Source organism: Herbaspirillum sp. RV1423 (assembly GCF_000577615.1).
Taxonomy (GTDB): domain Bacteria; phylum Pseudomonadota; class Gammaproteobacteria; order Burkholderiales; family Burkholderiaceae_D; genus Herbaspirillum.
In genome coordinates this window covers 1-48,180 of sequence record NZ_CBXX010000037.1, presented here as the reverse complement: position 1 = coordinate 48,180, position 48,180 = coordinate 1, and the positions used below count along the sequence as shown (strand labels likewise).

37 protein-coding genes are annotated in these 48,180 nt (G+C 59.2%); 15 read left to right on the top strand and 22 right to left on the bottom strand.

The features are described 5' to 3' along the window. The 7 genes from RV1423_RS23400 to RV1423_RS30070 all read right to left on the bottom strand — a co-directional run. The coding region (locus RV1423_RS23400) for a hypothetical protein (RefSeq protein ID WP_034302118.1) at positions 1–5,046 on the bottom strand (5,046 nt) is incomplete at its 3' end. Positions 5,047–5,076: 30 nt separating this feature from the next. Continuing rightward, positions 5,077–6,792 (bottom strand): peptidase domain-containing ABC transporter, encoded by a 1,716-nt coding sequence (locus tag RV1423_RS23395; protein WP_034302115.1) that lies wholly within the window; start codon positions 6,790–6,792, stop codon positions 5,077–5,079. A gap of 43 nt (positions 6,793–6,835) precedes the next feature. Next, complete coding sequence (locus RV1423_RS23390; protein ID WP_034302112.1) at positions 6,836–8,503, bottom strand: hypothetical protein; 1,668 nt, start codon at positions 8,501–8,503, stop codon at positions 6,836–6,838. A 64-nt stretch (positions 8,504–8,567) separates the two neighbouring features. Beyond that, on the bottom strand, positions 8,568–9,911 hold the full coding sequence (locus RV1423_RS23385; protein ID WP_034302143.1) for an HlyD family type I secretion periplasmic adaptor subunit: 1,344 nt from the start codon (positions 9,909–9,911) through the stop codon (positions 8,568–8,570). A 32-nt stretch (positions 9,912–9,943) separates the two neighbouring features. After that, positions 9,944–10,714, bottom strand: coding sequence for an OmpA family protein (locus tag RV1423_RS23380; RefSeq protein ID WP_034302110.1), 771 nt, complete (start codon positions 10,712–10,714; stop codon positions 9,944–9,946). Between the two features lie 18 nt (positions 10,715–10,732). Next, entirely contained in the window at positions 10,733–12,190 is a 1,458-nt protein-coding gene (locus tag RV1423_RS23375; RefSeq protein ID WP_051516887.1) for a TolC family protein, read from the bottom strand. 401 nt (positions 12,191–12,591) lie between these two features. Beyond that, on the bottom strand, positions 12,592–12,819 hold the full coding sequence (locus RV1423_RS30070; RefSeq protein WP_155835233.1) for a hypothetical protein: 228 nt from the start codon (positions 12,817–12,819) through the stop codon (positions 12,592–12,594). 86 nt (positions 12,820–12,905) lie between these two features. On the opposite strand from RV1423_RS30070, the gene htpG reads away from it, so the two are divergent. The 3 genes from htpG to RV1423_RS23360 all read left to right on the top strand — a co-directional run bounded on the left by htpG (position 12,906) and on the right by RV1423_RS23360 (position 16,024). Continuing rightward, positions 12,906–14,819: a molecular chaperone HtpG gene (gene htpG, locus RV1423_RS23370; RefSeq protein ID WP_034302108.1), complete on the top strand. Its 1,914-nt coding sequence runs from the start codon at positions 12,906–12,908 to the stop codon at positions 14,817–14,819. A 112-nt stretch (positions 14,820–14,931) separates the two neighbouring features. Then, positions 14,932–15,438 (top strand): FUSC family protein, encoded by a 507-nt coding sequence (locus RV1423_RS23365; protein ID WP_034302106.1) that lies wholly within the window; start codon positions 14,932–14,934, stop codon positions 15,436–15,438. Then, positions 15,428–16,024 (top strand): GNAT family N-acetyltransferase, encoded by a 597-nt coding sequence (locus RV1423_RS23360; protein WP_034302104.1) that lies wholly within the window; start codon positions 15,428–15,430, stop codon positions 16,022–16,024. Before RV1423_RS23365 ends, RV1423_RS23360 begins: the two co-directional genes overlap by 11 nt. 79 nt (positions 16,025–16,103) lie before the next feature. On the opposite strand, the gene RV1423_RS23355 is transcribed toward RV1423_RS23360, so the two are convergent. The 3 genes from RV1423_RS23355 to RV1423_RS23345 form a co-directional block, all read right to left on the bottom strand. Continuing rightward, positions 16,104–16,556, bottom strand: coding sequence for a glycine zipper 2TM domain-containing protein (locus tag RV1423_RS23355; RefSeq protein ID WP_034302102.1), 453 nt, complete (start codon positions 16,554–16,556; stop codon positions 16,104–16,106). 161 nt (positions 16,557–16,717) lie between these two features. Beyond that, positions 16,718–17,161, bottom strand: coding sequence for a DUF962 domain-containing protein (locus tag RV1423_RS23350; protein ID WP_034302099.1), 444 nt, complete (start codon positions 17,159–17,161; stop codon positions 16,718–16,720). A 39-nt stretch (positions 17,162–17,200) separates the two neighbouring features. Then, positions 17,201–17,950 (bottom strand): SDR family oxidoreductase, encoded by a 750-nt coding sequence (locus RV1423_RS23345; RefSeq protein WP_034302096.1) that lies wholly within the window; start codon positions 17,948–17,950, stop codon positions 17,201–17,203. Positions 17,951–18,084: 134 nt separating this feature from the next. Between RV1423_RS23345 and RV1423_RS23340 the strand changes: the two genes are divergently transcribed. The 3 genes from RV1423_RS23340 (at position 18,085) to RV1423_RS23330 (ending at position 20,866) form a co-directional block, all read left to right on the top strand. After that, positions 18,085–18,585, top strand: a complete 501-nt coding sequence (locus RV1423_RS23340; protein ID WP_034302093.1) for a DNA-deoxyinosine glycosylase — start codon at positions 18,085–18,087, stop codon at positions 18,583–18,585. Positions 18,586–18,724: 139 nt separating this feature from the next. Continuing rightward, on the top strand, positions 18,725–19,522 hold the full coding sequence (locus RV1423_RS23335) for a transporter substrate-binding domain-containing protein (protein WP_034302091.1): 798 nt from the start codon (positions 18,725–18,727) through the stop codon (positions 19,520–19,522). 150 nt (positions 19,523–19,672) lie between these two features. Further along, a complete protein-coding gene (locus RV1423_RS23330; protein ID WP_034302088.1) occupies positions 19,673–20,866 on the top strand; it encodes a M20 aminoacylase family protein in 1,194 nt (397 codons plus the stop codon). A 12-nt stretch (positions 20,867–20,878) separates the two neighbouring features. Here the strand turns inward: RV1423_RS23330 and RV1423_RS30425 are convergent, their stop codons facing one another. Continuing rightward, positions 20,879–21,019, bottom strand: coding sequence for a hypothetical protein (locus RV1423_RS30425; RefSeq protein ID WP_197034991.1), 141 nt, complete (start codon positions 21,017–21,019; stop codon positions 20,879–20,881). Positions 21,020–21,150: 131 nt separating this feature from the next. Here RV1423_RS30425 and RV1423_RS23325 point away from each other — a divergent pair, with 131 nt between their 5' ends. From RV1423_RS23325 to RV1423_RS23290, 8 genes are all read left to right on the top strand, one after another. Then, a complete protein-coding gene (locus RV1423_RS23325; RefSeq protein WP_034302138.1) occupies positions 21,151–21,963 on the top strand; it encodes a spermidine synthase in 813 nt (270 codons plus the stop codon). Positions 21,964–22,229: 266 nt separating this feature from the next. Next, positions 22,230–22,538: a hypothetical protein gene (locus tag RV1423_RS30065; protein WP_155835232.1), complete on the top strand. Its 309-nt coding sequence runs from the start codon at positions 22,230–22,232 to the stop codon at positions 22,536–22,538. Positions 22,539–22,922: 384 nt separating this feature from the next. Continuing rightward, a complete protein-coding gene (locus RV1423_RS23315; RefSeq protein ID WP_034302082.1) occupies positions 22,923–24,515 on the top strand; it encodes an FAD/NAD(P)-binding protein in 1,593 nt (530 codons plus the stop codon). A 326-nt stretch (positions 24,516–24,841) separates the two neighbouring features. Further along, entirely contained in the window at positions 24,842–27,361 is a 2,520-nt protein-coding gene (locus RV1423_RS23310; protein ID WP_155835231.1) for a hypothetical protein, read from the top strand. A gap of 47 nt (positions 27,362–27,408) precedes the next feature. Further along, positions 27,409–27,960: a CesT family type III secretion system chaperone gene (locus RV1423_RS28700; RefSeq protein ID WP_051516886.1), complete on the top strand. Its 552-nt coding sequence runs from the start codon at positions 27,409–27,411 to the stop codon at positions 27,958–27,960. 478 nt (positions 27,961–28,438) lie between these two features. Continuing rightward, the gene (locus tag RV1423_RS23300) at positions 28,439–29,626 is read left to right on the top strand and encodes an aspartate/glutamate racemase family protein (protein ID WP_081768970.1); all 1,188 of its coding nucleotides are present in this window, start codon (positions 28,439–28,441) and stop codon (positions 29,624–29,626) included. Between the two features lie 125 nt (positions 29,627–29,751). Continuing rightward, positions 29,752–30,234, top strand: a complete 483-nt coding sequence (locus tag RV1423_RS23295) for a CesT family type III secretion system chaperone (protein WP_034302077.1) — start codon at positions 29,752–29,754, stop codon at positions 30,232–30,234. A gap of 698 nt (positions 30,235–30,932) precedes the next feature. Next, positions 30,933–32,114 (top strand): hypothetical protein, encoded by a 1,182-nt coding sequence (locus RV1423_RS23290; RefSeq protein WP_034302074.1) that lies wholly within the window; start codon positions 30,933–30,935, stop codon positions 32,112–32,114. Between the two features lie 101 nt (positions 32,115–32,215). On the opposite strand, the gene RV1423_RS23285 is transcribed toward RV1423_RS23290, so the two are convergent. The 4 genes from RV1423_RS23285 to argE form a co-directional block, all read right to left on the bottom strand. After that, entirely contained in the window at positions 32,216–32,830 is a 615-nt protein-coding gene (locus RV1423_RS23285; RefSeq protein WP_051516884.1) for a response regulator transcription factor, read from the bottom strand. Positions 32,831–33,217: 387 nt separating this feature from the next. Then, positions 33,218–34,483, bottom strand: a complete 1,266-nt coding sequence (locus RV1423_RS23280) for an MFS transporter (protein ID WP_051516883.1) — start codon at positions 34,481–34,483, stop codon at positions 33,218–33,220. A gap of 223 nt (positions 34,484–34,706) precedes the next feature. Continuing rightward, positions 34,707–36,071: an MmgE/PrpD family protein gene (locus RV1423_RS23275; RefSeq protein ID WP_081768968.1), complete on the bottom strand. Its 1,365-nt coding sequence runs from the start codon at positions 36,069–36,071 to the stop codon at positions 34,707–34,709. Beyond that, a complete protein-coding gene (gene argE, locus RV1423_RS23270) occupies positions 36,068–37,309 on the bottom strand; it encodes an acetylornithine deacetylase (RefSeq protein WP_034302069.1) in 1,242 nt (413 codons plus the stop codon). The genes RV1423_RS23275 and argE overlap by 4 nt, the downstream gene beginning before the upstream one ends. Before the next feature lie 227 nt (positions 37,310–37,536). Between argE and RV1423_RS23265 the strand changes: the two genes are divergently transcribed. Further along, entirely contained in the window at positions 37,537–38,934 is a 1,398-nt protein-coding gene (locus tag RV1423_RS23265) for a PLP-dependent aminotransferase family protein (RefSeq protein WP_034302066.1), read from the top strand. A 37-nt stretch (positions 38,935–38,971) separates the two neighbouring features. Here RV1423_RS23265 and RV1423_RS23260 read toward each other — a convergent pair whose 3' ends face one another. The 7 genes from RV1423_RS23260 to RV1423_RS23230 form a co-directional block, all read right to left on the bottom strand. After that, complete coding sequence (locus tag RV1423_RS23260) at positions 38,972–40,840, bottom strand: methyl-accepting chemotaxis protein (protein WP_034302126.1); 1,869 nt, start codon at positions 40,838–40,840, stop codon at positions 38,972–38,974. Between the two features lie 309 nt (positions 40,841–41,149). Further along, the gene (locus tag RV1423_RS23255) at positions 41,150–41,737 is read right to left on the bottom strand and encodes a transposase (protein ID WP_034302065.1); all 588 of its coding nucleotides are present in this window, start codon (positions 41,735–41,737) and stop codon (positions 41,150–41,152) included. Further along, entirely contained in the window at positions 41,730–42,767 is a 1,038-nt protein-coding gene (locus tag RV1423_RS23250) for an ABC transporter ATP-binding protein (protein WP_081768967.1), read from the bottom strand. The genes RV1423_RS23255 and RV1423_RS23250 overlap by 8 nt, the downstream gene beginning before the upstream one ends. Then, complete coding sequence (locus RV1423_RS23245) at positions 42,764–43,765, bottom strand: ABC transporter ATP-binding protein (protein WP_034302063.1); 1,002 nt, start codon at positions 43,763–43,765, stop codon at positions 42,764–42,766. The genes RV1423_RS23250 and RV1423_RS23245 overlap by 4 nt, the downstream gene beginning before the upstream one ends. A gap of 25 nt (positions 43,766–43,790) precedes the next feature. Beyond that, positions 43,791–44,705 carry an ABC transporter permease gene (locus RV1423_RS23240; protein ID WP_081768971.1) on the bottom strand — a complete coding sequence of 305 codons (915 nt, stop codon included), beginning with the start codon at positions 44,703–44,705 and terminating at the stop codon, positions 43,791–43,793. A 13-nt stretch (positions 44,706–44,718) separates the two neighbouring features. Then, positions 44,719–45,693, bottom strand: a complete 975-nt coding sequence (locus RV1423_RS23235) for an ABC transporter permease (protein WP_034302062.1) — start codon at positions 45,691–45,693, stop codon at positions 44,719–44,721. A gap of 72 nt (positions 45,694–45,765) precedes the next feature. Further along, a complete protein-coding gene (locus RV1423_RS23230) occupies positions 45,766–47,334 on the bottom strand; it encodes an ABC transporter substrate-binding protein (protein WP_034302060.1) in 1,569 nt (522 codons plus the stop codon). Positions 47,335–48,180: the final 846 nt, after the last annotated feature.

Sequence of the window (48,180 nt, the reverse complement as noted above, 5' to 3'; positions counted from 1 at the left end):
GTTCGTCGAATTCACATAGCTGACGCGATTGTGCGTGCCGCCGCTGCCATCGAACCTGTTGGCCGCCGCGCTGGCAATGAAAGTGTCGTCGGCGGAACCGCCGGTGACATCCTGGATATTGGCGTAGGTATCGCCATCGGCCAACCCGCCGACGCCATTGCCGGTAAACAGATTCACTGTCACCGCCGCCGCCGAATTGGCGTAATTGACGCGGTTGTGCGTACCGCCGGCGCCATCGAAGTTATTGTTCGCCGCATTGGCGATGAAGATGTCGTCGCCGGAACCGCCGGTGACATCCTGGATATTGGCGTAGGTATCGCCATCGGCCAACCCGCCGACGCCAATGCCTTGATACAGATCGACCGTCACCGCATCTGTCGAATTCGTGTAGTTGACGCGATTGTGCGTACCTCCGCCGCCGTCGAACTTGTTGGCCGCTGCGCTGGCCACGAAGGTATCGTTGGCGGAACCGCCAGTGACATCCTGGATATTGACGTACGTGTCGCCTGCCGCCAGGCTGCCGGCCCCTCCGCTGCCGGTACCAAGAAACAGGTCGACCGTCTCCGCCACGCTCGAGTTCGCATAGCTCACGAGATTGTGCGAGGCCGCCGTGCTGGCGCCGCCGTCAAACCTGTTGGCTGCCGCGCTGGCCACGAAGATGTCGTCGGCCGAGCCGCCGGTCACGTCCTGGATATTGGTATAGGTATCGCCGTCGGCCAGCCCGCCGACGCCGTTGCCGGTGAACAGATTCACCGTCACTGCCGCCGCCGAGTTGGCGTAGCTGACGCGGTTGTGCGAACCGCCGCTGCCGTCGAACCTGTTGGCGTCCGCGCTGGCGATGAAGGTATCGTCGGCAGAACCGCCGGTGGCATCCTGGATGCCGGTGTAGGTGTCGCCGTCGGCCAGCCCGCCGGTACCGATGCCCTGATACAGATCGACCGTCACCGCGTTCGTCGAATTCACATAGCTGACGCGATTGTGCGTGCCGCCGCTGCCATCGAACCTGTTGGCCGCCGCGCTGGCAATGAAAGTGTCGTCGGCGGAACCGCCGGTGACATCCTGGATATTGGCGTAGGTATCGCCATTGGCCAGGCTGCCGACGCCGCCGCTGCCGACGCCAAGGAAGAGGTCGACCGTCTCCGCCGCCGTCGAATTCGCATAACTGACACGGTTATGCGACGTCGCCGTACTGACGCCGCCATCGAAGTTGTTGGCGGCGGCGCTGGCCACGAAGGTATCATCGCCGGAACCGCCGGTGACGTCCTGCATGTTGGTATAAGTGTCGCCATTCGCGAGGCTGCCGACGCCGCCGCTACCAACGCCAAGGAAGAGGTCGACCGTCTCCGCCGCCGTCGAATTCGCATAACTGACACGGTTATGCGACGTCGCCGTACTGACGCCGCCATCGAAGTTGTTGGCGGCGGCGCTGGCCACAAAGGTATCGTCGAACGCGCTGCCGGTCAGATCCTGGACGTTGCTGAGTTTGTCGCCTTGCGCATAGCCGCCGCTGGTGCCGACGCCATCGGTCCTGCTCAGGTCCACTGTCACGGCCGCCGTCGACGATGCATAGCTGACGCGGTTGTGCGACGCCGCCGTGCTGACGCCGCCATCCAGGGTATTGGCGTCGGCGCTGGCGACGAACAAGTCGTCGGAAGACGAACCGACGACGTTTTCCATGTTGGCGTAAGTGTCGCCGGCCGCATAGCCGCCCGCGCCCAGGCCCGTGACAAAGTTGACCGTGACGCCCGCCGTCGAATACGCATAGCTGACCGTGTCCGATCCCTGCAAGCCATCGAAGATATTGGCAACCGACGATGCAATAAACGTATCGTCATTGCTCGAACCGATGATGTTCTGAATATTGGCGTAAGTGTCGCCGGCGGCGAAGCCGTTGCCGCCGACATTGTTGACCAGGTCCACCAGCACGCCAATGCTGTCGCTGGCCTTGGCATAGCTGACCGTATTGTTGCCGGCCAGGCCGTCGAAAGCGTTGGCGGCGGCGCTGGCGATGAACATGTCGTCGTAGGCGCTGCCGATGACGTTCTGGATGTTGGTATATGCGTCGTCGGTCGCATAACCGCCGTTGCCGCCGCCCAGCACCAGGTCGACGGTCACGCCGGCGACCGAGCTGGTATAGCTGACCGTATTCGAACCCGCGCCGCCGTCGAACCTGTTGGAAGCCGCATTGGCGATGAACGTGTCGTTGAAATTACTGCCGGTCAGGTCCTGCACATTGATCAGCTTGTCGCCTTGCGCATAACCGCCGGAAGTGCCGCTGCCGTCGGTGTAATTCAGGTCCACCGTCACGGCCGCGTTCGAGTCTTCATAGCTGACGCGATTGTGGGAAGCGGCGGTGCTGGTGCCGCCGTCGAACCTGTTGGCATCGGCGCTGGCGATGAAGATATCGTCGTAAATGCTGCCGACCAGGTTCTGGATATTGACGAACGAGTCGCCGTTGGCATAGGTGCTGCCGGTCCCGGTGCCGATGTTGTTGGTCAGGTCGATCGTCACGCCGCCCACGGATTGCTCGTAACTGACGGTGTTGACGCCGGCGCCGCCGTCGAAGCGGTTGTTGTCCGCGCTGGCCACGAAGAAGTCGTCGTAATTGCTGCCGATGATGTTCTGGATATGCAGCAGCGTGTCGCCCTGCGCATAGCCGCCGCTGGCGCTACCGTCGAACAGGTTGACGGTTACGCCCGCATTCGAGAACGCATAGCTGACCGTATCCGAGCCGCCCGAGCCGCCGTCGAAATGGTTGGCCCCAGCGCCCGAAATGAAGGTGTCGCTCGACGAGCTGCCGACGATGTTCTGGATGTTGGTATAGGTATTGTTCTGCGCGTAGCCCCCGCTGCCTGTCATCGTCACCATGTTGGCGATGATGCCGCCGGTGGAGGCGCCGTAGTTCACGGTATCCGAACCGCCGCTGCCGCCGTTGAAGTTGCGGCTGTCGATGCCGGCGACGAACACGTCGTCGTAGGCGCTGCCGATCACGTTCTGGATGTGGCTGTAAGTATCGCCTTCAGCATCGCCTCCGACGCCGCGGCCGCTGACGAAATTGACCGACACGCCCGCCGCCGAATTGGCATAGCTGACCGTATCCTGCCCGCCGCTGCCGCCGTCGAAACTGTTGGCATCGCTATTGGCGACGAAGGTGTCGTTGAAAGCGCTGCCGATGACGTTCTGGATATGGACATAGGTGTCGCCCTGCGCCGAGCCGCCGGTGCCTGCCCCGGTGCTCAGATTGACGGTGACGCCGGCGCTCGACGCGGCGTATGACACGGTATCCGAACCGCCGCTGCCACCGTCGAAACGATTGGCCAGCGTATTGGCGATGAACATATCGTCATGGGCGCTGCCGATCGCGTTCTGGATATGCACATAGGTGTCGCCTTCGGCGTCGCCGTTGCTGCCGGTGCCGGCGATCAAGTTGACCGTCACGCCTGCAGCCGACGCGGTATAAGACACGGTATCCGAGCCGCCGCTGCCGCCATCGAGGCGATTGACCGCCGCGTTGGCGACAAAGGTATCGTTGTAGGCGCTGCCGATCAGGTTCCGGATATTGGTCAGCACGTCGCCCTGGGCGTCGCCGCCCGATCCCAGCCCGGTGTTCAGGTTGATCGTCACGCCCGCGCCGGAATTGCTGTAGCCGGCCGTATTGATGCCTTGCGAACCGCCGGTCAGCACGTCGGCGCCGCCGCCGCCCTCGAAATAAGTATTGCCGCTGCCGCCGATGATGGTGTCGGCGCCGGCGCCGCCGTACAACAAATCGTTGGCATTGCTGCCGTAAATGGTGACGCCGCCGTCGCCGGCATGGATCTCGTGCGGCACGCCCTGCGCCGGCAAGACCCAGACGCTCTTGCCGGTGGCCGGGTCGAGATAGGTCAGGTCGGTGTAGGTGCTGGCGTCCTTGATGACGACCACGCGCGAATCCGTCAGATGCACCAGGCCGTCCGTCGTCACCACCGACACATCGAAATTGATGGTCGAGGTCGGCGGCGTCGGCTGACTGGGATCCGCGGGCGTCGTGGTGTACTTCACCTGCAGGTCGAAAATTTTTTGTCCGACGTTTGGCGTGATCTCATACGTGCCGCCGCCGAGACTGGTCGCATTCAGGATCGTCATGGTCGGCGGTACACCGGTGATCAGCATCGACTTCACGGTGCCGTCGCCGGTCACCTTGATCTCGAATACCTTGACGAAGTCGCTCTGCGTGGTGCTGCCGGTGGCATAGATGGTGTGCACGTCGTTACCGGCGTTGATGACCTGCGGCGCGAACTGCACCGCGTTGGAGCCGTCGGTTGCCGAAGCCGGAGAACCGCCGCTGCCGTACAGCACGCTGCCGACCTGCGTCTGCGTGGTCAGGTTGAGCAGATTCACCGTCATCGCCGGCGTTTGCGGTCCCACCACGATGGGCGTCAGCACCGCGCCGGGGCGCTCCGGCAACGCATTGGAAATTTGCTTGATCAGCGAATCGGCGCCGGTCGTCACCGGCGGCGCAGGCGGTACCGGGACTGACGGCAGCGCCAGGTTTTGCAAACCGTTGCTGGTCAGCGAACCGGCGTTGTCCTGGATGATCTTGGCCAGCAGGCTGGTGACGGCGGGATTGAGCTGGGCCGAATTATTGTTGGCGGTGAAGTGGTTGTCCTGCGCGGCGCCGTCGGCATCGGCGCTGCGGTCATGGGTGTTGCTCGGATCGGAATTGAGAATCAGCGACTGGTCATGGTTTTGCAGCGGGATCTTGCCGACCATGTCGAACAGGCGGCCGGTATCCTGCGAGGCGTCGGCGAAGATGACCCGGGACTTGTCGTCCATGGCGCCCAACGCACCGCCGGCCAGCACCACCTTGCTGCCGTCGTCCATCTGCAACACCATGTCGACATCGACGACCTGCACATGCTTGACCGCGCTGCGCGGCACGTTCAGGTGGAAGCTGCCGTTCTGGTCGGGCATCGCCACGCGCGCCGAGCCGGTGACAGCCGTAGGCACATTGCCGGCTGCGCCCGCGGCATTGCTTGCATTGGTCTTTGGTGGAATTGCAGTTGCCATGATGAACCTCGTTATCGAAGCTTGGTTTTGTTATTGCTGCAACATCTGCGCGCTCGGGCCGTCGGCGATGACCTTGCCGTCGTTGAGCACGATGATGCGATCCATGCGCCGGAGCAAGGCGGTGCTGTGGGTTGCCACCACCAGCGTGCGCTGCGCCGAATACGCCATCAGTTTTTCAATGATCTTCGCTTCCGTCGACAAGTCGATGCCGGTGGTCGGCTCGTCCAGCAGCATCACCGTCGGCATGCCCGCCACCGTGCGCGCCAGGGCCAGCATCTGGCGCTGGCCGCCGGACAGGTTGCCGGGCGCCTTGAGCATCTGGTCCAGGCGCAGCTCGCCGCGCGCGATCAGGTCGTCGACGCCGGACACCGCCAGCGCCGCTTCATAGACATTGCTGTCGACGCGGTCGCCGACGAAGATGTTGGCCGCCAGGCTGCCGTCGAACAGAAAGGGTTCCTGCGGCTTGTAGCCGACGCAACGCATCCGTACCGGCACCGCATAAGCCGCCACCGCCACGCCGTCGATCAGCACCTGGCCCTTGCCCGCCTCGATCTTGTACAAACCGGCCAGCGCGCGCAGCAGCGTGGTCTTGCCGGAACCGGAACGGCCGACGATGCCGACTTTTTCGCCGGGCTGGATCGCCAGCGACACGTTGTCGAGCGCCGGTCTTTCGTTCTTGTCCAGATGCAGCGTCAGGTTGACCACCTGGATCAGGCCGCGCATGTCCTGGCGCAAGACGTCGGCGACCACCTGTTCCGGCTCGTCGTCGAACAGTTCTTCGAAGGCGGCGCGTGCGCGGCGGAACATTTCCATGCGGCCCAGCACCATCGTCACCGACGACAGCATCGAGGTGGCGCGGCCGATCAGCAGCGAACTGGCGATCAGCGCGCCGACGGTGAGCGCATTGTCTTCCACCAGATAAACGCCGACCACCAGCGTGCCGACCGAGATCAGCGTATAGCCGACCGCCGACAAGGCGTAACCGACATTCATCCAGAAACGGCTCTTGGCCAGGTTGACCGCATTGTCGGCAGCATCCTGCAGGAAGGCCTTGACCAGACGATCTTGCAAGGGCGACGTCTTCAGGGTTTCCATGCCGAACACCAGGCTGGCCAGCTTGTCCACCTTGCCGATGCCGGATGTCATCGCGGCATTGCCGTAATCCGTCGCCGGAATCTTGCACAGCAACTGCGCCGTCACCAGCATCGCGCCGCCGACCAGGATGACCCAGACCAGATGGCCGCCGATCAGGCCGAGCGCCACCAGGTACATGGCCAGGAAAGGCAGGTCGATCAGCATCAGCATGTAGTTCGAGGACAGCAGGTCGCGCGCGCTGCTGAGGTCGCGGTATTTGGCCAGCACCACGCCGACCGGCGCGCTGACCCGGGACGCCAGCAGGCGGCGCGCCGACACGCTGTCGAACTCGATGTCGAAACGGCCCGCCAGTTGCTCGATGTAGTACACGCGGATCACGCGCATGACCAGTTCCAGCACGATGAACAAGGCCATGCCGAGGGTCAGCGCCCATAGCGTTTCCGGAATGTGGTTGCCGATCACCTTGTCGTAGACCAGGCGCGAATAGATCGGCATGAACAACCCGAACAGATTGATCAGCACGCCGGCCACGACGATCTCGACGAAGCGCGTACCGTAGGCGCGCATCAGCATCAGGTATGCCGGGTCCTTGCGCAGCGAATGCAAATCGGCTTGCGGCTGGTCGACGTGGATTTGGTCGCTTTCGTTCATGGGTTCCGTTCGCGGTTCAGGCGGCAATCAATGGCTCAGGACATCAGCCGTTTTCCTTGCCCGCCAGCGACAGTTCACGAATCGCTTCGCGCAGTTCCAGGCGCAAGTCCTTGACCAGGGTCTGGCGGCCGCTGCGCATTTCGTCGATGACGGTCTGCGCATTGATGTTCTGCCGCATCAGCGCTTCGGTGATCGAGGTCAGCGAGGTCGGGATGGCGCCGAGGTTCTTGACGCGGTCGTTCATCATCGCCATATGCTTGGCCAGGTCGATCTGCAACTGGCGCGCCGACAAGGCGTCGCGCGCCATGTTGCTGGAGTTCTCGCCGATGACCTTGCCCAGCTCGCCGAGGCGGGTCGATACGGTAGCGTGGATTTCGCCCTGGTGCTGGATGGCGCCGAGCTCGTCGCCCATGCGGATGGAAATCTGGTTGAGCAGCGCCGGCAACTGGGCGATGTTTTGCGCGGATTTTTCGTTGAGGTTGGCGATTTCGGACTGCTGCGCCTGCATCGAGGTCAATGCCGACGACAGCGCCATCTGGCCGCTCTCGATGGTGGAAACGATCTTCGGCAGCACTTCGAAGCTGCGCATGGCGATGTCGCCGTTGACCGAAAGGCGTTCTTCCAGCAGCGACAGGCTCTCGGTCAGGTCGCGCGCCGAGGTGACTTTTTGATTGATGATCTGGCCGAGATTGCGGATCTCCTCCAGCGTCTGCTGGCCGACTTCATGCATGCGCGGACCGAACGACACCAACTGGCGCAAGCTCTTCGATTCATCCATGCTTTCATGGAACAGTTGCACGATGTTGTTGAGGCGCTCGTTCATGCCTTCGAGTTTGATGCCGGCCTGCATCGAGGCTTCCGAGCTGGCGCGCGAGGCCATGATGGATTCGCGCTGCAACACCATGAGATCCTGCAGGAACTCCGCCAGGAAGGATTCCGACACGCCCTGGCGCGTGGTCGCCGCCGGTCCGGACATATCGTGGATGACGTGCTGCACCATGTCGCTGATGCATTCGCGTGCGCGCGAGACGAGTTTCTTTCCGGCCGCGCGCAGCGGCGTCAGCGTCAGGCCCAGCGCCAGCGAACCGATCAGGCCGAACATCGAGGCACTGAACGCGGTGCCCATGCTGGCCAGCGGTTTTTGCAGGTCGGACACAAGATGCATGAACGATGCATCCATGTCGCCGCCCTGGGTCGCCTTGCCGAAACCGTCAATCAGCGCCGCCGTGCCGACCAGCGTTTCGAGCAGGCCGATGAAGGTGCCCAGGAGGCCCAGCGCGATCATGAAGCCGGTCAGGAACTGCGGGAATTCGAGTTTCGCTTCCAGGTGCGATTGCAGGTCGGCCAGCGAACGCTCGATGGTTTCCTGTTCGATACGCGATGTCAGACGGCCCTTGGTGTTGGCGACGCTGACCAGCACCTTGGCGATTTCGCTGTCCTGGAATTCCGGCGCCTTGACCAGGTCTTCCATCGATTCGCCGCCATTCACGCGCGCGTAGAACAGCGTGAGCTTGTCGTATTCCCAGTTCACGCGCCACATGTTGTAGACGATCAGCGAGACACCGAATATCGCCACGCTGATAATGAACAAGTTCAGGAAGGGATTGATCCGGATCGCATGCAGGACGAAGTCTCTGAACAGGAAGCCGCCCAATAACAGAAACAAGGACGGAATCGCGGCGAGTGCATAGAATTTGCGCAGGTTTTTCATACGATCAGGTTCCGAAAGATGTAAAAAACAGAGAAATGGTCATGGGGGAATGCATTGCGGCTCCTCAGCGCGGCTCCCTGAGCGCGGTCTGGCCGAAGCGGCTCAGCGGCGACATTAGGTATTGCCAGACCGTGCGGCGGCCGACGATCATGTCGGCCGTGGCCGTCATGCCCGGCATCAGCGGCAGGCCGATATCCCGCTTGGCGTCGCGCGCGACTTCGATCTTGACGCGGTAAAAGCGCTCGCCGCGCTCTTCTGGCACGGTGTCGGCGCTGACCTCGGTCACCACGCCCTTCATCGCGCCGTACACGCCGTAGTCGTAGGCCGACACCTTGACGCGCGCCGGCACGCCGGTCATCAGTTGGGCGCGATCGGTCGGCAATATCCTGGCTTCGATCACCAGCTTGTCGTCGGTCGGCGTCATCTCGATGATGGCGTCGCCCGGCTTGACCACGCCGCCGATGGTGTTGATGAGTACGCGGTTGACGATGCCGTCCATCGGCGCGCGCACTTCCGAGCGCGAGACGCGGTCGTTGCGCGATTTGATTTCTTCCTGCAGGCGCGCCAGTTCGGTTTCGCTGGTGGTGAGGTCGCTGCGCGCCTCGGCGCGAAAGCGCGAGGACGCTTCGCCCATCTTGGCCTGGGCTTCGGAAATGGCGGCGTTCAGGCGCGGGATCATGGCGTTGGTGGCGTTCAGGCGGCTCAGCGCGTCCTGCGCCTTGGATTGCGACTGGATGTCTTCCAGTTGCGAAGCGGCATTGCGCTCGAACATGCCATGCACCAGTCTGTACTGGCGCTGCGCCAGATCGTATTCGGACACCAGGCTCTTCTGGCGGCTGGCGGCTTCGCCGACTTCGGCCTGGCGTTGCGCCGACTGCTCGCGCAAGACGCTCAGTTCCTGCGTCAGCTTGGCCTGGCGCGCGGCGAACGAGGCCAGTTCGCTCTGTACCGCGGGATCGTCGTTTTGCAGGTCGGCAGGCATCGCCACCGCAGAAGCGCCGCCCGCTTCGGCCTTGAGGCGGGCGATGCGCGCGCGCAGACCGAGGATCTTGACCTTGCCTTCGCCGAGATCGGCATTGGCGCGCACGTCGGCAATCGAGATCAGGATCTGCCCCTTCTTCACCGCTGCGCCTTCGCGCACCAGGATGGCCGAAACGATGCCGCCTTCCAGATGCTGGATGACCTGGTTATGTTCGGAGGCGACGATGCGGCCGCTGCCGCGCACCACCATGTCGATCGGTGCGAACCACGACCACACCAGCAGGCACAGCAGCAGGAACACGGTGGCGAGAATGAACATGCGCGGACGCGGCAACTGGCGATGATTGCCAAGCTGGACGTCCAGCCGCGGCGCGAGCAGCCGCATCATCTGCCGGCTGCGCAGGCTCAATTGCAGGCGCAGGCGCATATCCCAGCGCAACTTCTCCAAAGGAAGCGTCGTCATTTGCCCTCCGCCAGATATTGGATGATCACGCGCGCGTTGCTTTCGGTGCTGTTCTCGGACGTCGCCACGCGGCTGACCACGCGCTCTTTGTCGACGCCGACGTCGATCAGGTGATTGCGCACGGCGACGGTGCGGTAGTAGGCGCGGCGACGCGCTTCGCTGAATTCGGCCGAGCCGATGACGCCGGTGACGATGATCTTGCCCTGCTGCGCCTTGACGCGCCGGACCCATTCGCCGATGCTGCCGTCGAGCGTCTTGCTGCCGTCGGCGCTGAGTTCGGTGGCTTCCTTGTCGAAGTGCAGGACCACTGCTTTGTCGCTGCCGTCGACCCGCATGCCGGGCGCGACTTCCTTGGCTTGCTCGAGTCTGACCTGGATATTGTTGTTGCCTGCACCGGCGGCGCTGCGCAGGCTGCCGGCATCGGCCTGCAGCGGCGGCGCGGCCTGCTGCGACTTGAGCTGGGCGATCTCGCGCCTGAGCTTTGCGATCTCGTTGCTCTTGTCGCGGTTCTCGCTCTTCAGCCGTGCGGTGTCGGCGTCTTCGCCTGCCGGTGCATCGACCTCGTCAGGCTTGACACGGGTGGAACCGCTCTGCGTCTGCACCATACCCTTGGTGACCATTTTGCTCACGCGGATTTCCGCCAGCTTCTGCGAATAGTAGAAGAGCGTCACGACGAACACCACCACCACGAAAATCATGACCAGGACGACATTGGACAACGCGTCCACAAACCCCGGCCAGAAATTCTGTTCCTTTCCCCCGTCCATCGCTTGCTCGAGCCTTCCCTATTTGCCGTTACGCGATTGATCGCCGGACGGCGTCCATGCGCGCCCGGTGTTGCGTAATATCTGATAGCTGATATCCGCCTGTTGAAACAACAGCAGTGCAAAATCCATGCGCGCCTGATAAGCCTGCTGGTACGCATCCAGCACATCGAGCAATTGCTTGCTGCCGGTCGACAATTGCTCGAGGAAAACATCGGCGACCTTGGCGTTGGTTTCATACGCCTCGCGCGAAATGTCCATGCGCTTCCTGACCGCGCCCAGGGTGCGGTAATTGATTTCGATCTGCTCTTTCAGTTTGCGCTCGAGGTCGGCGGCGGTATTGCTCTTTTCCACCAGCTTGGCGCCGATCTGGCTCTGGTAATACGCGTCGGAACCGCCATTGAGCAGATTCATGGTCATCACCAGCATGAGGCGACGATCGGTCTGCAAGGTCTGGTCGCCGCCGGCGCCGCGTGTCTTGGCCTGCGACCATTCGACCGCAAAGGTCGGCGTGAACTTGGCGCGGGCCGATTTCAATTCTTCGCGGACGGCGTCGGTATCGCTGCGCGCGGCGCGGATGCCGGCGTTGCTTTCAAGAACATCCTGCAGCGCCACGCGCGAGGTCGGCGGCACCGCCGGCATCATGCGCGCCGGGACCTGCACCTGCTGGACGCGCCGTCCGATCAGTTGGGTCAGCGTCACCAGCGTGCTTTCCAGCGTGCCTTCGCTTTCGGCGATGGTAGCTTGCGCCTGCAGCGAACGGCCGCGCACGCGTTCGAAATCGATCTTGCTGGCGCCGCCGCCCTCCAGGCGCTTGCGCATGTACTCCAGCAGTTCGTCCATGCGCTTGGCGTAGCTGCGCGCAAACGACAAAGACGCGTAAGCGCGCAGCACGTCGTAATAAGCCTTGATCACCGAGTAGTACAGCGATTCGCGCGCATCGTCGCGACGCAGGTCGGCGGCCTGCGACATCGCACGCTGCTTCTGATAATCAAAATAGGAACCCGGCGCAAAGATCGGCTGGCGGCCGATCAGCGTCGCATCCCAGCGCTTGTGACTGTCGGCCTGGACAATATTGCCGTTCTCGTCGCGAAACGATGCCGGCGACGAATATTCCTTGCCCTTCTGCGTGCGCACGTCCAGCGTCGGCCCCATCTGACCCAGCGACGCTTTGGAGGCGTAGCGGGCCTGGTCGGCCTGGGCGGCGGTGGCGGCGTAGCTGTAGCTGTTGTTCAGCGCCAGATCCAGCACCTGGTCGAGCGTCAGGAACGGCACTTGCAGGTCGTCGACGGTTTCCACCTGCACCGGCGGCAAGTCGATGGCGCTGCCGCTGAAGCTTGGATCGGACTGGCGCAGCAACGCGAGAATTTCGTCATTGGAATTGGCCGAGGCTTCCGCACGAGCGGCAAGCTCCGCCGGCGATGGCTGCGCTGCGGATTTTTGCGCTGCATCGCCCTCTCGATCTGGAATCACTCGCATTTGCGGAGGCGTATCTGAAACCAGTTCGTCGCTTTTCGCCTGCGCAAGCAGGGATACCCCGGATGTTAAATTTCCGGACGGAAATTTTCCACGGGAAAGCAGAGGTAAATTGATAGCGTCAGATGCTGCGACTACGTTCGAAAGGATCGAAAAAAACAGCGCGCCAAAGACTAACGTCTTGTTTTTATATGTCATTATTAGATACAACAGCCCGATCCGGAGACCGGCCCCCCTCCCATCATACGAATGAAAATCAACAAGCCCTCAAACCAACCGACTTCAATCGTCCCCGGAAACTGCCATATCTTTTATTGTGGATTTTGCTGGGGCATTTTTTTACTGCTGCCGAATTATACTTTAGGCAACATCAATAATCTGCTCGCATTTATAAAAACACATAATTAATCAATGAGTTGCGGATCAATTGCCAAGATTGTCGGCAAACGGTCGTGCATATTCCGATTCTGAGAAATACGCAGATGTATTCTCCCTGCTAATTGTGATGAGGAGATGACGTTGTATGCCGCAGCGTTTTCCCCATTTCCGAAATGCAATTTTTTTCTGCTCCCTCCATTGAAATTCGCCCAAGCCGCCGCAATCTTTTTACAATACGCATCGACGTAGCGCATCGACGTAGCATGTCCCGCTTGTATCTGGGGCGGCGCTGATGCACCTTTTTCCGGCAATCATTTCCAACTCAAGAGGTAAGGTAACTATGGCAGCACCCGAGAAACAAACCCTGGGCTTCCAGGCCGAAGTCAAACAACTGTTGCAGTTGATGATCCACTCCTTGTATTCGAACAAGGAGATTTTCCTGCGCGAACTCATCTCCAATGCCTCCGATGCGGCAGACAAGCTGCGTTTCGAGGCGATCAACGACAGCGCCCTGTTCGAGAACGATCCCGAGCTGAAGATCAAGGTCAGCTTCGACAAGGCGGCGCGCACCATCACCATTTCCGACAACGGCATCGGCATGAACCGCGACGAAGCGATCTCCCATCTGGGCACGATCGCCAAGTCCGGCACCAAGGAATTTTTCTCGAAACTGTCCGGCGACCAGCAGAAGGACGCGGCGCTGATCGGCCAGTTCGGCGTCGGCTTCTATTCCGGCTTCATCATCGCCGACCGCATCACGGTGGAAACCCGCCGCGCCGGCACGCCGGCCAATGAAGGCGTGCGCTGGGAATCCGAAGGCGCTGGCGAGTTCTCGATCGAAGCGATCGACAAGCCGAATCGCGGCACCGACATCATCCTGCACCTGCGCGAAGGCGAAGACGAGTTCCTGTCCTCGTGGCAACTGAAATCCATCATCCGCAAATACTCCGACCACATCTCGCTGCCGATCCTGATGCAGAAGGAAGAATGGGACGACGAGAAAAAGGAAACCGTCCAGCAGGACGAACTGGAAACCGTCAACCAGGCCAGCGCCCTGTGGACGCGCAGCAAGTCGGACATCACGCCCGAGCAATACGAAGAGTTCTACAAGCACATCTCGCACGACTTCGGCGCGCCGCTGGCCTACACGCACAACCGCGTCGAGGGCCGCAGCGAATATACCCAACTGCTGTACATCCCGACCCGCGCGCCGTTCGACATGTGGGACCGCAACAAGCGCGGCGGCATCAAGCTGTACGTCAAGCGCGTATTCATCATGGACGACGCCGAGCAACTGATGCCGGTCTACCTGCGCTTCGTCAAGGGCGTGATCGATTCGGCCGACCTGCCGCTCAACGTTTCGCGCGAAATCCTGCAAGAGTCGCGCGACGTCAAGGCGATCCGTGAAGGCTCGACCAAGCGCGTGCTGAGCTTGCTGGAAGAACTCGCCAACAGCGACGATCAGGCGCAGAAGGACAAGTACGCCGGCTTCTGGACCGAATTCGGCCAGGTGCTCAAGGAAGGCATCGGCGAAGACGCCGCCAACAAGGAACGCATCGCCAAGCTGCTGCGCTTCGCCTCGACGCACAACGATTCGGAGGCGCAGACTACCTCGTTCGCCGATTACATCGGCCGCATGAAGGAAGGCCAGGACAAGATTTACTACGTCACCGGCGAGAATTACCATGCCGCGAAGAACAGCCCGCATCTGGAAATCTTCCGCAAGAAAGGCGTGGAAGTGCTGCTGCTGACCGATCGCGTCGACGAATGGATGCTGTCCTTCCTGCAGGACTTCGACGGCAAGGAACTGGCCTCGGTGGCCAAGGGCGGGCTCGACCTCGGCAAACTGGAAAACGAAGCCGAGAAGAAGCAGCACGAAGAGACCGAAACCCAGTTCAAGGACCTCGTCGAAAAGATGAAGACTTCGCTGGTCGACAAGGCCAAGGATGTGCGCGTGACCTTCCGCCTGACCGATTCGCCGGCCTGCCTGGTGGCGGATGAAAACGAGCTGTCCGGCAACCTGGTGCGCATGCTCAAAGCCGCCGGCCAGAATGCCCCCGAGTCCAAGCCGATCCTGGAAATCAACCCGGACCACCCGCTGGTGCAGCGCCTGAAGTACGAAGAAGCCAAGTTCGACGACTGGTCGCATATCCTGTTCGACCAGGCTCTGCTGGCTGAAGGCGGCGCGCTGGCCGACCCATCCGGCTTCGTCAAGCGTCTCAACGAGATGTTGCTGGGCATGACATCGAAATAAGCCGGTTCTCCGCAACATGCGCAACGGCGGCCTTGAGGTCGCCGTTGTCGCTTTGACGGCGCTTTTCCGTTAAAGTGAAGACCGCCTTTCCTTCGCATCACTGCAAACGCCCATGGAATTCAACTTCATCAATCCCCGCAAGAACGCGCTGGTCTACCTCGTCAAGATTCTCTCCGGCTCGCTGATCCTCTGGTACGGCCTGCGCGCACTCGGCTTGCCTGAACCCTACTGGGCCATGATCTCGCTGATCATCGTGACCGAACCTGACATGACGGTCGCCAAGGCCAACTTCCGCGCACGGCTGATCAACACGATTTCCGGCGCCATCGTCGCCTGCCTTTGCCTGGTGATATTCGGCGCCAATTTCCTGTCGATGCTGGTCGCGCTTACCAGCGCCGTGCTGGTCGCCATGCTGTGGCAAAACTACCCGAGCAACTGGCGTCTGGGACCGGCCACGGTGGTGATCCTGATGTCGGCGGCGTTTGCCGGCGGCGGATTGCAAGAAGAGTTGCATCTGGCGCTCCTGCGCGTGGCGGAAGTGATAGCCGGCAGCACGGTCGCGCTACTGCAAACCGTGGTGTACATCGGTTTCGTCAACCGCCTGCGCCATGTCGACTGAACTGCGCCATGCGCGCATCCTGTTGCGTCCCTGGCGCAAGGACGATGTGGCGCCTTGCGCGGCAATGAACGCCGATCCTGAAGTGATGCGTTATTTTCCGTCAGTGCTGAGCCGCAGCGAAAACGATGTGCTGGTCAAACGCATCGAGGAGCATTTTTCCCTGCACGGCTTCGGCTTGTGGGCGCTGGAAATTCCAGGCGAGCTGCCGTTTGCGGGTTTCGTCGGCTTGCTGCGCGTGGCGTTCGATGCGCATTTCACGCCGGCGGTGGAAATCGGCTGGCGCCTGACGCCCGCCGCCTGGGGCAAGGGATATGCGACCGAAGCCGCGCAGGCGGTGCTGCGGCATGCCTTCCATGTTCTCGACATGAAGGAAATCGTTTCCTTCACAGCGGCAAGCAACAAGCGCTCGCAGGCAGTCATGCGGCGCCTGGGCATGCACACGCGCGCGGAGGATAATTTTGAACACCCGCGCCTGCCGCGTGGCCATCCCCTGAGCGTGCATGTGCTGTATCGCCTGAGACGCGAGCAATGGCTGGTGCAATCGGCCTACGATGGCGCCGGCCGGACGCTTTCCGTACGCCCATGAAAAAACCGTTGCGGCCCAGCCAGACGGCTTGAACGGCAACGGTTTGCGCGGTCTTGCGACCGCCGCCACTACGATCGGCTTAGTGCGTCACGCGGGTAGTACGCCCCGAGGACAGCAGGCGCACGCGCTCGCCGACACGAAACAGTTCGTCGGCATCCTGGGTGATGGCGCGCAGTTCACCGTTGTCCAGGCGCACGGTGATTTCCAGGCCCGGCTTGTTGGCGATGCGCGATTCGACCTGGTTGCCGGCGACGCCGCCGATCAGGGCGCCGACAATGCCTGCCGCCAACGCGCCGTTGCCGCTACCGACATTGGAACCGGCCGCGATGCCGCCCAGCGCGCCGCCTGCCAGCGTACCGACGCCGCTGGCGCCCTTGTCGATGGTGACGTTACGAACCGACTCGACCACCCCCATGCGCACCGTTTGTTCGCCCTGGGCCTGACGCGTGTTGTAGACGCTGGCCGAATTCGGCGTGACGGCGCAACCTGCTGCGAGCGAGCTGACGGCGACGATTAAAAGCAATTTCTTCATACAAAAACTCCGACGGAAAGTTTGCCCGGTCATCGGGCGGTGTTTTTGCTGCGCGCATGTCCGCATGTTTATTCGGCCATTCCTGCGCGACAAACAACTCTGTACATTCTAATACAGACCGCCCTCTTGACCCGATTTTCTGGATTTCGTTCCGCGTCCTGTCAATAGCGGATATGAAAACGCCGATACAGCAGGCTCAGCACAAACAAAGGCCCAATCAGCAGGAAGCGCAGGTCCTCGAAAAAGGATGGCTTTTTGCCCTCGATCTTGTGGCCGATGAATTGCCCGATCCACCCCACCACAAAAATCGCCGCCGAAAACGGCAACACCGTACCGGCCGGCAAACTGGACAGGATCAACAGCATCGCCCCTGCCATGACCAGCATGCCGACGGCGAACGGCGGCGACAACGTCAGATAATAGCCCAGCGACGCCGCTGCCAGGCCGATAGCCAGCAGCGGCGTCACGGTCCAGCACAAACCGAGCAGCGACAGTACGATAGCCGGCACGCAGACGCAATGGATCAGTTCATTGACGCGGTGGCGATGGCTTTCCGCATAACGGGCCAGCAACAGGTCAATGCGGCGATGGGTGAGGACGTTCATGTCTGCCTCCTGATGGAACGAGACGAAAACGAAACCGGATCAACGCCCGCCGGACACGTCGATGAAGGTGCCGGTTGCATATGACGCTTCCTCCGACAGCAGCCACAGGATGGCGTTGGCGACTTCCTCTGCCGTGCCGCCGCGCTTCATCGGCACGGCATCCTTGAGCCGGTCGACGCGTCCCGCTTCGCCGCCGCTGGCGTGGATATCGGTATAGATCAGACCGGGACGGACAGCGTTGACGCGGATACCTTCAGCCGCAACTTCCTTGGACAGACCGACGGTGAAAGCGTCGATCGCGCCCTTGGAAGCGGCGTAGTCGACATACTCGCCCGGGCCGCCCAACTTGGCCGCCATCGACGACAGGTTGACGATGGCGCCGCCCTTGCCGCCGTGTCTGGTGGACATGCGACGCACCGCTTCGCGCGCGCACAAAAAGCTGCCGGTGACGTTGGTCAGCAGCACGCGGTTGATGCGCTCGGCGGTCATGTCTTCGACCCGCATCTGATGCTCCAGGATGCCGGCGTTGTTGACCAGCGCGGTGAGCGTGCCGAGCTCCTTGTCGACGGTCTGGAACAGATGCAGGATATCGGCTTCCACCGCGACGTCGGACTTGACGGCAATCGCGCGTCCGCCGGCCTTGACGATGCCGTCAACCACCGCGTCGGCGGCGGCGCGATTCGATACGTAACTGAGGGCAACGGCGTAGCCGTGCGCTGCCGCCGATTGTGCAACTGCAGCACCGATGCCGCGGCTGCCGCCGGTGACGAGAATGATCTGTTGTCCCATGTGTTTTATCCTTATATGTTGTCGTGTGCCGGATCGCGAAGAGAAGAATACGTCCGCCAAATAGTGTAGCCTTATTCCCTCGGCCGCGTCGCGACCAGCAAAATCCTGAATCCATCGCCTATTTCCTGAACCGCATGTCGCGCAAACGCAGCTTCGCCCACGTCACCGACGCCAACACCGCCATCCTGATCCTCGGCAGCCTGCCCGGCGAAGCATCGCTGGCGCACAGCCAGTACTACGCCCATCCGCAAAACAAATTTTGGGCGCTGATGTCCGACGTTATCGATACCGATCTGGTATCCCTGCCTTATCCGCAACGCCTGGAAACGCTATTGAAGAACTGCATCGGTTTGTGGGATGTGGTAGCCGAAGCACGTCGGGAAGGAAGCCTCGATAGCAATATTCGCGATCATGTTCACAACGACCTGATCCAACTGTTAAACACATTGCCGCAGTTGCACACCATTGCATTCAATGGCGGAACAGCCGAGAAGCTTGGCGTGAAGGCATTGGGAGAAATCGCTTGTCGCTATCGGTTAATCAGATTGCCGTCAAGCAGCCCGGCGTACACACGCCCCTATGCGGAGAAAAAAAGGGAATGGGAAAAACTGAAAATACGCGACGCCCGCCCCTGAAGTCTTCCACACAGGATTTTTGCGCTTCCTTTAAGCCGTGGCATATATATTGCTTGATTGAAATCTCATTTTTTGCACATCCGCTCCGGCGTCTTTCATGCCGGAACGGCCTTGATCAATATGTCCCCAGGTGAGACCGATGAAATTCGCAAAACTGCTGTTCCTGTTGTCCATCAATCTGTTTTCCATAGCCGCAACCAACGCCCATGCCGATGCGCTGGCCGAAATCCAGAAGCGCGGCGTTTTGCGCATTGCGGTGCCGCAGGACTTCGCCCCGTTCGGCTCGGTCACGTCCGACCTGAAACTGCAAGGCCTGGACATCGACGTGGCGACATTGATCGCCAAGAGTATGGGACTGAAACTGGAACTGGTGCCGGTCAGCAGCGCGAACCGTATCGCTTACCTGCAAACGCATAAGGCAGACCTCGCCATTTCGACGCTGGGCAAGAATGCCGAGCGCGAAAAAGTCATCGCCTTTTCTCAGCCTTACTCGCCGTATAACAACAGTGTTTTCGGCCCGGCCAACATCAAGGTCGCAGGCCCGGCTGACCTGGCCGGAAAAATCGTAGGCGTTGCGCGCGGCACCTTCCAGGATATCCAGCTCACCGAAAGCGCCCCCTCCAGCGCAACCATCAAGCGTTACGAAGACAACAACGGCATGATCTCCGCCTATCTGTCGGGCCAGGTGCAACTGGTCGGCACCGGCGACTTCGTCGCGGTTGCCCTGGCAGAGAAAATGCCCGCCAACAAACCGCAAATGAAATACGTGATTCAGGAGTCCGGCTGCTACGTCGGCCTGCTCAAGGAAGAACCGGCACTGATGGCCAAGGTCAATGCCGCTCTGACGCAAGCGAAAAAGAACAATGAACTGAACGCGATCGTGCAGAAATGGCTCAACGTCCCCCTGCCGGAAAAAATGGCAAAACAGTTTGAGTGACAAGACCTGAAGCTGCCGTGCGGCAGGGAGCCGAAAAAAACCGTCACGAGCAGCCCAGCCGTATTGGAATACGGCGAGTATCATAACGGCGAGATTGCGTCGTGCAGCAGATTCACAAACAAGTAAGAAGCGCTTACAAAGGCAGGCCTCATGAAGTTGATCGATCCCATCATCGGATTTCATTCGGAAATCCAGCAGATCCGCCGCGATCTGCACGCGCATCCCGAACTGCGTTACGAAGAACATCGCACTGCGGATACGATCGCCGCCAAATTGACTGAATGGAACATCCCGGTCCTGCGCGGCCTGGGCGGCACCGGCGTGGTCGGCATTCTCAAAAACGGCGACGGCAAGCGCGCCGTCGGCCTGCGCGCCGACATGGATGCGCTGCCAATGCAGGAACTCAACACCTTCCCGCACGCCTCCCGCCACGCCGGAAAAATGCACGCCTGCGGCCACGACGGCCACACAGCCATGCTGCTCGGCGCGGCCCGTTACCTCTCGCAACAGCGCGATTTTAACGGCACGATCTACCTGATCTTTCAGCCCGCCGAAGAAGGCGGCCTCGGCGCCGACAAGATGATCAAGGATGGTTTGTTCGAAAAATGCCCGATGGATGCCGTGTTCGGCATGCACAACTGGCCGGGCATGCCGGTCGGAAGTTTCGGCGTACGTCCGGGACCGATCATGGCATCGAGCAATGCGTTTGAAGTCACGGTCAAGGGCAAGGGTTCGCACGCGGCGCAACCGCACAAAAGCATCGACCCGGTGATGGTGGCGGTGCAGATCGCCCAAAGCTGGCAGACCATCGTCGCGCGCAATATCAATCCCAACGATTGCGCGGTGCTGTCGGTGACGCAAATCCATGCAGGCAGCGCCATCAATGTGATCCCGGACGATGCCACGCTGAGCGGTACGGTGCGCACCTTCAGCATGGAAGTACTGGATCTGCTGGAGCGCCGCATGCACGACATCGCCGCCCATACCGCCGCCGCTTTCGGCGCGGAAATCGAATTCAAATTTTTGCGCAGCTATCCGCCGCTGCTCAATCACGCCGAAGAAACCGCCTTCGCCGTCGGCGTGATGCAAAACATCGTCGGCGCGGAGCAGGTCAACGCCAATGTCGAGCCGTCGATGGCCGGCGAGGACTTCTCGTACATGATGCAGCACAAGCCGGGCTGCTACGTGTTCATCGGCAACGGCGAAGGCAGCCACCGCGACAGCGGCCACGCCGTCGGACCTTGCAACCTGCACAATCCGAGCTACGACTTCAACGACGACCTGCTGCCGATCGGGGCGACTTATTGGGTCAGGCTGGCAGAGGCGTTTCTGGCCGCAGGCTGACATCCGCGGGATCTACGACCTGAAAAAAATCATGTCATAGAACGAGCCGGAAAATCCGCCATTGAGAATCAGGTACTGCACCGCACGCCCGAACAGGACGATGCCGGCAAAGACGATGGCCAGCCTGACGATGAAAAGTATGGTTTTGAGCATGGATGCAAGTGTATCCGATGATCGCATGCCGATCATGCCCCCTGGATCGTAAAAACGCCTCCGCAATATCCTTGCCGCAACGCCAGGTCCGCGACAAGGTATCATTCTGCAATTCGAATCTAGGCAACATCATGCTCATCAGAAGAAAATCCATCGAGGCGCAAGCCAACACCAAGGCCGGCCCCGGCACCGACAAAGCCAAGGCGGGCGTGACCCGCAAACCCAGATTCGCCCCGGTCACGCTCTCGGAGCAGGACGGCATCCGCTATCTGCACTTCGGCACCGAATGGGTGCAAGGCGCCATGCGCATCCGCAAACCCGACTGGATCGAGCTTGAGTATGCCCAGCAAATGATGAGCTGGATGCTCTTCAACAAGGCGCCGGAAAACATCGTCCAGCTCGGCCTCGGCACAGGGGCGCTGACCAAATTCGGCTACCGCCAGTTTCCCAAGGCGCGCGTGACCGCAGTCGAACTCAATCCATCTGTCATCGCCATCTGCCACAGCATGTTCAAGCTGCCGCCGGAAGACGACCGCCTGTCCATCCTGGAGATGGACGCCAACGACTTCATCCACGACGACCGCCGCGCAGGCGCCATCGACGTCCTGCAAGTCGACCTCTACGACGCCACCGCGCGCGGCCCGGTGCTGGACACGCCCGAGTTCTACGTCGCCTGCCGCGACAGCCTCAGTGAACACGGCATCATGACGGTCAACCTCTTCGGCGACCATCCGAGCTACGCCAAGAACCTCAAGGCCATGCGCTACGCCTTCGACCAGGTCATTTCGCTGCCGGAAGTACACGATGGCAACATCGTCGCCCTCGCCTTCAAGCACAAGATCCAACCGGATTTCCCTGCCCTGTACGAACGCGCCGCGGAAATCACCGCAGCGACCAAGCTGCCGGCAAAATCATGGGTGAATGGCATCAAGAGCAATTTCTGATTCGGTCAGGTAGCGATCAGGTAGCGAGCAAGACGCTCTCAGGAGCGCCGAAGAAATTCTCTGCTTCCCAAAGCAGGGGAACGTATTGCTTGAACTTGACTGCTTTCCTGCGGCTCCCCGCCCCCTTTGGCAGTGCGGCCACGCAACCGGGCTTTCGCGTATCGGCGGCGGCCCTCGCTGCGTTCACCGCACGCTCTCCCGCGATCTATTCGATGGCGCAGCCGGCCGTTTTTGGCCGTTTATAGCGGCAAGCATCAAAGTCTTTTTTGGATCAATTTGACCGCGAGAAACACTCATTGCGGACGACAGCAGCAACTGCTGTATTTCCCCAACCAAAAAAGAAGCTGCTTCGCAAGACGAACAGCGTAGAAGGAAAAATAATGGATGTAATTGCTTTTCTCGGGACCTCCGAAGTGATCGGAGCATTTGCCGTGCTGCTGGGACTTATGAGCGCCTGCGTATTTGGAGTATGGCTTGGAATATCTTTCAATTCATATGCAAACGATGCCGACGTGGAGAACCGCAGCTCATACGAATTGAATAGGAAGGAGCCATCGCAACCTCACGCAAAATAGGACGCCTTGCAGAAGCGACGGTCCAATCGGATTCACTCCTCTCGCCTCGAAAAGAGCCTGCGCTATTCCGACACCGTTACGGCAATCCATCGAATCAGGCATGACGTCCCAGGCTAGTCCGCCGGCACGCATGGAACAAAATCGCGTGCGGCCAACACTCATTGCACATGGGTGTACGATGCCACGCGACATGCCGTCCCGTCGGCACGCCGACGTAAAACCTTGGATCGCCATGCTATCGGCTTGACTGCAGGAAAGCCAGGTCGCCCCCTTCCATGAAAGCTTGAGGACAAAACGGTCTGCTCAGTTTGGTTCGTACGGCGCATGCCGCATGCGTCGTGCGCACACAATCTGCCGCCGTGCAAACGACCGTCATTCGCACCTATGTTTCCTGTATCGCTTCCCGCTCAACCTGTCCTGGCACATGAATCGCAGACGCCCGCCCCTAACCTGGCCAAAGCCCCTGCGCCAGCCCCTGACCGCAACAACGACAAGAAGGATAGTGGCTCACCATCGTCGATCGGGCGCTCCGGCTTCGAGCGACTGATCGAACAGGAGCGCTACCGCATTCCCTTCGACATCAAGACGTCGCAAGCGCTCAAGGCACTGCTGACGCACTTCGCTGAAGAATTCGCCGACCCGCACCTGAACACGCCCTTCGTGGTTATCTCGGGAGGCGGCATCGTGGGCTATCTGGCGGCCATCCACCTGCGCCAGCGCCTTGGCTATAACGTCCTGGTCGTGGAAAAACGCTCCCATGCAGAACGCAGGACGGTGCTGGACCTCAAGCGCTTTACGCTCAAAGAATGGCCGCCGGACCTGATCGAACTACTGATAAAGGAAAAACTGATCACCCGCAGCCTTGGACGCGCCGAAAGTTTCGGTCTCCGGAAGATCATTCGCCGTGCTCGCAAGCGCAGCATCATCTCCGACCTGGCCACGCCGGCCACGCCAGCCCAGCAGCAGCCGATCCCCCTCGCCCCGGTCGGCCCGACTACAGGGCCATGGGCGTATCCCGATCCCGCGCGTGAGAGCGAGACCGACTTTTATGAGACCTACGCGCTCACCCAAATCCGTGACGCCCAGGCTGGCTTGAGCCGGTATTGCCGTGAAATCGGCGTACATTTGCTCAACGGCGAAATCGCGGAACTGAGCGAAGTCGACGGCGAGTCCGTTCCCGGTATCCGCATGGGAGAAGATAGCAGCGAGACGGGTGAGATAATTCAGCCGCCGACAGCCCTGCCTGCACTAGTTCTTATTGTCGAAGGTAATACGCCCAGGCTCGACGACGGTTTTGGCGGCACCGAATCAATCGCGGTGGATGAAATCTGGCACCAGCGCAATTACCTGGCCCGCCATGCCGGCGGCTCCCCGCCTGGTGGCGGCAGCAGCATCGAGATCGACCGCGATCGCAAGGCGGCCGTCCTTACCCAGGTATGGAATGGGCCCGACGGCCTGCAAGCCAATGTGTCGGTGCTGCCAACCCCGGAAGAGGCAGCACGTATACGGGCGATGCCTGCCGCAGAGGGTGAACGTGAACTCGATGCGCTGTTCGAACGCGCTCCGCGCCTGCTCGCAAACCTGCCCTCGCCAATCATCGTTGACCAATCGCACGAGACCTGGCGCTCGCCGCCGATTGCGAGCAAGATCACGCGGGCGCGCAACCCGGTCCATGGCAACGTGGTATTCCTCGGCGACTCCAGCGGACTGGGCTCGCCCTTCAACAGCCGCGGCGCCAACGACGGCGCTACTGGTCAATTGCGCATCCTGATGGAATACATCCGCGATCCCCGTTACCTATCGGCCGACGCGCAATTGCGGCGCGAAGCGGAAAATCTGGCACGCGCACGCTTCAACGATGTCTACCGTGCACGGCATGGCACGGCACTCGACCTGATGCTGCAATTCGGTTTTTACACCCCGCAGCAAGTCGCCGAGATCCAGGCGTCGTTCCGCAAAGAGCGGCGCATGCCGTAGGCGCAAGGCGACCCAAAGCTTGCCTCGCGGCAGCCCCCGGGGACCGGCAGTATATCCATTACCGAAAAATAGGATGGAACCACCGTTCCTGCACTACTCACTTACAGGCAGTGCGATAGGTGATTCCGACAGACCATGGCGTATCCATACCGGGCGCCGGAACCCTACGCCCTGCACCGAATGATGGCAGCCTCGAACGCGGCAAGCGCGTCGGCCGTTTTTTTACCACTGCAATGGGTGCATGTCGCCCTTGCACGCACAGGAATACATACACCATGGCAAGCACCGGGAACAAAAACACCATAGACCCAACCCATAATATGGAAATGATCACCTACCCCGAGACCGAGCAGGCAGGCAGCAGCAGCGCACAAGGCGTGCGCGCATCGCGCACGCCCGTCTTACCCTTTACCACACAGGACACCGAAAATTCGCCCTTGAGCCGCACGCACGATAAAACCAGCAAGGCCAGCGTCTTTTCCAGCGTAAGACTCCATGCGGGCGATGCGACCGAACGCCTGCCCGACTTCGAAATCACGAAGGTCGACGCCGACGCCCTTCTGGAAAAATCCCAGAAGACGCTGCAAACTCACGTCCGGCGCCACTTCGATCTACAACTGCTGCGACAATTCTACACAGCACGCGATGTGGCGATGCGAACAATGAAAAATGAGGACTTCGACAAAGCCATCGACGCCATGTTGAGACTATATGCCGGTCCCGATGCGGACATCCCCGCACTGAGGAAAAAGCTGGAAGAATCCTGGGAAAATGGCGGCGTCCTCTCTGGGCTGCGCTCGGTCAAAGGACGCGCGATCAACCAGATATTCCCGGTAATGATGCCTTACCTGATCAACTACTGGAGTGGCAAGGCAGGCGGACTGGCTGCGTCGTCAGTCAACTTCGCGGGTACGCTCGCCGCCGGCATCGTGGCCATGGAACGAGATGCCGACTTCCTGCTTCACATCACTCCCGCCAAAGATCTCCAGTTCACGCACGGCGCACCGAATATTGCCGAAGCGATGAAGGATATGACGCTATCCGGCGTCGGCACTACGCAGGACGCCGCGAAAAAACTCGATGAACTGATGGAAGTCCCTGCTTACAAGCCGGAATATCTGCAAGGCTTGTATAAGGCCGCCGCCGAGAATCCCGACAATCCGGCACTGCGAGAAGAGGCCGAAACTGCTTATCGCACCGCCGAGACCGCGCTGCGCAATGGCATGCTCGACTATCAATGCGCCAGTCTGTTCGGCAAGGTATGGGACAGCGGCGGCCTGAGGAACCAATGCTGGCTGCAAGCAGTTCGCATGTACGGCAACATGGCGGCCACCTGGTCGGCATACACTTCACACCAACCCATCAGCGGATGGTTCGTGACGGGCACCACCGCAGTTCAAACTGCGGCGCAACCTTTCCTCGCGCGCGGCGACCAGGTGCGGGAACAGTATGGCCAGATGCGCCTCAATATCGCCAAAGCGACGCCTGAGAAGGGAGAAGAATTTCTCCAGACCGCCTGGCGCACCTATGAACAAATCGGCCAGCAACAATTCCTGGGCATCCTCAAGGAGCAGTCGGCAGAACATTTACCCAAGGCAGCCGCCAAGCTGCTTGATGTGACGAAACGAACATGGCGCGAGTATCGCGCGCTGGACTTGCGTCACGAGATGGCTACGCGCTGGAATACGCTTGATGCCAAGTACCAGATAGCCGTAGAAGCCAAAGGAAGAAACCCGGTCATTTTGGAACTGGGCCAGCAAATCTTCGAGGCGCGCGACGATCTGGATGCCGCGACCGAACGTCAGTTGTGCGATCAGTTGGCCGACGAGATCGGCATGAACCGTGACGAATGTTGGGAACACAACAAACTCTCAGCGTGGGATGCATTGCGCGAACCGGTGATTGGCACCGACGACGAAACCCGCTATCTCGAGCTCGATCGAGTCATTCGTCCCAAGGTCAACGCACTCAGCGACGGAAAGAGGCAGAAATACGATACGGTTTTCCATCAGTATAGGGACACCGTCCTGGATCAGCTCCATATCCAGGAATTGAAGTTCACTGACATTTCCAGCAATTCAGGTCATCGCCAGGCGGCTGCGGCACTGATGGATCCCGAGCGCCAAGATAGTTTCCGCAATTCTCCAGCATTCCTCATGGGATTCTTGCTTGACGGCGACCGCCGTTCGCACGATTTCGCCGAATATGGCGCAGCGGTGATTGCCGGCGTCGTACGCACCTACCAGGCGATCATCGCCAACCCTGGCGGAGCTGTGCTGGTGGGTTCACTGCTCAGCTTGATCACGGAAGCCATCAAAAACAAGAATCCGCACTATCACGAGACAGCCGCCGCACGTTCGATCGGCACCGATATCATGGCCGCGCTGCATCTGCTCAATATCGCGGCGGTGTCCATGATTGCCGTGGCCAGCGGCGTACGGCTTGGCGTGCACCTGATGCAATCGTCCGCGGGTGAAGTGGCGGAAAGAGTCACGCAGAATTTCAAGCTGATGACGCGCGACATTTTGCGCGCGCGCGGCTCCAACGACTTCATGTATATGGCCACACGCTCACTGCGCAACCTCGCCTTGCTGATCGAAACCGGAATCATCAGTGTCAAGACGCCTGACACGCTGTCCAAGCTCAATAGAGTTTTGAAAAAATTGGATGCGCTGGTCGAGCAAGAACGTCTGGTAAGTCCGGAGCAATCCCTCGAAGCTTTCGAGGAAGCACTGCCTGTGCTGCAGCAGGTCAACGAAGAAATGGAGCCGGGCGAAGGCGACAACTTCGATGAGCAAACCCAGGCAGGCACAACCTCGGCCCCCAAAGACAAGCATCCCGCTTAAGGTCGGCGCGGCGACTGTGCTCAACCGCATCCTGAAAAAGGTCAGCAATGGCGACAGAGCAATACGAAAAATTAATTGACGAGCTGTGCAAATTGGTGGAAATGCCGGTGCAGCCTTCTTTCTATGACCGTGTGGATCTGGAAATCGACCGGGTATTCTTTTCATTGATAGAAGGCAAACCAGCCAAGGTCGGCGATGCCGCCCCTGGCGCCGGCAAAAATTCACCTCGTCCCGCCCCCCTCAAAACCGAGCACAGCAAGGGTCAGGCTGTCATCGTGATCTTCTGCGATTTCGGGCCGCTGCCTCGTCATCAGCAAGAAGCCGTCATGCAACGCCTGCTGGAACTCAATCTGTCATTGCAGGGCGAGGAACAACCGGTCATGTCGATGAACCATGAGAACGGCCATGTATTGCTGTCTCGCCGGCTATCGCTGGCCGGACTGGACGCACTGGATTTGATCAACAAGATGAAGGACCACGCCGGACAAGCCAAGCAATGGCGTAACGGCGGGTGCTTCCTCGACGGACCTGGCAAGGCGTCGCCGCGCAAATCCGACGGCGCCCGTCGGCAATTGCTGCGCTTCTCAAGCGCGGCCTGAACAACGCACAAGGCGCCGCCCGCGCGGCGCCGCAGCCAGCAGTCTTCTTCTCTTCCCTCAACAAGATGGCCGCATCGCCTCATGCATGGTCGCGCATTGCGCCTGCCGCGAGCGCTGCGCTCATGCCGACGCGACAATCTCCCCGCAAGGCAGCAACACAAAACGCACTGCCGCCTTGATGGCGATGTGGTACGGCGATTGCCAAGACGGCCGCATGTGCCGCTTTCCGGCTATCCGTGGCGGCTTGTCCGTCTCGCTTTTCTCGCAACGAGGAGAAGGTATGCCATGCATGGATGGAACCATCTTTCCTTTTTCCTCCACCGAAGAAGGCGAGGCGTAAAAGCCCGCCCGCAAACAACAATACTCCCGGACGCCGGTCGGCGCCCCGCGCACAGACGCTGTCCTACCGCGACGCGCAGGAGGTTCCCGCCCGCCGGAATCCGGATCTCGATCATCGACAGAATTTAGAGGTAATCAAATGCCGTTTCTTTCCACCGTTCTACATCATCAATACCCTTTACCTACCGACACAGCGCCTCAAGGTCCACGCACCATCGAGGCTGCAAGTCTCACCGCGTCCACCGGTCCCAAATACCGTTTTACCAACGAAGATGTCTACACCATGCTTTTCCACGGCGTCGAAAGCTGGGCCAAGGATGTCAAGCTTGGCGAGTCGGCGCTCAAGGCGCATGCCCGCGAGGTCAAACTGAATACGGAAGGCATCAACGCCGACGTCATTCCCTATCCTGCCAATCAGCGGTACGTCGAAGCGGCGCTGGTCGCCGGCATGGGCCCGCTGGCCGGCGTCGACATGATAACCAAGACCTTTCATAGCGCGAACAAAGACGGCAGTCCCGCAGCCGATCAAGAGCACATGCCCGTCGCTCTGTACAATCAGGCGACTCTGATCCAGGATCGCACAGCCTATCTGAACTCATTCACGGGCGATCGCAGCGACGAGGCGGCATGGTATCAACACCTCACCGCCAAGGTTCCGGAGAACCCACTGTGGGGAATGCTGGATCTGAGCGAACGCGCCACAGCCGGCGGCGCGCACGTCAAAGGAATGCCTTGCAACACGGCCCACTTGTACCACAAGATTTTGGCCCAGGAAAGCACGGTTCCGTTCCTTCACATTGCCGATTCCGTAATGTATCACCTGGCAAAAAAATACGGAGATCGCACCGAGGAGATCAACATCGTGATCATCGCTACCGAAGGTACCGTCAATGGCGGCCTGTATCCGCAACAGGAACAGGAAATGCGCGAAAAGTATTCCCTGCCGCCAATCAACTGGTCCATTCCCGGCCCGAAGGCGCAGGAACTGATTACCAACGGCATCTATCGCGGCGTAAAGGCCGGAGATCTCAAACTCGCCGCCCAACAGATCCACGACGGTGAAGTGCTGGCCATCATGCAAGCTGAAGCGCAAGGAATCAAGATCGACATGCGCGGGCAGTTCTGCACGGAAATCGAACCGGGTGAACAAGCCATGACTCCAGGCCAGAAACAGGATCTCCAGGGCAGCATCCCCGTCGATGCGGCCCAGACGCTGGTCGATATGCTCATCGATTCCTCCAAGGTATTGAAACAGGCCAACGATCTCCTGGACGCGCGCGCCCAAGAGGAACTAGACGCACGCGCCCAACTGCACGCGGCCGCGTGAGTATTGACGCCCGATTCGGCGTTGAATCGGCGGCGCACCATCGTGTTGAACGACGACGCTCCGCCGCGATACCTTCGACGCCGACGACCGCATCCATTGCATCTATTGCACCCTGAAAGGAAACCATGTCCAAGCAGCTTTACGAAAAACTGATTCACGATCTTTGCGAAATCAGCCAGAACAAGAACCCCAAAAGCATCATCGATGGCGGCCCGGTTTCGGTCAATGATGTCGTCTTCTCCATCCACCCAGGCACTGAAATGAACGAGGGAACGCTGCTGGTGTATTGCGATTTTGGAGAAATCTTCAAGGGCCGCGAAGCGGAGGTATCCAGGATGCTGCTGGAAGCCAATCTGCTCATGTACGCTGCCAACGGTCCCATGTATGCGATTTCACCGCTCTCCGGGCGGGTCATCTACCAACATCGTTATGCGATCGACGCGCTCACCGGCAAATCGTTGAGGGACGCGCTGGTGTTCGTGGCGGCCAAAGCCAAGGAATGGCGCAAAACCCAGCTACTGGACAATCCGCCGGTCAAGGCGAATGCCGCCGCAGCCAACCTCATCCTGCGCAATTGGACCAATACTGCCGCCGATGGCAAGAACTGATACTCCCCTTCCGTCAACGTCCGGGGACCTTCCAGGCCCCGCCAACCCGCAAGGCCGCACGATACGTCGTGCGGCCTTGCCGTTTGCCGCGCCTGCGCTTTTCGTCCATTCCCTTTTGGCTGTTCCATGACGCCTCGGTATGCCTGATCAGGCGCTTCCAGATACATGTGCAACATAAATGGAACCGGCACTTTTCTGCGGTCACCTAATCATGACAGCTTCGTGACTTCGCAATGAATAAAAAGAAGCCCACATTGCCTGTCCATCATGCAAACACCGGTCTGAAGACGGCCTGACATGATGCACGGACGGTGCGATAAGACGTCAGAAAATTCAATGTCTGCAATCAGCTTGAATTTCCGTTCAGCACCAAGGACACAGGCTTGGCAGGTGTCGGTCGTCAGATCGCCCTCCACGCCCCATATCGAAAAACATGACCAGCGCCGGTAAACGGCACAACGAGAGTATGCAGCCAATTTGGCGCGGTCCGCAAAGGAATAGAAATGCCCATCCAGTCACTAACCCCCACTTATATTCAATTTACCCCGCCGCCAACATCAGGATCCGCTTCCAAAACGGAAACCGACAAGCCGGCTCCCGGGTCCACCACGTCTCCGGAAACAGCCAGCGGCGCCAGCGCCAGCAAGGGTACGCAACTACGGCGAGAATTCGCAGTCCAGGAATTTTGCGAAACGTACATGAAGCAATTCTCCGACTCGGGGCTGAAGGAAGAATGCTACAACTTTTATAAAGAGAAGTTTCCCAGCCTGGCTCCGATGAACGGACGCCCGATTGCCGATTTGCTGGCCGAATTGGATATGGACAAGGAAGCAAACAATCCGAATATCGAAGTCCGCCACAAAGACGATGCCAATCCAGGCTATATGTACGCGGTATATGAACCGCAAGATCGCGAACTGCGCGCCAACCGGATCATCACCGTGGAAAAGCAGGCCGGCGACCACAACGGCATTCCCGCCTCGCAAAATCAGGGGGGGCAGCGAACCGTACATATGGGTGTCTGGGTCCACGACAGAAACAATCCGTTGCGATCCACCCAATATGGCACAGATGGCGAACCTGAAGCCATGGAAGCGCGCGCAGGGGCCGACAAGGAAGTACCGTACATGACGTTGCAGCCGGCCTTCCTGAACCAGGAAGAGTCTGCACTGACCAAGTGGTATAAACCCGTCGACGAGACTTTCGGTTCTTTCCTGGCGCAAAGCCTCATGATGCACGCAGGACAAATCGACTATTCCATGGCCGATTTAAGCCGTTCTTTCGCACCGCATACGATTGAAGGCCGGGCCAATCCAAAAGCCGGCACGCTCGGACTTGACGATGAAGCCCGCAAGAAAGCGGTCGACTATGGCAAGAGCGCTTTCGGTGCCGCTGAATGGGCGCGCAATCCCGCCAATCTGCATCGCAGTCTGAGGGAGGGCGGCAGTTGCTCCACGATCCTGGCCAAACACATGCAGGGCCTGCAATTGCATATGTTGAAGACCGAGGCGGAACGCCAATGGGAAGAGAAGGGCCTGAAGCCGGAAGACGCGCCGACCTTTGCCGAACTGGTGAACACGCTCGAAGGCCTGCCAGCCCTGAATCCGATGAATCAGTCGCCTCGTACCTTGGAAAACAACTTGTTGCTGTCCAAGCGCAACGGTGAATTCCAATGGGTATTCGTTGGAAAGAGTTCCCAGGAACACATCGTCAACGACAAGGAAGGTCCTCCGCCTAGCCGCCAGCCTGACCTGCCCGATCTGCCAGTGGACGATCCACGTACGCAGGAAAACATGGATGCAGCGAAGAAAAATAAGCAACTTCCTCGCACCGAAATCACCGCGCAAACCGAAGCGGATACGGCTGCCAAAGGCAAATAACCTTAACCCCAGATTGTTACAAGGCGGTGCCATTATCTCAATGCGCCGCTTACCTGCCAGGGCTTATCTCGAATTCCCGCCAGAAGCCCTGGCGGGATTTTTCATTTCAGGTACTGCTCGTCCAGGGGCGCTTCCTTGCCCTTGATCTCCAGGCGATACCCATACCCACAGGCCGTCATGGCCGCCTCAACCTGGCCCGGCAACTCCCGCAGTTTCCCTCGCAGTTTAGAGATATGCAAATCGATGGTGCGTGCGGCCATTGCACCGTCCGGTCCCGTTACCAATGTGCATAATGTCTTGCGGGAAATATAGACGCCCGGGGAAGAGAAAAGCTGCCAGGCGATGCTGAATTCGCGCCTAGTCAACTTGATTTCCCGGCCCTCAAAACTGAAACCTGATGTGTCACGGTCCAGCGCAAAGCCCCGCAATTCGATGACACGGCGCGGCGCACCTTGTCTGCGACGGCGCGATATCGCATTGACCCTGGCGGCCAGTTCCCGCGGATCGAACGCCTGGCTCATCCAATCATCGGCGCCGCTGTCCAGCGCGAGCGCGCCAAGACCTGGACTCCCGCTCGGTAGCAGCACGAGCACAGGGGGTCGGTCGCTGCGCGATCGCAACCAGGGGAAGATGTTGCCATCCGATCCGCCAGCCCCGTGTTGATCGACAATGACGACGTCGAAATGGTTGAGCCAGAACGAGCGCAGCAAGGTCATTTCAGACTCCAATGGCAACACGTCGCAACCGCAACGGCCCAAAGCGCCTCTTATTCGGTCAAATAACGCCGCGCTGCGGACATGGCACGCTGCTTTCATTGTCACGCCCCCTCTTTGCATGCAGGGAAGATCTGTCGCACAAACTGCTTGCTCCAGTGACGAGACCACAATAAGGCGTCTTGCCATCCGCAGTCTTGGCGAACCCGACGTCCCGGAATCTCGACGCGCTTGGGGTCGGGCCCACACTGCAAGCAATCGCGTGAATTGATATGGTTCATTCTCAAGACTCCTTTTGCGTCAGGTCGCCTTGCGGGCATCCTGGCTATGCCACCTCAGAAATAGACGGATTTACAAGGCTACGATGAGAATATGTCTGGCATAAGACCATCAGGCGCCTTCTTCTCCGGCTCGAACGGCCTTCGATTTCCAGGTCAGCGAAATCAACAGCGCACAGACGCCGGAGCCGATGAGGAATACGAAAGCAGGAGCGAACGAACCCTTGCTCGCGTTGATCAAGAAACCGATGACCACAGGACCGATGCCGGCGGCGATCTGTCCTCCGAAGTTGATGATGCCGGAGGCGGTGCCGACGGCTTCGTCCGGAAGGTGCTTTAGCGGAATGACAAACACGGTGCCATAGATGGCGGTATAACCGACCAGGCTGAGGGTCCAGAAAGTCATCAGCAACGGCAGCGATGTCGCGACCGCCATGAGGCTCAGGAAAATGATGACCATCGCCGCCCCCACCGCCATGAAGAGGCGATCATGGCCTTCGCCAACCTTGTCGAGCAACCAGCCCACGCCGTTGAGCGCAGCAAATGCCACCAGATAAGGAATCGATGAAGCGATGCCGACGTGCAGGATATCGATATCGCGCGTCTTGACCAGGAAAGTGGGCATCCAGGAAATCAGGCCGACATAAACGATATTGCTGAAGAAGAAAATGAACATGGTTTTTCTCATCAGCGAATTGCGCAGCAGTTGGCCGAACAGCCCTTTGGGGCGTGCGCCGCGGGTGCGCGCCGACGAATCTTTCACGGCGAACCACAGTACGATGGCGACCACAACGCCGACCAGACCAAACACGTGATAGGCAAACCGCCACCCATGCACCTGCATCAGCGCGGCGATCGCGCCCGTGCCGATGGCGCTGCCGATGAAAGTCGCCCCAATGATCAGAGATTTGGCGCGCGCACGTTCCTGCTTCGGAAATGCTTCGGCGATGGTGACCGTGCTGGCCGGCGCAAAGCCCCCCTCGCCCAGGCCGAACAGCAGACGAATTGCCACCAATATGGCGAATGAACCTGCCATTCCGGTCAGGCTGGTAAAAACGGACCAGCAGGCAACGCAAAACACCAACACTTTGCGCGAACCGAAACGGTCCGCCATCCAACCGGCCATCAGTTGCATCAACGCATAACTGATGTAGAACGAACCCAGCACCATGCCGGCAGCGCGAGCATCGAGTTCAAACTCTTTGCTGATAGGAATGATGGAAACGCTCATGGCCATGCGGTCCGCATTGGCCAGGATCCAGGAAAACAGCAGGGTTATCAGAACGAAGATTTTTTGTCCGCGGCCATAACGTGTCGAATTCGACTGCGGCAGGGCAACAGAGCGGTTCGGGATATTGCGATCGGTCAGGAGTGTCATGTCAATTTCTACAGAATTGGAGAATGGAAAAAACCATTTAGAACGCATCTCACGCCTATTGATGAAATGAGTTCTAGCCTGGACACTCAACGGCAGCGTCTTGGGACAGCGTGGAAAATCGCGTCTCGTTCAAGGCAAAAAATGCGCCATCCCAACGATACCGGCCCACAAGGCTCCCCATAGTTTCACACGCAAGGACGCCAGGTTATTCCTTTTATGCAATTCAGGCACGCAGGCATCGGAGCAAATTGTCCAACTTGCCCACGCGAGAGAAATTGCTGAATTTTTCAAACAATGCCTCGGCATCCATGCCGGACGTATTATTCCGAGCGCACTCGGTAAATTTTTGGCGCTGCTGATCTTCGGTGAGGGGGTTTTGCGGGCAGCCCTTGGGATACACTGCGCGGTGCTCGATAACCTTGCCGTCGACAAGCGTAATGCGCGCAAGGCAATCTCCCCCCCAAGGCAGGCTTTCAGTCTCAGGCAAGATTTCCCTGACATGCATGTGAACCAGAGGAAGCAAGCGCATCACCTCGCCATCGGTCAGCGCTTTCTCAGTGAAATGACTCATTCGAGGGATGCCGCGCACCAGTGCGAGCGCCGCGCAATAGTTCATGCTGAACCGGGCCTCCGACGGTGATGCCGGCTTCTGGTATCGCAGATTGGCGACCATGAATTCGGGCATATGGATATTGATCGACTTGATCTCATCGGTCTTGAATTCATGGTCGGCCGACAACGCCAACATCGCGTCAATGCCCAGGTGCGACGACATGCATGAAGGATACAGCTTAGCCACCAAACCATACTCGTCGATCGCCAGCGGCGCATCCGGGAAGGTCGCCGGTGAAAACTCGCCCAGATTGCCGCCGCCGGCATATAGTTCTTCGAACGACCATTTCCCTTGGAGCGTATTGGCCACCCCGGTCACACCTGCACTTGCCAGCTTGGCCGCGATGACCCCGTGCATCGCAGCAAATCCCGCATGCATCGGTTTGACCATCGATCCGAACTGGCGCTTGCTGCCGGCGGCCAGACTGGAGCTGATACTGATGGCATGCAGAATGCCCTGCTCGCCCAGTTTCATCAAAACGGCGCAGGCCGCAGCCGTTCCGATCGTACCGATGGTCGAAGTGGAATGCCAGCCAGACTCGTAATGCGAGGGATTGACCAGCTTGCCCAGTTGCGCCTCTACCTCCAGCCCTGCGATGTAGGCGTAAACAATTTCAGCCGGCTTGGCGTCGATGTCTTCTCCCAACGCCAACAACGCGGGCACCAGAGACGCACTGGCATGAGTCACAGGCGGGAAAAAATTGTCATCGAAATCCAGGGCATGTGCGGCACAACCATTGATCAGGGCAGCCCAAGGGGCTGCCACCGGCTGTTTATGCGTGACGGCGCTGGATTTTCCGCTACCGTCGTCGGGCGTGATCTTGCCTGCACCGATCACCGCCGGCTCATTGCGTCCGCCAAGCACGCAACCCATGACATCGGCGATCGCGATTTCCGCCTTCTTGATCGAGGATCCCGAAAATTCCTTGCCGCTATCCGCGCACCACACTGCAAGCAGCTCACTGAGATCCATCATGCGCCTCCTCGCTGGGAGACGGCCTGCCCAGCGTCCACGCTGGTGGTCATCACATATTTTTCAAAAAAAGCTTCACACCGCGCCAACTGTTCCAACGTGACGAATTCATTAGGCTTATGTGCGTGCGCGATATCTCCCGGCCCGCATATCACGGCCGGGATGCCGGCTGCACTGAACAGCCCCGCCTCGCTGCCGAAGCCAACCTTGGTGGCGCGCCCTGCGCCAAGGATGCGAATGGCGCGCTCGACCACATCGTCCGACGGCTTCGAATTGAGTCCTGGATAAGACGACAGGATTTCAAACTCGACGCGTCCCGCGTTTACGCCGCTTCCCCCCTCTGCCTCGACTTTCATCTGCGGCAGCATGGTCTGTTCGACGTAGGCGCGCAGTTCATCCAGGACTTGTTCCGGATTGACACCCGGCAGGAAACGATGCTCGAACACGAACTCACACTTGTCAGGAATTGTGTTGATCACCTTTCCGCCGTGAATCACCGTGGTGACAATGGTGGAATACGGAACGTCGAATTCGCGGTCCCAGGTTTCCGATCCGCGAACACGCTGGGCGATCTCGCGAATCTTGACGATAAGCTCGGCGGTGAAATCGACCGCATTGATTGCCAGTTGAGGAGAGGACGAATGGGCGGAATGGCCGTGTACCGAGCAACGGTAGGCGCGCTTGCCTTTGTGCGCGAGCACCGGCTGCATCATGGTGGGCTCGCCAACGATACAAGCGGTGGGTGTGATGCCATTGGCCTTGAGGTCGTCCAGCAGACCGCCTACCCCAAGGCATCCCAGTTCCTCGTCGTAAGAGAAGGAAAAATGAAGCGGCGTATGCAGCTTTTCGCGGGAGAAGCGCGGAAGCTGGGACAGACACACCGCGAGAAAACCCTTCATGTCGCAGGAACCGCGGCCATAAATACGGTCACCCATGGCGGTTGCGACAAATGGATCGGTATCCCATTTCTGCCCATCCACCGGTACTACATCGGTGTGACCGGAAAAAACGGTGCCGAAGCCGGGACCTTCGCCGTAAGTGGCGAACAGATTTGCCTTCTTTCCGGTTGGATCGTACGTCAACCTCACCTCGGCGCCTAAGCCCAGGAGGTAATCGCGCGCCCATTCGATCAAGCCCAGATTGGAATCCCGGCTGACAGTGTTAAAGCCGATCAGTTTGGACAGCAACGACAAGGTTTCAGCGGATGGCTGTGCTGAGGTGATTAATTGCATTTTTTCCATTCATTATCCATAAATAAGCTGCTTGCGACGCTGTGGAATCGCGCAATTCACCATGACAGATTTTGCGCTGTACCATGACAATAAAAGTCTTTATCGTCATCGACGGCGCCTTGCAAATTCATTAGAATAAGGCGATGTTAGTCAACCTGTGTAGAGTCGGCGATGGACAGATACTCATTAACTTGTTATGGCTGTACTGGTAACCAAAGAGTACAGATGGGGCGAAAATGGCATTGATCCAATTGTCGAGAGCATCGAAGCTATCTCTGGTGGAGCAAATCGTGGAACAGCTCAAGAACCTGATCGACAAAGGCTCCTTGCGCTCCGGTACGAAAATGACATCGATCAGGCTCTTCGCACACCAACACCTGACCAGCGTCCATACGGTCGCGGAAGCTTTCGAGCGATTGGTGGCGCTGGGATATCTGGAGTCCCGGCCGCGCAGCGGTTTCTTTATCAAGCGTCCCCGCCCGATCACGGACAAACGCAATCCGACCGAAAAATTTGCCAAGGCTTTCGACCATCTGTGGCAGTTGCGGTCCCACCTGATGAACGAAGACGGCTTGCTCAACGTGACGTCCGGCAAGCTGCCCAAGGAGTGGATGGATACAGACATGATCAAGGTCAGCCTGAAATCAGTCGCTTCCAAGGTCGACTCGGCAATGATGCAATATGGCGATCCCTATGGGTATCTGCCCTTGCGAACCTTGCTGCAATCCAAACTGGCCGATCTAGGAATCTATTCTCAGCCTGACCAGATGCTGCTCACCCAAGGCGCATCGCAGGCGATGGACCTGATCATTCGCTACCTGCTGCGGCACGGCGACAAGGTACTGATCGACGATCCCGGATATTTCAATCTGTTCAGCAATCTGCAAATGCAAGGCATAGAGCCTCTGCCGGTGCGCCGCAATCATGACGGCCCCGACCTGGACATGGTCGAAAAGCTGGCTCAGGAACATCGCCCCAGCGTCATGTTCACGCAATCGGTGTTGCATACCCCCACCGGATCGACGATCTCGCCCGGCAACGCCTATCGTCTTCTGCGCTTGTCCGAGCAATACGATTTTCGTATCGTCGAAAACGACGCCTATGCCGACATGCTTTCGGAACAAGTTCCCCGTCTGGCGACGCTGGATCAGCTTTCCCGGGTGTTCTACGTAGGTAGTTTTTCCAAAACGCTATCGGTCTCAGCGCGGGTCGGTTATGTGGCAGCTCCTGCCAATTCCATCAAGGACCTCGCCAACATGAAAATGATCACCAGCATCACCAGCTCGCAGTTAAGCGAGAAATTCGTATTTCATGCGCTGACCGAAGGCCAGTATCGCCGGTCGGTGGAACGCTTGCGACTGCGCCTGGCCGGCAGCATGACCGAAACCGAGGATATGTTGCGTCCGCTTGGATTCCATCTGTTTTGCCGACCGCTTGGCGGCAAGTTCATCTGGGTGAGGCATCCGAACTTCGAAAGCTCTTCGGACATCTGGAAGCTGGCCGCGAATGCCGGCATTGTCATTGCGCCGGGCAAGGTTTTCCGCTACGGCATGCAGGATACTCCCTGGTTCCGGCTCAATGTCTGCTATGGCGGAGAGCCCGCGCTGGCGAATCTGTTCAAATCGATCTGCTGAACCGATCGACGCAACGACCGCCCTTGCCCGGCGCATCTCATGGGCGGCCTAACGCGATCAAAGGACGGAGCGCCCGTGCTCCGGCTTCCACAATAGCGCCGCGTACGGGGGCAGAGTCGAACTGAAAGGTTCCGACCAGTTGATTGACGCGTGCCGCTTGCTCCTTGAGCGTGGCCGAAGCGGCAGTAGCTTGCTCGACCAGCGCCGCATTTTGCTGGGTGGAGTGCTCCAGTTCCGCCAGTGCGCCATTGATTTGTCCAATGCCGCCGCCCTGCTCACGCATCGAAACATTGATTTCCTGCACGATAGCGGCAACACGCTCGATGCCATTGACGATTTCCTGCATATTCTTCCCGGCTTCTTGTACTTTGACGCTTCCCGATTCAACGCTTTCTTCGGCTACGGTGATCAGGCTCTTGATCTCCTTGGCGGCGGTCGCGCTGCGTTGCGCCAGCGCCCGCACCTCGCTTGCCACCACCGCGAAGCCGCGCCCCTGCTCGCCGGCGCGCGCGGCTTCCACTGCGGCATTCAACGCCAGGATATTGGTCTGGAATGCTATGGCATCGATAACGCCGGTAATATTGGAGATATTCGCCGAGGCGCGGCAGATGTCATCCATAGTCGCCACCACCGTGCCCATGACGTCGCGACCGGCGACCGCGCCGGAGCAAACCGAACGCGCCAGTTCCGCCGCCTGGCCCGCGCAAGCCGCGCAATTTTCCACTGCCACCGTCATCTGTTCCAGCGATGCGGATGTCTCTTCCAGGCTACTCGCGGCGGATTCGGTGCGATGAGAAAGATCCCTGTGGCCGGATTCGATATCCCCGGTCGCCAGCGCCACCGACGAACTGCCGTCGCGGACTTCCTTCAATACCTCGGCGATCTTTTCCACAAAGGCATTGAATGACGCGGCGATCTGCGCCACCTCGTCGCGCCCGACCACGGGCAGCCGCTGCGACAAGTCCCCGCTTCCGGAACTGATTTGCTCCATTGCGTCGCGCACCCGCGACAGCCTGCGGAAAGACCGCGCGGTGAGCATCGCGCATAACAGCGTCGCGGCCACCACCAGGATGACTACTGCCACCGCCGAAGCGCTCAGCACGCTGCGTATCCCTGCGGTGGCCTCGCGCTCGTCGAGCGCAACCACCAGTGTCCATTCGGTATCCGGAATCTTCTTGGCGCGCAGCAGCTTCGGCGCGCCTGCGATATCTGCGGCGAGTATCTCGCCGCTTGATGCCGCCGCCAGGATCGCCTGCGGCGACGTGGATTCCGAGAACTGGTCTACCCGCTTGAGCAGTTGCTTTTCATCGGGATGCGCGATGATGACGCCGTCCTTGTCCAGAACCATTCCGATACTCGACGGTGTGGGATGCACGGCGGCGATCACTTCGCGGACCTTGTCCAGCGACACACCGCCGGCGACCACGCCTTGCGCGCGGCCGTCGCGCATCATCGGCGCGGTGAAGGAGACCAGCAGCACGCCGGTGGCCGAGCGATATGGTTTCGTGATCAGAGGTTTTCCGGCTGCGATGCTCTCCTTGTACCAGGGGCGAGTGGTCGGATCGTAATCGGCGGGCAGGCCGGGCGTGGCCGAGACGAACGATTTGTCCTGCCAGCCGCCGGTCGTCAGTGAAAATCCGCCGGCCGTCATCAGATGCTTGACCAGCGCCCGCGAATCTCCATGCTCAACCTCCGCGGCCACCGCCTGCACGGCGGTTGCTTTTGCATGACTCCACTCGCCGATAGCGAGCGAGTTCGCTGCCGTCAGGCTTTCCAGGTTCTGGTGCGTCGAGCGCACATTATCGTTGCGCACGAGTATGTACGTGGCGAAAGTGGTAAGCGCCAGCGACACAATGACAGTGCCCGCACTAATCGCCAGCATTTTGTTGCGAATAGATGAAATCATGCTTCCCCCAGACAATAGCGTGATGAATTCGGGCATGGCGCACATGCGCTGCCTTGTGATGAATCTTTTCTCCGCCCCCAGTTCGGTTTTTCACGGAGAGAGGATTGCGGTGTCGTTTCGCTCGACATGAAACTGTCCGGGATGCGGTTTTGCATCGTGCTTCAAAGAAAACCGGACGCAACCAATCGCATGGTCGAACGCCTCGGCGCGCCATCGGTCATTGGTCATTGGCAGTACGAATATGGTGGACGCATGGGAGCGGCGCTATCGGTTCTACCGGCTCTCCGGAAGAGGCGCCGGATCTCCGCCTCAGCAATGCAGCGGCAGTTGGATTTCGGCGTGCGGCTCTCTCGTCATGCCAGGCGTCACCGCGATGCCGCGCGCGTGCAGGTGTCGCGCGATCGCGTCCAGCAGCCGCTCGCCCATGTCGCGTTGCTCCAGCCACAAGCGGAATTCCTTCAAGGCCGCGACTGATGTCGGCGTCGCACATCCGTTGTGCAGCCCAAGAAAGCGCCGTATCGAGATGGAATCTTGCATCGACTCGATCATGCTTTCATCGGACAGGCCGAACCAGTATTGAAGAAAGAAAATACGCAAGCCCTGCTCCGCGTTAAAGCCGGCCTCCTCCTGGAATACCTGGCCCCCAACGTCCATGCGCGCCAACATATCCCACGGAACCACCTCATCCATCTGCTGCAGAAATGCCGAGCGCGATGTCACTTTTTCCTTGCGGCCCGACGGACTTTCCACCTGAAGTCGATGCAGTTCGTCTGTCTCGCCTTTCTGCCGGGAATCCATCCATGCACGGCCTGTCGAAGGCGCACCGGCTTGATCGAAACGCAAGGATGGCGCGCCGCCCAGAGCGGCCAGCCGCTCCCGGCTCCGACTCTTATCCATTCAGATGGCAGGCACTGATATGCCCTTGCGCGACCGTCTTCATCTCAGGCCGTTCTTGCTTGCAGCGCTCCATGACAAAAGGACACCGGGTATGAAAATGGCAACCCGGAGGAGGATCCAGCGGAGAAGGAAGCTCCCCCTTCATCGGATTGAACTCGCGCGGCGTAAGCGAAATGCGCGGGATTTCCGCCAGCAAGGCTTTTGTATAAGGATGATTGGGCTGGGCGAACAGTTCAACTGTCGGCGCTACCTCCACGATACGGCCCAGATACATGATGGCCACACGGTCCGAAATATGCTCAACCACTCCCAAATCATGGCTGATGAACAGATACGTCAACCCCAATCCCTCGCGCAGGCGCATGAACAGATTGATCACCTGCGCCTGCACTGAGACGTCCAGCGCGGCAACCGATTCATCGCATACCAGAAACTCCGGCTGTACCGCCAGTGCCCTTGCGATACCGATACGCTGGCGTTGTCCACCGGAAAACTGATGCGGATAACGCAATTGGTAAGTGGGGTCGAGGCCTACGCGCGTCATCAGGTCATCCACATACGCCTCCAACTCGGCGGGCTTGACCAGGCCATGCGCCAACGGGGCTTCGCCAATGATGTCGCGCACTCTCTTGCGTGGGTTGAGCGAAGCCATGGGATCCTGGAAGATCATCTGGATGGCCAAGGTCTGTCGTTTGCGCTGCTGTGCATCGAGCCGGTCGACCGATATTCCCTTCCACTCCATCGTTCCCGCAGATTTGGGATGAATGCCGGCAACCACTCTGCCCAGCGTCGATTTCCCGCAACCCGACTCCCCTACCAGGCCCAGCACTTCTCCCTTGCGAATCTCCAGCGATACATCGTCCACGGCGTGCACGGCGGGCAAGCTGCCTTTGCCGATCAGCCTGGCCAGCACGGTATCTACGATGTCGCGCTGCGCCGAGAAGCGCTTGGCGACTCCCACCAACCGCAGCAACGGCGTGTCGCTGATGGTTGCCTGCGCAACGGTACCGGCTTCTTCCATGATATTCATACTTTCACCTTATCGGCATGAAAACAGCGAACCATATGCTCGACGCCTGGTTCGGACGACAGATTGACGCCTTCCGGCACCGTTGCGCATATCTCGCTGGCGAACGAACAGCGCGGCCGGAAAGCGCAACCTTCGGGCAGGTCGGCTGCCGACGGCGCCATCCCTGGGATCTGGTACAACGGCTGCCCCCGCGGATTATTGCTGGGAATCGATTTCATCAGGCCGATGGTGTACGGATGGCGAGGCGCCGACATGACCTCGGCCACAGGACCGGATTCGACGATGCGACCGGCATACATCACGGCAATCTTGTCGGCCAGGCCCGAGACCAGCGACAGATCATGCGTTATCCAAATCAGCGCCGTGCCGGATTCCCGGCACAGCTTCTTGACCTCGTAGAGAATCTGGCCTTGTACGGTCACGTCCAGCGCGGTCGTCGGCTCGTCGGCAATGATCAGGTCCGGCTTGTTGAGGATCGCCGTGGCGATCGCGACACGCTGCCGCATGCCGCCGGAAAATTGATGCGGATAGGATTTGAGCCGCTCCTGCGGCGCAGGTATGCCTACGCGCTTTAGCGCATCATGGGCAATCTGATACGCACTGGCATGGCTCATGTCGGCGTGCGAATGCAGCGCTTCGCACATCTGGGTATCCACTCTCAATACCGGATTGAGGCTGGTGGTCGGATCCTGGAAAATCATGGCAATACGGTCGCCGCGCAATTGACGCAAGCGTTCCTGCGAGACGTTGACGAGATCCTCGACCAGGCCATCGCGACCGTGAAAGCGGATCGAACCGCCGACGATGCGCCCGGGCGCTTCCAGCAACCCCATGATCGAATAACCGGTAACGCTCTTTCCCGAGCCGGATTCGCCGACAAGTCCGAGAATCTCGCCACGCTTGAGCGTGAGATCGACGTTGTTCACCGAATGTACCGTTCCCGCGCGCGTCTCGAACCATGTTTTCAGGCCGCGCACTTCCAATAGTGTGTCATCCATTCATCTCTCCTAGTCAGCTCGTCGGTTATTTCTGCAGGCGTGGATTGAGCACGTCGCGCAGGTGATCGCCCACCAGGTTGATGGACATGATCAGGATGAGCAGCATCACACCGGGGAAAAAGCAGATCCAGTATTCTCCAGAGAGCATGTACGAATAGCCATTGGCGATCAGCCGACCGAGTGAAGGCTCGGTAATCGGCGCACCGACGCCGAGGAATGCCAGCGTCGCTTCCAGTGAGATCGCCGTGGCGATATTCATGGTGGCAACCACGATCAACGGAGGAATGCAATTGGGCAGGAGATGGCTGAATACTACGCGGCCACTTGACAGCCCGAGACTTTTTGCGGCCTCAATGTATTCGCGCTGCTTTTCGACCAGCGCGGCGCTGCGCACCGTGCGCGCATAGTAGGCCCATTGGACGGCGATGAGTGCGATGATGACCTTGTCCAGGCCCGAACCGAGCAACGCCACCAGGATCAGCGCAATGAGCATGGCCGGGAACGACAACTGCATGTCCACGATACGCATGAGCAATCCGTCGACCCAGCCGCCGAAATAGGCTGCAAGCAATCCAAGGGTGGCGCCGATGATCAGCGCGATGCCGGTGCTGACGAGGCCAACCAAAAGACTGATGCGCAAACCATAGATGATGCCGCTGTAGATGTCGCGGCCCTGGTCGTCGGTCCCCAGCCAGAAGCGATAACCAAGGCCTTCAGCCGCCGTGCCGGGATGCAGGTGGCTGTTCATCACATCCAGTTGATTGAGATCGTACGGGTTCTGTGGCGTGATCCAGGGAGCGAACACCGCTGCCAAGATCAGCACCAGTAAAATGGCCAAACCTGCCACCGCGATCTTGTTGCGCATGAAATCCTGCCCTGTGCGCAACCACAAAGAAGACCTGACCTTGGAATGCGGCTTGACTACCGCGTTTGCTTTCATTGTGATCTCCATGTCATGCCCTTCCTTTCGTACGAATGCGGGGGTCGAGCAGCGAATAGGTAAAATCGACCAGGATATTGATCAACGAGAACATCGCCATCACAACCAAGAGGTATGCCACAATTACCGGACGGTCCAGCCGCTGAATGCTATCGATGAGCAGCTTGCCCATGCCTGGCCAGGCAAACACCGTTTCTGTGACCACAGCGAAAGCGATCAGGGAGCCGAATTCCAACCCGACGATGGTCACGATGGGAATCGCGATATTCTTGAATACATGCAGCCAGATGATGCGCAACGGCCGCACACCCTTCGCGCGCGCGAACTTGATGTAATCATTCTGGACCACTTCGCGCGTCCCGGCTCGGCTCAAGCGAATGATCAGTGCAGTCTTGTATAACGACAATGTGAACGCGGGCAGAATCAGATGATGCAGCCCGTCCAACGTCAGAAAGCTTACCGGCACTCCGAACAGCAAGGTGGTCTGGCCGCGTCCTCCGGCAGGCATCCAGCCGAGCAGGACGGCAAAACCCAATACCATCATGAGGCCTATCCAGAAACCGGGCAGCGAAAAGCCCAAGATCGACATGCCCATGATCGCTTTGCTCAACTTCCCCTCGGGCTTGAGGCCGGCCATCATGCCCAGCGGCACGCCGGTGATCACCGCGATCACCAGCGCCAGCACCGCCAATTCCAGGGTTGCGGGCATGCGCTGCAAGATCAGTTGGATCGCCGGGACATTCTGGACGAACGAGCTTCCCAGGTCGCCATGCAAGGCATTCGAAAGGAAACGAAAGAACTGTATATAGAGCGGCTGATTCAAGCCCAGGCTTTGACGCACGGCTTCGCGCGTGGCTTCGTCGGCGGCCGGATCGACCAGGATTTCGATCGGATCACCGATGGCATACAGACCGACGAACAAAAGCAACGCAAGCACGAACATCGCCATGAGCGAGGGAATGATGCGCTTTATAAGAAATGAAATCATCGTGGACACGCGTTCAAGGATTGCGAGCGATACAAGGGCACGACGGCCTTACCGCGCCGCGTGCCGCCCTGGTTATTTGCCGCTGGGGCTGATGTTGGTGGCGCTGGTGAACTCGTCGGCGCGAGCTTCATAGCTCAGCGACTTCTTCATCGCCCACACGGCTTTTTCGGAATGCAGCGGCACCGCCGCCATTGCGTCCATCGACCGCTTGCTGGCCTGGGCCAGCAGCTCGGCGCGTTTGGCGTTGTCCACGGTAACCATGGCTTCGTCGATCAGCTTGTCAAGTTCGGGGTCGGAATACTTGCCAAAATTCGACACACCCCATCCCTTATCCTTATTTTGCGTAGCAACCAATGCGCGCAACGGTGAGGACATTTCTCCTGTCTGTGCGCCCCACCCTGCGAGATAGAAACCGAAGTCGTACTTGGCGCGATTGGCGAAAAAGGAACTGGAGGTCATGGTATTGACGATGACCTTGATGCCGATCCGGGAAAGGTACTGCGCCACCACCTGGGCGACCTGCGCATCATTCACATAGCGGTCGTTCGGCGATGCCAGCGTCACCGAAAAACCGTTCGGATAGCCCGCCTCGGCCAGCAGCTTCTTGGCTTCATCTGGCTTGTACTGCAACTGCGGCAGCTTGGGGTCGGCACCCGAGAACGACTTGTCCAATAACTGGTTGGCCGGCTCGGCCGCGCCTCCCATGACGCGCTTGACGATCGCTGTACGGTCAATGGCCATTGAGATCGCCCTGCGCACTTTCACATCCCTGAAGGGATTCTTGTTGCTGGTTCCCGTCACGCCCGGCGGCGGATCGCGGAACTGATCCATTACCAGGAAAATCGAGCGGGCCGCGACGACGTCGGCGATCCTATAATTTTTGTCGGCTTTGACGCGCTCACTGTCCTGCGTCGGCAGGCGTTCGATAAAATCGACATCCCCCGAGAGCAAGGCCGCGACGCGCGAACCGGGTGCGGCGATGGGACGCATGATGACCTGATCCCAGGCCGGTTTCTTGCCCCAATAAGCGTCGTTACGCACGAATTCTATGCGATCCCCTTTGGTGAAACTCTTGAATTTGAACGGACCGGTGCCGATGGCAGCCTTGCCGCTGTTGAAATCCGCAGTAGTTGGCATGGCATGCGAAATCTTGCAGCCGGCACTCGAAAACTTGACTTTCTCGCCCTCGATCAAAGAGTCGGAGATGATGCCCACCGAGGACAGCTCATTGGGCAACAAAGGATAAGGTTCGGCCGTCTTGATGATGAGTGTATAAGGATCAGGCGCTTCCATTTCCTTGATCGCCTTGGTGTATAGCGTGAAGGGGGATGGACTGTTTGGCACGGTCGGCACACGGCACATGGTGAACAGGACGTCGTTCGCATCGAAGGCGCTGCCGTCGTGGAACTTGACGTTGCGGCGGAGCTTGAATTCCCAGGTGGTCGGATTGATCGCCTTGAACGATTCGGCCAAACCGGGCTGCCATTCAAACTTGGAATTGGCAATGATCAGCGGTTCAAAAATATGCATGACGACCTGATTGTTTGGCGTCAGATTGTGGAAGTGCGGATCCATCGCCGTGGGTTCTGCGGCGAGTCCGATCTTAATGTCGGCGGCATGCGCGCCGACACTGAACAACATGCTTACCAACGCAATTGCCCGCCCTGCAAAGATACCTTTATTCACTTTTTTGATCTCCCCTGAGTTTGCTGGAATGGAAATATGTTAATCAACCTTATCCGTCTCAGGGATATACAGAATTTCAATAAGTCCAGACTTCTGTACTGAACCACCGAGAGTACAGATCAGCCTCGCCTGAGTGCGAATCAAACACGGACGTCTGATTGCACTGCACCAGCACAACGCATGCCAGCGCCTGCGCTGCAAGCTTGCATCCTGCAGATTAGCGGTGTCCACTCGTCTATGCGACAGGCGGGAAAGCGACCTCGGCGCGAGAAGCTAGCTGGCGAGCAAGCCAGCGATGTCAGCCGCACATGCTGCTGCACCGCAACGATGCGAGGCATGCACCAATCCGAGCGGAGCGGGACACGGGATACTCCTGCTTGTAAAGTCTCTCCATTCTGTGCTGTTCACCATGGCAAGATCACCGGGATAGCCGACAATTACAGTGATCGCGCAGAGGTTGAACAATTCGGATCAAGCAATCGGAAAGTGGCGGACGGTGGAGCAATGAAGCCGCCCCCTTCGATCAAGTGCGCTCAACCGGCTGATGATCGACCTGAAAAAATCTGCATGGATGGACCGCAGGAAGCAGCGCACGGAGAAGAGAAGAAAAGAAAAAGGACTTGCGAAAATGCTACCTCATCCTATAACGCACCCGCTCTAAAAATGAGATGTAGTAGTCGCGATCTGATCTGACAGTCACCCGGTTTGACGTATGCAGTTGTCAGGTCAAATTCAGTTGTTCAGTGTGGTGATTTTATCTCGCCAGGCCTCCTTTCCGTCAATTAGCGTTTGCATCGGTGT

Excerpts from the sequence above, each read along its gene's own strand:
- RV1423_RS23245 (WP_034302063.1), bottom strand. The coding sequence starts at position 43,765 with ATGGATGACACACTATTGGAAGTGCGCGGCCTGAAAACATGGTTCGAG.
- RV1423_RS23275 (WP_081768968.1), bottom strand. The coding sequence starts at position 36,071 with ATGATGGATCTCAGTGAGCTGCTTGCAGTGTGGTGCGCGGATAGCGGC.
- RV1423_RS23265 (WP_034302066.1), top strand. The coding sequence starts at position 37,537 with ATGGCATTGATCCAATTGTCGAGAGCATCGAAGCTATCTCTGGTGGAG.
- RV1423_RS23295 (WP_034302077.1), top strand. The coding sequence starts at position 29,752 with ATGTCCAAGCAGCTTTACGAAAAACTGATTCACGATCTTTGCGAAATC.
- RV1423_RS23285 (WP_051516884.1), bottom strand. The coding sequence starts at position 32,830 with ATGACCTTGCTGCGCTCGTTCTGGCTCAACCATTTCGACGTCGTCATT.
- RV1423_RS30425 (WP_197034991.1), bottom strand. The coding sequence starts at position 21,019 with ATGCTCAAAACCATACTTTTCATCGTCAGGCTGGCCATCGTCTTTGCC.
- RV1423_RS23315 (WP_034302082.1), top strand. The coding sequence starts at position 22,923 with ATGTTTCCTGTATCGCTTCCCGCTCAACCTGTCCTGGCACATGAATCG.
- RV1423_RS23345 (WP_034302096.1), bottom strand. The coding sequence starts at position 17,950 with ATGGGACAACAGATCATTCTCGTCACCGGCGGCAGCCGCGGCATCGGT.
- RV1423_RS23360 (WP_034302104.1), top strand. The coding sequence starts at position 15,428 with ATGTCGACTGAACTGCGCCATGCGCGCATCCTGTTGCGTCCCTGGCGC.
- htpG (WP_034302108.1), top strand. The coding sequence starts at position 12,906 with ATGGCAGCACCCGAGAAACAAACCCTGGGCTTCCAGGCCGAAGTCAAA.
- RV1423_RS23395 (WP_034302115.1), bottom strand. The coding sequence starts at position 6,792 with ATGAACGAAAGCGACCAAATCCACGTCGACCAGCCGCAAGCCGATTTG.
- RV1423_RS28700 (WP_051516886.1), top strand. The coding sequence starts at position 27,409 with ATGGCGACAGAGCAATACGAAAAATTAATTGACGAGCTGTGCAAATTG.
- RV1423_RS23390 (WP_034302112.1), bottom strand. The coding sequence starts at position 8,503 with ATGAAAAACCTGCGCAAATTCTATGCACTCGCCGCGATTCCGTCCTTG.
- RV1423_RS30070 (WP_155835233.1), bottom strand. The coding sequence starts at position 12,819 with ATGCGCTACGTCGATGCGTATTGTAAAAAGATTGCGGCGGCTTGGGCG.
- RV1423_RS23255 (WP_034302065.1), bottom strand. The coding sequence starts at position 41,737 with ATGGATAAGAGTCGGAGCCGGGAGCGGCTGGCCGCTCTGGGCGGCGCG.
- RV1423_RS23300 (WP_081768970.1), top strand. The coding sequence starts at position 28,439 with ATGCCGTTTCTTTCCACCGTTCTACATCATCAATACCCTTTACCTACC.
- RV1423_RS23250 (WP_081768967.1), bottom strand. The coding sequence starts at position 42,767 with ATGAATATCATGGAAGAAGCCGGTACCGTTGCGCAGGCAACCATCAGC.
- RV1423_RS23340 (WP_034302093.1), top strand. The coding sequence starts at position 18,085 with ATGTCGCGCAAACGCAGCTTCGCCCACGTCACCGACGCCAACACCGCC.
- RV1423_RS23355 (WP_034302102.1), bottom strand. The coding sequence starts at position 16,556 with ATGAAGAAATTGCTTTTAATCGTCGCCGTCAGCTCGCTCGCAGCAGGT.
- RV1423_RS23310 (WP_155835231.1), top strand. The coding sequence starts at position 24,842 with ATGATCACCTACCCCGAGACCGAGCAGGCAGGCAGCAGCAGCGCACAA.
- RV1423_RS23240 (WP_081768971.1), bottom strand. The coding sequence starts at position 44,705 with ATGAAAGCAAACGCGGTAGTCAAGCCGCATTCCAAGGTCAGGTCTTCT.
- RV1423_RS23385 (WP_034302143.1), bottom strand. The coding sequence starts at position 9,911 with ATGCGCCTGCGCCTGCAATTGAGCCTGCGCAGCCGGCAGATGATGCGG.
- RV1423_RS23280 (WP_051516883.1), bottom strand. The coding sequence starts at position 34,483 with ATGACACTCCTGACCGATCGCAATATCCCGAACCGCTCTGTTGCCCTG.
- RV1423_RS23330 (WP_034302088.1), top strand. The coding sequence starts at position 19,673 with ATGAAGTTGATCGATCCCATCATCGGATTTCATTCGGAAATCCAGCAG.
- RV1423_RS23375 (WP_051516887.1), bottom strand. The coding sequence starts at position 12,190 with ATGCGAGTGATTCCAGATCGAGAGGGCGATGCAGCGCAAAAATCCGCA.
- RV1423_RS23235 (WP_034302062.1), bottom strand. The coding sequence starts at position 45,693 with ATGATTTCATTTCTTATAAAGCGCATCATTCCCTCGCTCATGGCGATG.
- RV1423_RS23290 (WP_034302074.1), top strand. The coding sequence starts at position 30,933 with ATGAAGCAATTCTCCGACTCGGGGCTGAAGGAAGAATGCTACAACTTT.
- RV1423_RS23350 (WP_034302099.1), bottom strand. The coding sequence starts at position 17,161 with ATGAACGTCCTCACCCATCGCCGCATTGACCTGTTGCTGGCCCGTTAT.
- RV1423_RS23380 (WP_034302110.1), bottom strand. The coding sequence starts at position 10,714 with ATGGACGGGGGAAAGGAACAGAATTTCTGGCCGGGGTTTGTGGACGCG.
- RV1423_RS23230 (WP_034302060.1), bottom strand. The coding sequence starts at position 47,334 with ATGTTGTTCAGTGTCGGCGCGCATGCCGCCGACATTAAGATCGGACTC.
- RV1423_RS23335 (WP_034302091.1), top strand. The coding sequence starts at position 18,725 with ATGAAATTCGCAAAACTGCTGTTCCTGTTGTCCATCAATCTGTTTTCC.
- argE (WP_034302069.1), bottom strand. The coding sequence starts at position 37,309 with ATGGAAAAAATGCAATTAATCACCTCAGCACAGCCATCCGCTGAAACC.
- RV1423_RS23325 (WP_034302138.1), top strand. The coding sequence starts at position 21,151 with ATGCTCATCAGAAGAAAATCCATCGAGGCGCAAGCCAACACCAAGGCC.
- RV1423_RS23365 (WP_034302106.1), top strand. The coding sequence starts at position 14,932 with ATGGAATTCAACTTCATCAATCCCCGCAAGAACGCGCTGGTCTACCTC.
- RV1423_RS23260 (WP_034302126.1), bottom strand. The coding sequence starts at position 40,840 with ATGATTTCATCTATTCGCAACAAAATGCTGGCGATTAGTGCGGGCACT.